Annotated in this window: 53 protein-coding genes (1 of these 53 running past the window's edge); 21 read left to right on the top strand and 32 right to left on the bottom strand. The window is 69.8% G+C overall.

Features of this window, described 5'->3' with window-relative positions:
* Positions 1-323 carry the start of an EamA family transporter gene (locus IU476_RS37140; RefSeq protein WP_195105544.1) on the bottom strand. It extends 544 nt beyond the left edge of the window, so the window shows 323 of its 867 coding nt (coding positions 1-323); its start codon is at positions 321-323; its stop codon lies beyond the left edge, outside the window.
* A gap of 4 nt (positions 324-327) precedes the next feature.
* Positions 328-1,641, bottom strand: a complete 1,314-nt coding sequence (locus IU476_RS29370; RefSeq protein ID WP_195105543.1) for a hypothetical protein — start codon at positions 1,639-1,641, stop codon at positions 328-330.
* A 1,206-nt stretch (positions 1,642-2,847) separates the two neighbouring features.
* On the opposite strand from IU476_RS29370, the gene IU476_RS29365 reads away from it, so the two are divergent.
* Positions 2,848-3,180 (top strand): hypothetical protein, encoded by a 333-nt coding sequence (locus IU476_RS29365; protein ID WP_195105542.1) that lies wholly within the window; start codon positions 2,848-2,850, stop codon positions 3,178-3,180.
* A gap of 157 nt (positions 3,181-3,337) precedes the next feature.
* Here IU476_RS29365 and IU476_RS29360 read toward each other — a convergent pair whose 3' ends face one another.
* From IU476_RS29360 to panB, 6 genes are all read right to left on the bottom strand, one after another.
* Complete coding sequence (locus tag IU476_RS29360; RefSeq protein WP_195105541.1) at positions 3,338-3,745, bottom strand: hypothetical protein; 408 nt, start codon at positions 3,743-3,745, stop codon at positions 3,338-3,340.
* Between the two features lie 13 nt (positions 3,746-3,758).
* Positions 3,759-4,598 carry a glucose 1-dehydrogenase gene (locus IU476_RS29355; protein ID WP_195105540.1) on the bottom strand — a complete coding sequence of 280 codons (840 nt, stop codon included), beginning with the start codon at positions 4,596-4,598 and terminating at the stop codon, positions 3,759-3,761.
* A 105-nt stretch (positions 4,599-4,703) separates the two neighbouring features.
* A complete protein-coding gene (locus IU476_RS29350; RefSeq protein ID WP_195105539.1) occupies positions 4,704-5,573 on the bottom strand; it encodes a CHAD domain-containing protein in 870 nt (289 codons plus the stop codon).
* Positions 5,573-6,532, bottom strand: coding sequence for a prolyl aminopeptidase (gene pip, locus IU476_RS29345; protein WP_195105538.1), 960 nt, complete (start codon positions 6,530-6,532; stop codon positions 5,573-5,575). The genes IU476_RS29350 and pip overlap by 1 nt, the downstream gene beginning before the upstream one ends.
* Complete coding sequence (locus IU476_RS36400) at positions 6,532-6,972, bottom strand: hypothetical protein (RefSeq protein WP_228824524.1); 441 nt, start codon at positions 6,970-6,972, stop codon at positions 6,532-6,534. Before IU476_RS36400 ends, pip begins: the two co-directional genes overlap by 1 nt.
* 178 nt (positions 6,973-7,150) lie before the next feature.
* Positions 7,151-7,999, bottom strand: a complete 849-nt coding sequence (panB, locus tag IU476_RS29335; RefSeq protein WP_195105537.1) for a 3-methyl-2-oxobutanoate hydroxymethyltransferase — start codon at positions 7,997-7,999, stop codon at positions 7,151-7,153.
* A 157-nt stretch (positions 8,000-8,156) separates the two neighbouring features.
* Here panB and IU476_RS29330 point away from each other — a divergent pair, with 157 nt between their 5' ends.
* The 4 genes from IU476_RS29330 to IU476_RS29315 all read left to right on the top strand — a co-directional run bounded on the left by IU476_RS29330 (position 8,157) and on the right by IU476_RS29315 (position 15,979).
* On the top strand, positions 8,157-9,701 hold the full coding sequence (locus tag IU476_RS29330; RefSeq protein WP_195105536.1) for an alpha/beta hydrolase: 1,545 nt from the start codon (positions 8,157-8,159) through the stop codon (positions 9,699-9,701).
* Positions 9,702-9,759: 58 nt separating this feature from the next.
* The gene (gene glnA / locus IU476_RS29325; protein WP_195105535.1) at positions 9,760-11,100 is read left to right on the top strand and encodes a type I glutamate--ammonia ligase; all 1,341 of its coding nucleotides are present in this window, start codon (positions 9,760-9,762) and stop codon (positions 11,098-11,100) included.
* A gap of 94 nt (positions 11,101-11,194) precedes the next feature.
* Positions 11,195-14,296, top strand: a complete 3,102-nt coding sequence (locus IU476_RS29320; RefSeq protein WP_195105534.1) for a bifunctional [glutamine synthetase] adenylyltransferase/[glutamine synthetase]-adenylyl-L-tyrosine phosphorylase — start codon at positions 11,195-11,197, stop codon at positions 14,294-14,296.
* 306 nt (positions 14,297-14,602) lie between these two features.
* Entirely contained in the window at positions 14,603-15,979 is a 1,377-nt protein-coding gene (locus tag IU476_RS29315) for a bifunctional lysylphosphatidylglycerol flippase/synthetase MprF (RefSeq protein ID WP_195105533.1), read from the top strand.
* Positions 15,980-15,984: 5 nt separating this feature from the next.
* Here the strand turns inward: IU476_RS29315 and IU476_RS29310 are convergent, their stop codons facing one another.
* Together IU476_RS29310 and IU476_RS29305 are read right to left on the bottom strand one after the other, a co-directional pair.
* The gene (locus IU476_RS29310) at positions 15,985-16,599 is read right to left on the bottom strand and encodes a nucleotidyltransferase domain-containing protein (RefSeq protein WP_228824523.1); all 615 of its coding nucleotides are present in this window, start codon (positions 16,597-16,599) and stop codon (positions 15,985-15,987) included.
* Between the two features lie 114 nt (positions 16,600-16,713).
* Positions 16,714-17,343, bottom strand: coding sequence for a 2'-5' RNA ligase family protein (locus tag IU476_RS29305; protein ID WP_195105531.1), 630 nt, complete (start codon positions 17,341-17,343; stop codon positions 16,714-16,716).
* Between the two features lie 41 nt (positions 17,344-17,384).
* Here IU476_RS29305 and IU476_RS29300 point away from each other — a divergent pair, with 41 nt between their 5' ends.
* A complete protein-coding gene (locus tag IU476_RS29300) occupies positions 17,385-17,780 on the top strand; it encodes a YunG family protein (RefSeq protein ID WP_195105530.1) in 396 nt (131 codons plus the stop codon).
* A gap of 28 nt (positions 17,781-17,808) precedes the next feature.
* Here the strand turns inward: IU476_RS29300 and IU476_RS29295 are convergent, their stop codons facing one another.
* On the bottom strand, positions 17,809-19,008 hold the full coding sequence (locus IU476_RS29295) for a helix-turn-helix domain-containing protein (protein WP_195105529.1): 1,200 nt from the start codon (positions 19,006-19,008) through the stop codon (positions 17,809-17,811).
* A gap of 299 nt (positions 19,009-19,307) precedes the next feature.
* Between IU476_RS29295 and IU476_RS29290 the strand changes: the two genes are divergently transcribed.
* A complete protein-coding gene (locus IU476_RS29290; protein WP_195105528.1) occupies positions 19,308-19,847 on the top strand; it encodes a hypothetical protein in 540 nt (179 codons plus the stop codon).
* A 9-nt stretch (positions 19,848-19,856) separates the two neighbouring features.
* Complete coding sequence (locus IU476_RS29285; protein ID WP_195105527.1) at positions 19,857-20,069, top strand: hypothetical protein; 213 nt, start codon at positions 19,857-19,859, stop codon at positions 20,067-20,069.
* 82 nt (positions 20,070-20,151) lie between these two features.
* Here IU476_RS29285 and IU476_RS29280 read toward each other — a convergent pair whose 3' ends face one another.
* Complete coding sequence (locus tag IU476_RS29280) at positions 20,152-20,427, bottom strand: hypothetical protein (RefSeq protein ID WP_195105526.1); 276 nt, start codon at positions 20,425-20,427, stop codon at positions 20,152-20,154.
* On the bottom strand, positions 20,421-21,170 hold the full coding sequence (locus tag IU476_RS29275; protein WP_195105525.1) for an HAD family hydrolase: 750 nt from the start codon (positions 21,168-21,170) through the stop codon (positions 20,421-20,423). Before IU476_RS29275 ends, IU476_RS29280 begins: the two co-directional genes overlap by 7 nt.
* Before the next feature lie 2,158 nt (positions 21,171-23,328).
* Between IU476_RS29275 and IU476_RS29270 the strand changes: the two genes are divergently transcribed.
* The gene (locus IU476_RS29270; RefSeq protein ID WP_195105524.1) at positions 23,329-23,985 is read left to right on the top strand and encodes a hypothetical protein; all 657 of its coding nucleotides are present in this window, start codon (positions 23,329-23,331) and stop codon (positions 23,983-23,985) included.
* Positions 23,986-24,357: 372 nt separating this feature from the next.
* Here IU476_RS29270 and IU476_RS29265 read toward each other — a convergent pair whose 3' ends face one another.
* Positions 24,358-24,717, bottom strand: coding sequence for a DoxX family protein (locus IU476_RS29265; RefSeq protein WP_195105523.1), 360 nt, complete (start codon positions 24,715-24,717; stop codon positions 24,358-24,360).
* Positions 24,714-25,316: a TetR/AcrR family transcriptional regulator gene (locus tag IU476_RS29260; protein WP_195105522.1), complete on the bottom strand. Its 603-nt coding sequence runs from the start codon at positions 25,314-25,316 to the stop codon at positions 24,714-24,716. Before IU476_RS29260 ends, IU476_RS29265 begins: the two co-directional genes overlap by 4 nt.
* Before the next feature lie 139 nt (positions 25,317-25,455).
* On the opposite strand from IU476_RS29260, the gene IU476_RS29255 reads away from it, so the two are divergent.
* The 4 genes from IU476_RS29255 (at position 25,456) to IU476_RS29240 (ending at position 29,713) form a co-directional block, all read left to right on the top strand.
* Entirely contained in the window at positions 25,456-25,851 is a 396-nt protein-coding gene (locus IU476_RS29255) for a YciI family protein (protein ID WP_228824537.1), read from the top strand.
* Entirely contained in the window at positions 25,851-27,077 is a 1,227-nt protein-coding gene (locus IU476_RS29250) for an RNA polymerase sigma factor (protein WP_195105520.1), read from the top strand. The genes IU476_RS29255 and IU476_RS29250 overlap by 1 nt, the downstream gene beginning before the upstream one ends.
* A 252-nt stretch (positions 27,078-27,329) precedes the next feature.
* Positions 27,330-28,754 (top strand): neutral zinc metallopeptidase, encoded by a 1,425-nt coding sequence (locus IU476_RS29245; protein WP_324194401.1) that lies wholly within the window; start codon positions 27,330-27,332, stop codon positions 28,752-28,754.
* 56 nt (positions 28,755-28,810) lie between these two features.
* Entirely contained in the window at positions 28,811-29,713 is a 903-nt protein-coding gene (locus IU476_RS29240; protein WP_324194400.1) for a DMT family transporter, read from the top strand.
* Between the two features lie 16 nt (positions 29,714-29,729).
* On the opposite strand, the gene IU476_RS29235 is transcribed toward IU476_RS29240, so the two are convergent.
* The 5 genes from IU476_RS29235 to IU476_RS29215 form a co-directional block, all read right to left on the bottom strand.
* Positions 29,730-30,872, bottom strand: a complete 1,143-nt coding sequence (locus IU476_RS29235) for a glycosyltransferase (RefSeq protein ID WP_195105518.1) — start codon at positions 30,870-30,872, stop codon at positions 29,730-29,732.
* A gap of 193 nt (positions 30,873-31,065) precedes the next feature.
* The gene (locus tag IU476_RS29230) at positions 31,066-31,791 is read right to left on the bottom strand and encodes a DUF2334 domain-containing protein (RefSeq protein WP_195105517.1); all 726 of its coding nucleotides are present in this window, start codon (positions 31,789-31,791) and stop codon (positions 31,066-31,068) included.
* Positions 31,792-31,885: 94 nt separating this feature from the next.
* Positions 31,886-32,719, bottom strand: a complete 834-nt coding sequence (locus tag IU476_RS29225) for an alpha/beta hydrolase (protein WP_228824522.1) — start codon at positions 32,717-32,719, stop codon at positions 31,886-31,888.
* Between the two features lie 67 nt (positions 32,720-32,786).
* Positions 32,787-34,151, bottom strand: coding sequence for a M20/M25/M40 family metallo-hydrolase (locus tag IU476_RS29220; protein ID WP_195105515.1), 1,365 nt, complete (start codon positions 34,149-34,151; stop codon positions 32,787-32,789).
* Between the two features lie 114 nt (positions 34,152-34,265).
* Positions 34,266-35,177, bottom strand: a complete 912-nt coding sequence (locus IU476_RS29215) for an oxygenase MpaB family protein (RefSeq protein WP_195105514.1) — start codon at positions 35,175-35,177, stop codon at positions 34,266-34,268.
* A gap of 190 nt (positions 35,178-35,367) precedes the next feature.
* Between IU476_RS29215 and IU476_RS29210 the strand changes: the two genes are divergently transcribed.
* Positions 35,368-35,535, top strand: coding sequence for a hypothetical protein (locus tag IU476_RS29210; RefSeq protein ID WP_195105513.1), 168 nt, complete (start codon positions 35,368-35,370; stop codon positions 35,533-35,535).
* 27 nt (positions 35,536-35,562) lie between these two features.
* Here IU476_RS29210 and IU476_RS29205 read toward each other — a convergent pair whose 3' ends face one another.
* On the bottom strand, positions 35,563-36,504 hold the full coding sequence (locus tag IU476_RS29205; protein WP_228824521.1) for a tyrosine-protein phosphatase: 942 nt from the start codon (positions 36,502-36,504) through the stop codon (positions 35,563-35,565).
* Between the two features lie 276 nt (positions 36,505-36,780).
* Positions 36,781-38,217 carry a type I glutamate--ammonia ligase gene (gene glnA, locus IU476_RS29200; protein ID WP_195105512.1) on the bottom strand — a complete coding sequence of 479 codons (1,437 nt, stop codon included), beginning with the start codon at positions 38,215-38,217 and terminating at the stop codon, positions 36,781-36,783.
* A gap of 405 nt (positions 38,218-38,622) precedes the next feature.
* On the opposite strand from glnA (IU476_RS29200), the gene IU476_RS29195 reads away from it, so the two are divergent.
* Positions 38,623-39,081 carry an RDD family protein gene (locus tag IU476_RS29195; RefSeq protein WP_195105511.1) on the top strand — a complete coding sequence of 153 codons (459 nt, stop codon included), beginning with the start codon at positions 38,623-38,625 and terminating at the stop codon, positions 39,079-39,081.
* 237 nt (positions 39,082-39,318) lie between these two features.
* On the opposite strand, the gene IU476_RS29190 is transcribed toward IU476_RS29195, so the two are convergent.
* On the bottom strand, positions 39,319-40,062 hold the full coding sequence (locus IU476_RS29190) for a DUF4191 domain-containing protein (protein ID WP_195105510.1): 744 nt from the start codon (positions 40,060-40,062) through the stop codon (positions 39,319-39,321).
* 180 nt (positions 40,063-40,242) lie between these two features.
* Between IU476_RS29190 and IU476_RS29185 the strand changes: the two genes are divergently transcribed.
* Entirely contained in the window at positions 40,243-40,677 is a 435-nt protein-coding gene (locus tag IU476_RS29185; protein ID WP_195105509.1) for an anti-sigma factor antagonist, read from the top strand.
* 8 nt (positions 40,678-40,685) lie between these two features.
* Here IU476_RS29185 and IU476_RS29180 read toward each other — a convergent pair whose 3' ends face one another.
* The 6 genes from IU476_RS29180 to sucB all read right to left on the bottom strand — a co-directional run bounded on the left by IU476_RS29180 (position 40,686) and on the right by sucB (position 48,190).
* Positions 40,686-42,884, bottom strand: coding sequence for an elongation factor G-like protein EF-G2 (locus IU476_RS29180; protein ID WP_195105508.1), 2,199 nt, complete (start codon positions 42,882-42,884; stop codon positions 40,686-40,688).
* A gap of 108 nt (positions 42,885-42,992) precedes the next feature.
* Positions 42,993-44,048 (bottom strand): lipoyl synthase, encoded by a 1,056-nt coding sequence (lipA, locus tag IU476_RS29175; RefSeq protein WP_195105507.1) that lies wholly within the window; start codon positions 44,046-44,048, stop codon positions 42,993-42,995.
* Between the two features lie 21 nt (positions 44,049-44,069).
* A complete protein-coding gene (gene lipB, locus IU476_RS29170) occupies positions 44,070-44,816 on the bottom strand; it encodes a lipoyl(octanoyl) transferase LipB (protein ID WP_195105640.1) in 747 nt (248 codons plus the stop codon).
* Positions 44,817-44,915: 99 nt separating this feature from the next.
* The gene (locus IU476_RS29165) at positions 44,916-45,458 is read right to left on the bottom strand and encodes a GNAT family N-acetyltransferase (protein ID WP_195105506.1); all 543 of its coding nucleotides are present in this window, start codon (positions 45,456-45,458) and stop codon (positions 44,916-44,918) included.
* A complete protein-coding gene (locus tag IU476_RS29160) occupies positions 45,451-46,353 on the bottom strand; it encodes a TIGR01777 family oxidoreductase (RefSeq protein WP_195105505.1) in 903 nt (300 codons plus the stop codon). Before IU476_RS29160 ends, IU476_RS29165 begins: the two co-directional genes overlap by 8 nt.
* Before the next feature lie 19 nt (positions 46,354-46,372).
* Positions 46,373-48,190, bottom strand: a complete 1,818-nt coding sequence (gene sucB, locus IU476_RS29155) for a 2-oxoglutarate dehydrogenase, E2 component, dihydrolipoamide succinyltransferase (protein WP_195105504.1) — start codon at positions 48,188-48,190, stop codon at positions 46,373-46,375.
* Between the two features lie 330 nt (positions 48,191-48,520).
* Between sucB and IU476_RS29150 the strand changes: the two genes are divergently transcribed.
* Complete coding sequence (locus IU476_RS29150; protein WP_195105503.1) at positions 48,521-48,865, top strand: oxidoreductase; 345 nt, start codon at positions 48,521-48,523, stop codon at positions 48,863-48,865.
* Between the two features lie 65 nt (positions 48,866-48,930).
* On the opposite strand, the gene IU476_RS29145 is transcribed toward IU476_RS29150, so the two are convergent.
* Positions 48,931-49,578 carry a peroxiredoxin-like family protein gene (locus IU476_RS29145; RefSeq protein ID WP_195105502.1) on the bottom strand — a complete coding sequence of 216 codons (648 nt, stop codon included), beginning with the start codon at positions 49,576-49,578 and terminating at the stop codon, positions 48,931-48,933.
* Between the two features lie 84 nt (positions 49,579-49,662).
* On the opposite strand from IU476_RS29145, the gene IU476_RS29140 reads away from it, so the two are divergent.
* Positions 49,663-50,580 (top strand): AraC family transcriptional regulator, encoded by a 918-nt coding sequence (locus tag IU476_RS29140; protein WP_195105501.1) that lies wholly within the window; start codon positions 49,663-49,665, stop codon positions 50,578-50,580.
* A gap of 530 nt (positions 50,581-51,110) precedes the next feature.
* Here IU476_RS29140 and IU476_RS29135 read toward each other — a convergent pair.
* Together IU476_RS29135 and IU476_RS29130 are read right to left on the bottom strand one after the other, a co-directional pair.
* The gene (locus IU476_RS29135; protein ID WP_195105500.1) at positions 51,111-52,619 is read right to left on the bottom strand and encodes a leucyl aminopeptidase; all 1,509 of its coding nucleotides are present in this window, start codon (positions 52,617-52,619) and stop codon (positions 51,111-51,113) included.
* Positions 52,620-52,833: 214 nt separating this feature from the next.
* Positions 52,834-53,646, bottom strand: coding sequence for a TetR/AcrR family transcriptional regulator (locus tag IU476_RS29130; RefSeq protein ID WP_195105639.1), 813 nt, complete (start codon positions 53,644-53,646; stop codon positions 52,834-52,836).
* Between the two features lie 90 nt (positions 53,647-53,736).
* Here IU476_RS29130 and IU476_RS29125 point away from each other — a divergent pair, with 90 nt between their 5' ends.
* The 3 genes from IU476_RS29125 (at position 53,737) to IU476_RS29115 (ending at position 56,324) form a co-directional block, all read left to right on the top strand.
* Positions 53,737-54,351 (top strand): GNAT family N-acetyltransferase, encoded by a 615-nt coding sequence (locus IU476_RS29125; RefSeq protein ID WP_195105499.1) that lies wholly within the window; start codon positions 53,737-53,739, stop codon positions 54,349-54,351.
* Positions 54,352-54,462: 111 nt separating this feature from the next.
* Entirely contained in the window at positions 54,463-54,774 is a 312-nt protein-coding gene (locus tag IU476_RS29120) for a hypothetical protein (protein ID WP_195105498.1), read from the top strand.
* A 29-nt stretch (positions 54,775-54,803) separates the two neighbouring features.
* Positions 54,804-56,324, top strand: a complete 1,521-nt coding sequence (locus tag IU476_RS29115) for a hypothetical protein (protein WP_195105497.1) — start codon at positions 54,804-54,806, stop codon at positions 56,322-56,324.
* Positions 56,325-56,444 lie beyond the last annotated feature (120 nt).

The following is a 56,444-nucleotide window of genomic DNA, read 5'->3' as shown; positions in this document are numbered from 1 at the left end:
GCCGCGGTGATGATCAGCACGGGCGCGGTGAGGTGCAGCGCCGCCACCACCGGCAGCGGCCCGATGCGCAGGGCGGCCACGTACAGCGCCAGGTTCGCCGTCTCCAGCCCGCCGAGCCGGGCATAGAGCGACGGTTGCGCCGCGAGCGCCGCCCACGGGCGCTCCCCGCACAGCCACGCGAGCAGCAGCAGCGTCACCGCCCCGCCCAGCGCCACCAGTCCGGCGGTGGTCGGGACGGCCAGCACCGCCAGCAGCGCGCTGGACGCGCCCCAGAGACAGGTCACCGCCACCATCAGGACGAGCGGGACCAGTGGGGCGCGCACGTGACTACGTGAGTAGGAAGGAGACCACGGGCAGGACCAGCGCGGTGAACGCGGCGAAGACCGCGCCGGCCACCCGCCGTTTCGGCAGCCGGGGGAAGCGGGTGGCGAGGCCGCAGTAGGTGCCGGAGGCGAACAGCAGCGTGCCCCACACCACCAGGGCGCGGCTGCCGATCTTGCCCAGCGCCTGGTCGAATCCGACCGCGAGCGCGAAGACGGTGCCGCCCGCGGCGGCGCCGACCAGCAGCAGGGCCACGCCGGCGGTCGAGTTCATCAGCATGCGCCGGCCGCGCACCTTCGCCACCGCCTGCGGGTCGCTGTGGTGGGCGCCGTCGGCGCGGCAGATCTCGTCGTACACCTTCGCCGGGTTGACCCGCTCGTTGATCGCGGGACGCACCTGCAGCAGCGCCTCCAGCGCCTGCGTGGTGGCGTAGGAGGTGACCGGGCCCTCGGTCGAGATGCGGAAGCCGCCGCGGTAGATGGCCAGCGCGTCCACCTCCTGCATCTCCAGCAGCTCCACGATCGCGCCGCGCACAGCGGGGTCGAAGATGGTGCGGCTGTCGGCGGACACCACCGCGCCGATCGCCAGGTGCAGGGTGAGGTGCCGCCAGGTGTCGACCAGGTCGTCGCGGCGGAAGATCTCGGTGTCGATCTCACATTCGTTGCGGCGCAAGCCCGTCAGCAGGCGTTTGACCGCGAGGGTGCAGGCGCGCTCGGCGCGTTTGTCGCCGATCTCGGCGATCTCGGGGCGGGCCAGCACGGTGGCGATGTGCGCGGCCGCGTACATCGGCAGCGTGCGCGGCTCCTGGAACACGGCCGAGACCAGATAGGCGATGCCGCGCGAGATGGCTTGGTGCCGTTCGCCGTCGAAGGTGCCCTCGCCGATCAGCGCCTGGACCGCGGCCGCCGTCGCGGTGACCGAGACCGGCCCCAGGAAGCCCGACATCCGCCAGCCGCCGGTCTCGGAGTCCTGCTGGTCCAGCAGGGTGCGCAGGGCGCCGGTCAGGCCCGGGTCGGTCTCCTCGACCTCGAGGCAGCGCAGCGCGCGGATCCGCCACGCCACGTCGATGGGCGTGCGGAAGTACCATTCGTCGCCGATCGGGCGCTCCACCACCGTCGCCCGGACCAGCGCGGCAACCTTTGCGGCGCGCGGGATCTCGCAGCCCGCGCGGTGCAGGATGCAGACCACCTCGGCGGTGTTCTGCGGGTTCGGCGGCACATCGGGAATCCAGCCCCAGCCGGCGCCGCCGCTGGGATGGGGAAGCAGGCTGCCGCGCAGCCACTCCACCGCCATCCGGATGCGCTCGTCAATGTTCGACACGGCCCTTCCGCCTTTGGAACACGGCCCCGCGAACTCGCCATGGGGCGCTGGTAATTGCCACGCTACTCGGGTGGTCCGACAAGTGGAGCGGACTGACGAACCCCGAAACAGTTGTCGGCAAGCGTGTTTCGTTTACATATCACGAACGGAACGGTCTGCGTGATATCCGGTGCCCCGGCCAATCGGCCTGGGGCGGAAGGGGTTCCGGCGATCACCGCGACGGGAGCGGGACGCTGCCGGTTCGAAGCCGGATAGTGCTGCGACACAGGGCGTTCGGCGTGTGACAGGACCTGGACCGGTCCGCGTTCGAATTGCAATCTCGGCAGTGTCCGAGCGGGACGGGCAAACAGTAACGGCGGCACCCGGATACGGGTGCCGCCGTGCGCCGGCGCGAGCGGCCGGCGAGGTGTGGGGCGTCCTCAGCCGGCCGGGCTGATCACCAGGATCTGCGCCCAGTAGGCGGCCTGCTCGGGTCCGAGCAACGGCAACAGGTAGTCGTAGACGATGGACGACATACGGTGCGGAACTCCCTTGTTTCTCGACGATGGGTGACAAATGGCGCGCACAGCACGGGAATCGACGCCCCTGACGCGCTCGGGCCACAGTAACAGCGTGCGCGCGCTGTCGCACTACCAGCGGAATTCGGTCTTTGCGTGCGGTATGTCCCGGACGCGGGATCGGCGTATTTTCTCGCGGCCGTCCGGTGCGGGTATTCGCGCCGCGCATCGACGGGAGGTTGCCGGACCGGTGGAATGCTTCCGAATGGATCTTCGCCTTTTCTGTCGGTTCTGTCCGGAAACTTCCGCGGCAATTCGCGTTTCATAGCGAAGTGCTGTCACGCGCCCGGGTATCGCGGTGGCGTCGATGCGGCGGCGGTGCGCGACGCCCGGGTGCCCGACGGCCGCCGACGTGCCGCGATCGACGAAAGCCGACCGTCCGGTTCCGGTGAGCGCAAGTGCGTGTGACCGCAGGTACCTGACGCCCGTCCGCGCGCCGCGTGCCCGACGCGCCGGGCACGCATCGCGGAAACCGGCCATGTAGGGCGCGGATCCCGTACCGGGCGGCGTGTTCGGCACGACTATCCGCACTTAACTGGCCCTATAGGTGATCGGCGTCATAAAGTGTTGCGCGTTGGAAGGTTCCGTTGCTGGGGGTGGCAACGGGGCTGTGGGTGTCTACGAACGTCGGAAAGCAGGTTTCATCTCTATGCGAGTAGTTCGCAAGCTGGTTGCCGGTGCGATGATCGCCGGTGCTGCTTCGGTTATCGGTGTGCTGGGGGCCGGGTCCGCGAATGCGGTCGCGGTGACCCCGCTGCCGGGCGGGGTCCAGGTCGACCTCAGCCACGGGGACACCCAATGGGTGCACCAGTCTCACCTCGGCCAGGCGATCTCCGGCCTGCCGCACCCGTCGGCGGCGTCGTTCGGGCAGGCGCTCGACGCGGCGTCGGGGCTGTCGTCGCAGTATCCGGACGGCCGGGTCGTGTTCACCGTGTACGGGCCGTTCGATCAGTTGAACGGCACCATGCTGGCGCTGCAGTAGCACGCAGCGCGTCCGCGTGGAGCGGCCTCCCCGGGATCGTCTCGGCGCCGGTAGATTTCGGCGCTGTACGAACCGAATCCGGGTCGGCCTCGGAGCATTCGCCCGAGGCCGACCCGGATTTTTGTTTGTCCCGCAGGCTGTTTCGCGAGGCCCGGGCTCAGTCCGGCGGTTCCGGGCTGCGCATCCCCTGGGCGATCGAGCCGCCCGCGACGTCGGAGGAGGTGCCGAGCTCCTCCTCGTAGCGCTTCGGCGCCTCGTCGGGGATGTCGACGGCGTCGCTTTCGGCGGGGCCGTTCTCGTCCGGGGGCGCGGGCTCGGTGTCGGGCTGCTCCTCGGCGAGCCGCTCGCCCAGTGGGCGGTCGTGCGCCTCCTCCCAGGGCGTGGTGCCGTACTTGTCGGCCTCCGACCAGTGCTCCGGCGGATCCATGCCCTCCTCCAGCGGATCGGCCTGCAGGCGGTCCTCGTCGAGATCCTCGGCGCTGTTGAGCGCCCCCGGATCGGTCTCCACGGAATCGGGCGCGCCGGTGTCCTGCGGCGGGTCCCAGGTGTCTTGCGGTTCGGTCATGGTGACCACCTCCTCACAGAATCGGCCGGCCGCCCGTCACGGCGAGGCGGGCGCCGGAGATGTAGCTCCCGTCGTCGCTGGCGAGCAGCACGTAGGCGGGCGCGAGTTCGGCCGGCTGTCCGGCACGGCCGAGCGGGGTGTCGTCGCCGAATTTCGCCACCTTCTCCGGCGGCATGGTCGAGGGGATCAGCGGTGTCCAGATCGGTCCCGGCGCCACGCTGTTGACGCGGATTCCCTTGGGCCCCAGCAACTGCGCCAGGCTGGCGGACAGGTTCGCGATGGCGGCCTTGGTGGCGGCGTAGGGCGCCAGCGTGGGGGAGGGCATGTCGGAGTTGACCGACGAACTGCCGATCACCGCCGAGCCCGGCGGCATGTGCGGCAGCGCGGCCCGCACGAGCGCGAAGTAGGCGCCCACATTGGTGCGGAAGGTGTAGTCGAACTCCTCGTCGGTGATCTCCTCGACGGTCTCGTGGGTCATTTGATAGGCGGCGTTGCTCACCAGCACATCGATCCGGCCGAATTCGGCGACCGCCGCGTCGATGATCGACCGGCAGTGCGCCGGGTCGGAGACGTCGCCCGCCACCGTCACGGCGGTCCGCCCGGCCTCGCGCACCAGGTCGGCGACCTCCTGCGCGTCGTCGTGCTCGTTGAGGTAGGAGATCAGGACGTCGGCGCCCTCGCGGGCGAAGGCGATGGCCACGGCCCGCCCGATGCCGCTGTCCGCGCCCGTGATCACGGCCGCCTTGCCGGTGAGCTTGCCGCTGCCGCGATAACTGCGCTCGCCGCAGTCGGGCACCGGCTCCATGGCCGACTGCACGCCGGGCACGTCCTGCTGCTGTTCGGCGAAACCCATCGCTCGCTCCCTCCGTCGTTCGGCAGGCCGCGCTGGGCGGTTGCCCTTACGTGGCGGCCCTACCCGGGAGGGAATCGATGAAACACCGCGCGGCGCGCGGGACGCTCACCGCCGATACTTGTGCCGCAGGAACTCGGCGGCGGCCGGGTACTGGTCGAGGGCCTTGCGGGCGGCGTCGGCTTCGGCGTCGTAGAGCCGGTCGTAGTCGGCGGTGACGGTGCCGCGGGTGGAGGCGGCGGCCGCGCGGGCGCGGATGGTGGCCATCGCCTCGACCGCGTCGCGGTGGTCGCCGAGCACCGTCTGCAGCTTCTTGGCCCGCGCGGACAGCTCCTCGGCGGGCCCGTCCAGCACCGGCACGGCGGCCTCCGCGGAATACCGTAAACGCTTGGCGGCCTTGCGGATCTCGTGCAGATGCTCGACGCGGTCGGCGTCCGCGACCGTCTCCTCGGCGCGCACCAGCGCCCGGACCCGCCGGAAATCGTCGCGCAGCACACCGGAGAACGACCGCGCGGCCTCGGCGCGCGCCCGCCCGCGCCGCAGCGGCGGATCCCGGCGCAGGGCCTTCAGGCGTTTGCGCAGCCGCCGGTAGCGGTCGCCGTCGAGCGCGCGCAGCACCTCCCGGTGCGCCTCGGCGTACCGGTGCCGCTCGACGGTCACCAGGCGCCGGCAGACCCGCCGCTGCTCGCCGGTCTGCTCCGCGGCCAGCGCCGCGAACCGCTCCGCGCGCACCTCGGCGTCCCGGGCCACCCCGAGCAGTCCGGCGAGCCAGCGCAATTCGTCGCGGATCGCGTCGATCTCCTTGCGGTGGAACGCCTTCCGATACGACCGGAGAATGCTGCGCAGCCGCCGGGTGGCCACCCGCATCTGATGCACCGAATCCTCGGCGTCGGCACGGACTTCCGGTTCGGCCGACAGCAACCGGTCCACGTCCTCGTCGAGTGCGGCGCGGAGAGCGGGACCGGTTGCGGCGTTCATCAGGTGCTCCGGAACTTGTCGGTGGCCTCCACCAGATGGTGGGTGATGCCGGGCTCGGCGGCGGCGTGGCCGGCGTCGGGGACGATGTGCAGCGTCGAATTCGGCCAGGCCCGGTGCAGGTCCCAGGCGCTGACGGCCGGGCACACGATGTCGTGGCGGCCCTGCACGATCACCCCGGGAATGTGCGCGATCCGGTCGATGTCGCGCAGCAGCTGGCCGTCGTCGAGGAAGCCGCCGTGCACGAAATAGTGGTTCTCGATGCGGGCGAACGCCAGCGCGAAACGGTGCTCGGCGGTCTCGGCGATCCGTTCCGGGTGCGGCAGCAGCGAACTCGTCGCCCCCTCCCAGCTCGACCACGCGACGGCGGCCGCGGTGGCGACCGCGGGATCGGGGGAGTGCAGCAGGCGGTGATAGGCGCTCACGAGGTCTCCCCGGCGGTCGGGTTCCGGCACCACGGCCAGGAACTTCTCCCACTCGTCAGGATAGACGTAACCGGCGAGCCCGTTGTAGAACCAGTCGATCTCCTTGCGCCGCAACAGGAAGATGCCGCGCAGCACCAGCTCGGTGACCCGGTCGGGGTGGGTCTGCGCGTAGGCCAGCGCCAGCGTCGAGCCCCACGAACCGCCGAACACCTGCCAGCGCTCGATCCCCAGATGCGTTCGCAGCCTTTCGATATCGGCCACCAGATGCCAGGTGGTGTTGGTCTCCAGGCTCGCGCCGTCGGCGACGTGCGGCGTGGACCGGCCGCAGCCGCGCTGGTCGAACAGCACGATGCGGTACGCCCGCGGGTCGAAGAACTGGCGATGGAACGGCGCGATGCCGCCGCCGGGGCCGCCGTGCAGGAACACCACCGGCTTGCCGTCGGGGTTCCCGCTCTCCTCCCAGTAGACGCGCTGACCGTCGCCGACGTCGAGCAGGCCGTCGCGGCGGGCCGGCAGCGACGGGTACAGCGTGCGCATCAGAACGCGATACCCGAGGCGAGGTCGGGCAGCTCCAGCGCCTGTAGCGCCTGGGTGCGAGTGTCGGAGCAGGTGGCGGTGGTGATCCGGTCGACCACGGCCTTGTCGCCGAGGACCTGCATGTTGATGCCGCCGTTCGCGGCCGCCCACTCGTGCACGGTGATGTTCAGAGCGACCCGGCCCAGGGTCGGTCCCTGCACGCGCCAGTCCGACAGCTGCGGCTGGATCCGATCGCACAGCTGCTTGGCGACCTGATCGGGCACCGCCACCGGGCCCGGCGTCGTGCTCGCGGTCGCCGAGCCGCTGGCATGCGCCGCCGTGGAGGTGACGGACCCGCTCGAGCCGGCGGGTTCGGGCGATCCGGTGGTGCCGCCGCCCCCACATCCGGCGATCAGGGCGGCGGCGGCCACCCCGGCCGCCCCCAGCGCTCCGCGAGTCATCCAACGGCTCTGCGACATCTGTTCCCTCTGCTCGTGCGTGCTCGGTCGGACTCCGAGTCTGCCACCGATCCCCGACGGCCGCCGTTCCCGTCGCGGAGAGCAGAGAGCGGCGGCACGCCTCCGAATCTCGGGAGACGTGCCGCCGGGGAGCCCTCGAACTAAAGGCCGCGACAGGACGTCAGAAGCTGTGCTCGGGGGCCGGGAAGACCCCGCGCCGCACTTCGTCGGCGTAGGTCGCGGCGGCGTCGCGGAGCTGGTCGCCGAGGCGGGCGAAGTGCTTGACGAACTTGGCGGTCTTGCCGCTGGTGTAGGCCGCCATGTCCTGCCACACCAGCACCTGCGCGTCGCAGTCCACGCCGGCGCCGATGCCGACGGTGGGGATGGTCAGCTTGCGGGTGACCTGCCCGGCCAGCTCGGCCGGCACCATCTCCATGACCACCGCGAACGCGCCCGCCTCCTGCACCGCGATGGCGTCGGCGATGAGCTGCTCGGCGCCGTCGCCGCGGCCCTGGACCCGGAACCCGCCGAGGGTGTTGACGCTCTGCGGGGTGAACCCGATGTGCGCCATCACCGGGATCCCGGCGGCGGTCAGCCGGGCGATGTGCTCGGAAACCCGTTCGCCGCCTTCGAGTTTCACCGCGTGCGCGCCGCCCTCCTTCATGAACCGGGTGGCCGAGGCCAGCGCGAGTTCCGGGCTCGCCTCGTAGCTGCCGAACGGCAGGTCCGCGACCACCAGCGCGTGCGGCGCGCCGCGCACCACGCCGCGCACCAGCGGAACCAGCTCGTCGATGGTGATCGGCACGGTGGTGTCGTAGCCGTACACCACATTGGCCGCCGAATCGCCGACCAGCAGCACCGGAATTCCGGCTTCTTCGAACAGTTTCGCCGTGGAGTAGTCGTAGGCGGTGAGCATTGCCCACTTCTCGCCCGCGGCCTTCATCTGCTGCAGGTGCTGTACTCGCGTCTTCCGGCGGGAAGTTGTCGGTGCGGCGCCATAGGCAGCGGTTTCTCCGGATGCGGACATCATCGTCCCTTTCGTCGTCGCCTCGAGGCCCGTACGGGTCCCCGGGTTGTCGTGACTCGTCCACTGCGGACCCATTCAGTCTGCCACCGGGCGGACATCCCGATTAAGGCGTGCCGACCATGCAATTCGTCACACAGGTTCGTCTGGTTGGATCGTCCGCATGTCCTTGTCGCGAACCGGCCGTCTCGCCACCCTGGTGGCCCTGCTGTGTGTGGCCGCCGCCTGCTCCACCTCGACGAACGACCAGACCGCCACGACCTCGGCCGTGACGCCGTCGCCGGCGAATCTGGAGAAGTTCTACACCCAGACTCCCGAGTGGAGCAGCTGCGACAACTTCGGTGACGCGACCGACCGGTTCCCCAAGGAGGCGCAGTGCGCCCGCGTCACCGTGCCGGTCGACTACGCCCGGCCGGACGGGGCGACCGCGCAGATCGCGATCTCCCGGATCAAGGCCTCCGGTCAGCGCATCGGGTCGCTGCTGTTCAACCCCGGCGGCCCGGGCCAGCCCGGCCTGTGGATGGCCCAGCAGGGCGGGGACACCGCGCTCGCGCAGCGCTTCGACCGCATCGGCTTCGACCCGCGCGGCGTCGGCGCGTCCACCCCGCTGATCGCCTGCCTCACCGCCACCGAGTGGGACGAGGAGCGCGCCGAGCCGCCCAAGGACAACAGCCCCGCCGGCATCGCGGCGGCGGAGGACGAGAACAAGCAGTTCGCCACCCGCTGCACCGAGCGCACCGGCAACGACTTCCTCGCCCACGTCGGCACCCGGGAAGTGGTGCAGGACATGGACGTGATCCGCGCGGTGCTCGGCGACGAGAAGCTGAACTACGTCGGCTACTCCTACGGCACCCGGCTCGGCTCGTCCTATGCCGAGAAGTTCCCGGATCGGGTGCGCGCCCTGGTGCTCGACGGCGCGCTGGACCCCGACGCCGACCCGGTGCAGGAATCGGTGCAGCAGGCGGCCGGCTTCCAGCAGGCGTTCAACGAATACGCCGCCGATTGCGCGCGGCAGCCGGACTGCCCGCTGGGTCCGGACCCGGCACAGGCCGTGGCGCGGTTCCAGGGCCTGGTCGGCCCGCTGTGGGACCGCCCGGCGGCCACCGACGACGGCCGCCCGCTCACCTACGGCGACGCGATCACCGGCGTGCAGAACACCCTCTACGCCGAGGACAACTGGAATGTGCTGAGCGCCGGGCTGTCCCAGCTGGCCACCGGCAAGGGCGACATCCTGCTGCGCCTGGCCGACCTCTACGACGGCCGCCGCCAGGACGGCAGCTACGACAACTCGCAGGACGCGTTCATGGCGATCCACTGCGTCGACGACCCGGCCGTGAAGGACCGCGCGGTGGCCGACAAGCAGGACGCCGAATACCGCAAGGTCGCTCCGTTCCTGGACGACGGACACGCCAGCGGGCAGGCGCCGCTCGAGCTGTGCGCGTTCTGGCCGGTGCCGAGTTCGTCCACCCCGCACAACATCACCGTGTCGGGACTGCCGAAGACGGTGGTCGTGTCCACCACCCAGGATCCGGCGACCCCCTACGAGGCGGGCGTGAACCTCACCAAGGAACTCGACGCGGCGCTCATCACCAACAAGGGCACCCGGCACACGGCGTTCCTGTCGGGCGGCGTGCCGTGTGTCGACGACGCCGTGATCGCCTATCTCACCGATCTGACCGTGCCGCCGGCCGGACTCACATGCGGTTAATTTGCCTGACAATGGCTATGTAACACGGATTTAACGCCGGGTGCTTACGCTCGCGCGTATGGATCGCCAGAAGGAATTCGTGCTGCGGACGCTCGAGGAGCGGGACATCCGCTTCGTACGACTCTGGTTCACCGACGTGCTGGGGTACCTGAAGTCGGTCGCGATCGCGCCCGCCGAGCTGGAGGGCGCCTTCGAGGAGGGCATCGGGTTCGACGGCTCGGCCATCGAGGGCTTCGCTCGCGTCTCGGAGGCCGACATGGTCGCCCGGCCGGACCCGTCCACGTTCCAGGTGCTGCCGTGGGCGTCCAGCAAGGGACACCAGCACTCGGCGCGCATGTTCTGCGACATCGCGATGCCCGACGGCTCGCCGTCGTGGGCCGACCCCCGGCACGTGCTGCGCCGGCAGCTGAACAAGGCCGGCGACCTCGGCTTCAGCTGCTACGTGCATCCGGAGATCGAGTTCTTCCTGGTGAAGGCCGAGGCGGACGCCAAGGGCGACCCGATCCCGGTGGACAAGGGCGGCTTCTTCGACCAGGCGGTGCACAACGAGGCCCCCAACTTCCGCCGCCACGCCATCGACGCGCTGGAGTCGATGGGCATCTCGGTGGAGTTCAGCCACCACGAGGGCGCGCCCGGCCAGCAGGAGATCGACCTGCGCTACGCCGACGCGCTGTCGATGGCCGACAACGTGATGACCTTCCGCTACCTCATCAAGGAGGTGGCCATCGACGAGGGCGTGCGCGCCACCTTCATGCCCAAACCCTTCGCGGCGCACCCGGGTTCGGCGATGCACACGCACATGAGCCTGTTCGAGGGCGAGCAGAACGCCTTCGCCGACCCCGACGACCCGAACAACCTCTCGGAGACCGCGCGGGCGTTCATCGCGGGAATCCTGGAGCACGCCAACGAGATCAGCGCGGTCACCAACCAGTGGGTCAACTCCTACAAGCGCCTGATCCACGGCGGCGAGGCCCCGACGGCGGCGTCCTGGGGCCGATCCAACCGCTCGGCGCTGGTGCGCGTGCCGATGTACACGCCGAACAAGCAGTCCTCGCGCCGCGTCGAGATCCGCAGCCCCGATTCGGCCTGCAACCCGTACCTGTCGTTCGCGGTGCTGCTGGCCGCGGGCCTGCGCGGCATCGAGAAGGGCTACACGCTGCCGCCCGAGGCCGAGGACGACGTGTGGTCGCTGACCTCCGCCGAGCGCCGCGCCATGGGCTTCAAGGAACTGCCGGGCAGCCTGGACGAGGCGCTCAAGGCGATGGAGCGCTCCGAGCTGGTCGCCGAGACCCTGGGCGAGCACGTGTTCGACTTCTTCCTGCGCAACAAGCGCCGGGAATGGGCGGGCTACCGCGCCCAGATCACCCAGTGGGAACTCCAGGAATACCTCGATCTGTGAGGTAGGTGTCCGGCGGCGGCGCGAACCGAGAACACTTTCTCCGTTCCCGGGGATGTGTCCCCGGCAGCGGCCGCCGACCCTGTAATTTGAGGGCATGGTACGGCCACCGACTGCCCGTCCCGCGGTGCCCGGCGCCGGTCGGCTCGGACTCCTCGAACCGACCGCGGCCGAGGCGCTGCGAGAGTTGGCGTGGGACAACGTGGACAGCGTCGCGCTGCTGTGGGCGCTGTCCCGCTCGCCCGACGCGGACCTCGCGCTCTTGACCCTGGTCCGGCTGCGCGAGCGGCTCGGCGCGGGCTGGGCCGAACTCGACGCGGCGCTGCGCACCGAGATCCCGTTGCGCGGCAGGCTGTTCGCGCTCATCGGCTCCTCCAGCGCCTTCGCCGACCACCTCGTCGCCGAGCCGGAGACCTGGAAGGTGTTGCGCCGGGGCGAACTTCCCGCCCGCGCCGAACTCGTCGCGGACCTGCTCGACGCGGTGGGGGCGGTACCCGAGCCCGGTGTACGGCCCGCCAGCCAGGAGGCAGAGACTCGGGGCAGCGCGGAGCACGCACGGTCCGCGAGCCAGGGGACAGGTGATCGTGGAACCGCGGAGGACACCCCCTCCGCGCTGTACCGTGCGTCGATCGCGGGGCCCGAGGCAATCGCGTTGCTGCGCAAGCGGTATCGCGATCAGCTGATGCTGCTGGCCGCGCACGACCTGGCGGCCACGGTGGAGGACGAGCCGGTGCTGCCGTATCAGCAGGTCGGCCGCCACCTCACCGATTTGGCCGACGCGGCGCTGACCGCGGCGCTGTCGGTCGCGGTGGCGCGGGTCTGCCCGGACGAGCCCGTGCCGGTGCGCCTCGCGGTGATCGCCATGGGCAAATGCGGTGCGCGTGAACTGAATTACGTCTCCGACGTGGACGTGGTGTTCGTCGCCGAACCCGCCGACACCACCGCCACCCGGCTGGCCGCCGAGCTGATGACCGTGGCGGGCAACGCCTTCTTCGAGGTGGACGCGGCGCTGCGGCCGGAGGGCAAGGCGGGCGCGCTGGTGCGCACGCTGGAGTCGCATCTGGCCTACTACAAGCGGTGGGCGCGCACGTGGGAGTTCCAGGCGCTGTTGAAGAATCGGCCCGCCACCGGTGACCTCGAACTGGGCGAGCAGTACCGGGCCGCGGTCATGCCGATGGTCTGGAACGCCTCGGAGCGCCCGGATTTCGTCGCCGACGTGCAGACCATGCGCCGCCGCGTCGAGGACCTGGTCCCGGCGGATCTCCGCGAACGCGAGCTGAAACTGGGCCACGGCAGCCTGCGCGACGTCGAATTCGCCGTCCAGCTCCTGCAATTGGTGCACGGCAAGGCCGACGACTCGCTGCACGTGCAGGGCACCGTGGAGGCGCTGACCGCGCTGGCCGCGGGCGGCTACGTGGGCCGCGACGACGCCGCCAACCTCACCGCCTCCTACGAGTTCCTGCGCCTGCTCGAGCACCGGCTGCAATTGCAGCGGCTCAAGCGCACCCACACCCTGCCCGCCGCCGACGACGAGGAGGGCATGCGCTGGCTGGCGCGCGCGGCGCACATGCGCCCCGACGGCCGGCAGGACGCGGTGGGCGTGCTGCGCAGCGAGATCAAGCGCAACGCGGTGCGGGTGCGGCGGCTGCACGCCAAGCTGTTCTACCGGCCGCTGCTGGAATCGGTCGCCCGCCTCGACGCCGCCGCGCTGCGGCTGAGCCCGCAGGCGGCCGTGCGGCAGCTGGCCGCGCTGGGTTACGCGGCCCCGGAGAACGCGCTCGGTCACCTCAAGGCGCTCACCGGCGAGGTCGGGCGCAAGGGCCGCATCCAGGCGCTGCTGCTGCCGACGCTGCTGGAGTGGCTGGGCGAGACGCCGAATCCCGACCAGGGCCTGCTGGCCTACCGCCGGATCTCCGAGGGCCTGGAGAACCAGACCTGGTTCCTGCGCGAGCTGCGCGACGAGGGCGCCATCGCCGAGCGGCTGATGATCGTGCTCGGCTCCTCGGCGTACCTCCCGGACCTGCTGATCAACGCGCCCGAGACGATCCGCATGTTCGCCGACGGGCCGACCGGGCCGCTGCTGCTCTCGCCCAAGCTCTACGACGTGCGCACCGGCATCCTCGCGGGCGCCGCCCGCTACGACGACCCGAAACGCGCTGTCGCCACGGCCCGTTCGCTGCGCCGTCACGAACTCGCCCGGGTGGCCTCGGCCGACGTGCTCGGCATGCTCGACGTGCCGCGGGTCTGCAACGCGCTGTCCTCGGTGTGGGTCGCGGTGCTCGAGGCCGCGCTGCTGGCGGTGATCCGGGCGAGCGAGGCGGAGACCGGCGAGCCCGCGCCGGCCGCTCTCGCGGTCATCGGCATGGGCCGGCTCGGCGGCAAGGAACTGGGCTACGGCTCCGACGCGGACGTGCTGTTCGTCTGCGATCCGCGTGCCGGTGCCGACGAGACGGTCGCTGTGAAGTGGGCCATCGGGATCGCCGAGCAGGTGCAGCGGCTGCTGGGCGCACCCAGCACCGACCCGCCGCTACAGGTCGACGCCGGCCTGCGCCCGGAGGGCCGCAACGGGCCGCTGGTGCGCACACTCGCGGCCTACGAGGCGTACTACCAGCAGTGGGCCCAGCCGTGGGAGGTGCAGGCGCTGCTGCGCGCCCACCAGGTCGCGGGCGACCAGGAGCTGGGCGTGCGCTTCCTGCACATGATCGATCGGGTGCGCTACCCGGAGGGCGGCGTATCGGCGGAGTCGGTGCGCGAGATCCGCCGGATCAAGGCCCGCGTCGACTCCGAGCGGTTGCCGCGCGGGGCCAATCCGGCCACCCACACCAAGCTGGGGCGCGGCGGCCTGGCCGACATCGAATGGACCGTGCAACTGCTGCAACTGCGCCACGCCCACGAGGTGCCCGAGCTGCACAACACCTCCACGCTGCAATCGCTGGACGCCATCGAGCGCGCGGGCCTGCTCGACGCCACCGACGTGGAACTGCTGCGCGACGCCTGGCTCACGGCCACCCGCGCCCGCAACGCCCTGGTCCTGGTGCGCGGGAAACCGGCCGACCAGTTGCCCGGCCCGGGCCGTCTACTATCCGCCGTGGCCAAGGTCGCGGGCTGGCCCAACGACGACGGCAGCGAATTCCTGGATCACTACATGCGGGTGACCCGGCGTGCCAAGACCGTCGTGGAGCGTGTGTTCGGCAGCTGAGCGGGGGTAATTGCCGTGTGGCACAACGCATAAACCCATTGCGGGAACAACTCGGGGGGAGTATCCGTTGAAGTGCGTGCGCATTGCGTCGCCGGATTCATCCTATGATTTAGGGGGATACCGGTCCGGGGGTGTGCTTCGTCGGTCGGGAGCGATGTTCCTCGCCGCAGTGGGTACTACCGACCGGAACGTTTGTTCTGCATAGTGTGGTGCAGGACGCGATCATCGGGAGGACGAGCATGTTCGTGGACGTGTGGCACGGCCACCAGCGGGCGCCGCGGTCGCGGTGCGGCCGGGGGCTGTGACGTGCCCGAAGTGAACTCGGCCGTCGCCGGCTACCGCAGAACCTATCGGGATGCGGCGCTCTCGCCCACCCGCGCGGTGCGGGTGCCGTTGATCGTGGTGCTGGTGCTCGTCGGCGTGGTGCTGGTGTACGCGGCCGACCGGGCCTCCCGCGAGGGCGTGGACCACGGCTGGTTCGTGGCGGTGTCGCTGTCGGGGCTGTTCGTGGCGCGCGGACTGCACCTGCGGCGGCCGATCACGCTGCCGCATGTCACGGTGGCGGTGCTCGTCCTCGGCGTCTCCAATATCGCCTATCACAACGGTCATCCGGGTGTGGGTTTCGTCTGCCTGGCCTCGACCGGACTGATCCTGATGCTGCCGCAGAACTCGCGGCCGCAACCCGATCAGGCATACCGGGTCGCGGCGCTGGTCGACCGGACCGTCGGCGATCCGCTCGCGCCGTTCGCGCTGCACTCCGCGAAATCGTATTTCTTCAACGCGAATTCGACTGCGGCCGTGGGGTATCGGGCCCGGTTCGGCATCGCGGTGGTGGCCGGTGACCCGGTCGGCAACCGCGCCGATTTTCCCGAGCTGATCGGTGAGTTCTCCGAGTTCGCGATGAATCACGGCTGGCGGGTCGCGGTGCTGGGCGCGAGCCCGGAGCTGACCGAGTTGTGGCGCGCGCGGGCCGTGGACCACCACGGACTGCGGGCCATCCCGATCGGCCGCGACGTGGTGATCGATGTCGACCGGTTCGACATGGTCGGCCGCAAGTTCCGCAATCTGCGGCAGGCGGTCAGCCGCACCCGCAATTTCGGGGTGACCACCGAGATCGTCAAGGAGATCGAGATCGGCGGTTCGCTGCGCGCGACCCTGTTCGACATCGTGGACGAGTGGGGCAAGGGGCACCAGACGCGCGGGTTCTCGATGATCCTCGACCACCTGCTCGACGGCCGGCACCCGGGCATGCTGCTGGTCATCGCCCGCGACGCGGACGGCCGGGTGGTCGGTTTCCAGCGCTACGGCGAATCCAACGGCGGCACCGAGCTGAGCCTCGATGTGCCGTGGCGGCGCAAGGACGCCCCCAACGGTCTCGACGAGCGCATGATCGTGGACCTGGTCGACTACGGCCGCGACAAAGGCGTGCGGCGCATCTCGCTGGCCTTCGCCGCGTTCCCGGAACTGTTCGCCGACAAGGAGCGCACCCGCTCCCGCCAGGCGATCTACGTGGCCGCCCGCACGCTGGATCCGTTGATCCGGCTGGAGTCGCTGTACCGCTTCCTGCGCAAGTTCAACTCCTTCGCCGACGACCGCTTCGTACTCATCCGCTGGCGTGAGATCGTGTTCACCGCCGCCGCGCTGCTGACGCTGGAATTCGTCCCGCACCGCCGGCAGGACTGAGCGGGTCAGCCGAGTTCGCCGCGGGCCAGCGCTGCGAGCCAGGCATGGCCCGGGTGTACCCGTTCGAGCCATTCCGCCAGCCGCGCTCTACGCGGATCGGTGAGCAGCGGCAGCACCCGGGCGAAATCCGCGTCGTCCTTCTCCCGGCGCGCCTTGGCTTTGAACAACAACACCACCTCGGGAATCACATACGGAATCCCCGCCGCCCCGACCTCGATCAGCTCCGCGAAAGGCAGCGTGATGGTTTCGTCCCGCCTGCACACCCACCGATCCCCGTCGTGCGGTTCCCGGAACACATCGAGGTGATACTTCCCGCTACCAGGATCTCGCAACCAGGTCTGATGAAGCTCCGGATCCCCCGCAACCTCGGCATAGGCCCACACTCGTCCGTCCCCGACAACATCCCACTCATATTCACCGAACGCCGCGGCGACCTCCCCGAACCTCCCGCGCGGCACGGTGATCTCGAGATCGTTGTGCTCCCGAGTCCACTCCCCGACGAACAAATCCACCGCCCACCCCGCCGTCACTCCCCACGGCACCCCCACCCCACCCAGCCGCCCCGCAACATCCTCGGGAGTCCACCCGTCCCACCGCCGAACACATTCGTCCACCCCCATAGGCCGCCCACCCACCGCAGGTTCATTCCCCATACCGATCGAGGGTACGGGGGTTGGGGGTCGCTGTGGTCGAGTTCTGCTGTGGCAGTTGAACCTCCACGCGGTCAGAACCGATCACCGCGTCTCGAAATGCTCCTTCGAACCCATCAGCGGAATCCGCGCCACAACCTCCCACGAATACGACCCCCGAAACCGTTCGAGGAGCACCAGCGCCGCTTCGGCAACAGTCGACCCGACCTGGTGCACAGGGCGATTGATCCCGCCGACCATTGCCCTCGTATCCACCCGCATGCCCTCGCCGTAAGCGGGATAAGCGATCGTCACATGCGGATCCGAGGTTGACGCCCTAACCGGCGCCTCCGGCACCACGGACAATGTCGCCCCCCGCAGCGCGTCGCGCAGCTGCCAAACCTTATGGGCTGGCGCCACTCTCAGTCCTATGGCGCCGTGCACGTCGAAGGGCGGACCAACCGCGACATCGAAAGGCGGCACCTCCCGGCACGCGAGCAGCGCTGCCATCTCGATCGCCCGAACCTCCTCCGGCACAACCCCATCGGCATACCCAACCCTGTCCAATGTCAGATGCAGACCCTCGCCCGGGACCATGGTGTAGTAGGGCGAGGCGATCGATTTCTGACATCGCCCGGCGAGCAGAGACAACTCCGAACCTTGCGCGAAAGTCAGAAACCAGTAATAGCCCAGCACACCGAGTCTGCCCGACTTCCCGCTGCCCATCAGCGCCATCGACCGACGATACCGGGGCATCGCTCCGTATCATGGCGACCATGGGCAAGGTCTCCGTAGGGACCCTCCAGGCCGCTCTGCAAGCCGCCTGGTCGGCGGAAACCAGCGCCGCTCCGGATTGGACCATGCAAAACCCTGCGAAAGGCCAATGCGCCGTCACAGCCTGTGTGGTGCAGGACTACTTCGCGGGGCACATCGTGCACACCACAGCCACGCTTCCCAACGGAAAGACCGTGTCGCATTACTTGAACGCCATAGACGGCGAAGCGATCGACCTCACCCGCCAACAATTCCCACCCGGTACACGGTTCACCATCCCGGGTCCGAGGACCAGGGGATTTACGTCGACTCGCCAGTATTGCTTGTCCGACGACCACACAAGACATCGTTACGAAATGCTGAGCAGACGGGTCATGGAATACCTTGCGCGGCAGTGAGTTTGCGCTGCCATCGTCCCGTCTGGCATTAATGGGCTGTCCAGACCTCGAAGAATTCTCGGACCTCTGCTACCGACGTGTGCCGTCGAAGTTCCGCGGCGATCTCGGAAAGAGCTGTTCGAAGTCGTGTCGAGGCCACTTTGCTGACTTCTCCGAAATTTTCGACGAGTATCGCGCAGCCATCCGCAACTGCCGTCTCGCGAATGTGGTTCTGTGCCAGGCGAATCTGCCACGCCACCCGTTCGCGCGGGTACAGCGGCATACCCTCGATGGCTGACCGTAGATGGATGGCAGCCTCGTCGAAGTCTTCGAGTCGCATGAAGCAGAGTCCGGTCAGGCCACTCAGATGTGCATTCGACAGAGAGGACAGATATGCCGGGTCGTGGCCTCTCGTTGATTCGAACGCTCGATGTGCTCGGTTGATCGCGGCCACCGCGGCGGTCTTGTCGCCCAGTACGCTGTGTGCCTCCGCCTCGCGCAGGGCGGCCAAGGCCCGGATCTTCGGGCCGCCCGCACGTCGAGCAGCGAGTTGAGCGGCCGCTGCCATTTTCACGCCCTCCTTCGGGCGTGAGCCCTCGCGGTACGACAGCAGGCAGGCGTTGATCAGAGCATGAGCAGCGGCATTTCCGTCGTCTACAACTGTGGCCGCTTGCGCGGCCTCAGCATAGAAGCGTCGCGCTTCGCTCCAGCGCCCGGCGTCGTAGTGCACCCAGCCTGCGGCGGTCATCATCTCAGCGCCGGCGCTCGTCAATGCTTTGCCTATTCGGTCGCTGTATGTGCCCCTGTCGAGTAAGTGCTCGACGTGATGCACCGCATTGGTTGTGATTGCGCAAAGTCGGTCCCCGCCGGCTATCAGCTGAAGTTCATGTATTCGGTTGATGCTCGCGCAAATTCGCTCGACATCGGTCGAGCCGACATTGATCCCGGCCGTCGTTGGCGCCTCGAGCGGGGAGACGCGGCCGATCGCAGCGGCGCCGAACCCGAGGGCTCCGGCCTTGAAGAATTGGCGACGTTGCACGTCCGCCTCCTCGTTCGCCTCCACCACCAACATGGCGAGGGGGACCTGCAGCGCTTTCGCCACGCGGCGGAGAACGCGTAGATCATAGCTGGCCGGACCGCCGCGTTCCAGATGTGAGACGGCGGGTTGTGTGAAGTGGATGAGTGCGCCCAGTTCGCTTTGGGTCATCCCGAGAGACTTGCGAATTCGCCGGATGGTCTCGCCGGTCACGTGCATCGTCGGAATCCCCACTATGTCGCTGAGCGTTCGAGGGTGGCACCGGTGAATCTTCGTTACATCATTCGCTATCGCTGCATTTTATACCGATTTCCGCATGACGTCTGCGCGTTCAAGCATTTTCAGTCGAGCCAAATGTGCTGTGGCGCATACCTTCAGGCGTGGTAGCCAGCACCGAGCCGCCGCCGCGACTCATAGTCGGGTATCGCTGCAAGGTGAGCCGGAGCAGGTGGTGTGCGCCCTCGATGCCGGGTACCTCTCATCCGTCACGCGACTCGGAGGTGCTTGTGCCGATGCTGTACAAGACGCTCGCGATCCATCAACTCGCCACCATGACGCAACCCGAAAGATATTCAGCGACAGGAGATCCCTGCAAACGTTTGCTGCCGACGGCCGGGTGTTTGCATAGAGCCTTTCGGAGTGAGAGCGACGACGGGGTGCCGGTGAGCCTCGTCGATGCCGCTGCCCGCATGGTTGCGGTGCAGCGCGCACGCATGGCGGCGCAGCTGCAGTTGCGCGAGGCAAGCGCGGTGTCCGACGATGAATTGCGCAGTGTCGTCGGCGAGTTCGTTGCTGCCGAGGCCGCGCTGGCGGCTCTGGTAACCGGCGTCGACCGTCATGTCGCGACGGCACTTGGTGGCAGGAGCCACGTCTCCGGTGTCTGGCATACGGAGACGGTGGGTTTGGTCATCGCCCGCATGGCAGGAATGCGGCTGGATTACCGCGTCGCCCCCGCGCACGAAGATGCGTTCCGAATAGCGCGTCTGAGTGATGCTTACAACTCCCTGGTCGGCGACTTGTGTGCGGGCAGACGTCTCCCGCCGGATATGTGAGGGCTCGCCGTGAGCCACACCGCCGAGCCGGACCCGCTGCGGCACCGCACATTTGTCCACGCAGACGGCAAGCTCGCCGAATTCATGTGCCAAGTACACCTGATCGACCTGACTCCGGAGCGAGCTCAAGAGCTCCGCAGTATTCACGGTCGCCATCCGCCGGACGAGTGTGTCGTGCATCTGGAAGCTGCCTACCTGCTACTGCTCGAAGACGATGTCTGAGGTCGGTCATGGCGGAAAGGTGGTGTCGGGGACTACGACATGTCCATCACCCGGAAACGAGGGCCGCGGGGCCCTCGCTTGGTCATCGCGTCGGAATGGCGCGGGCGAGGCGGTCGAGCCAATTGCTGACGTTGCCCGGGAATGCTTGGGTGGGTTGATCGGGAGTCGCGCCACGGTCGAGCAGAATGTGCGAATAGCGCAGACCGTGGACGGCAGCCCAGTCGATGAGCTGGGCGTCGTCTGCGACCGGGTGCACCGTGAGGTGCGCCTCGAACTCACCGGTGAGCTGGCGTGCGATCCCTACGCGCTCGAACGTGTCAACCGTGGGCTTGTGCAGGGGTCTTGCGATTCTCACCACGTCCGGGAAGGGCGGGCGGTGCCTCGGTCAGGAGAGAATGGTGCGGGAGGATTCCGCGTGTTTCCTCGCTGCTGGTGATATCCGAGTGGTCTCGGCGTGGGACAGTTGTTTTCGCCACCGAGAGGCCGAGGCCTGGTTCGCTCGGTCCGGTGGCGGCGGAACGAGCAGGAGAGACCGGTGAGCCAGCCCTCGCAGTCCGACGCGGACACGTTGCGTGCGCTGGTGTCGACGCTGGAACAGCTCATCGCCCGCGCCGCCATCACCGTCGACGAGTTGAAGGCGGTCATCGCCGCCGCCGAGGCGCACACGAGCGGTCCGCCGGCACGGGCGTCGGTGACGCAGCCGAAGGTCTTCGGGAAGGCGGGTTCGGCGGCGAGGTGGGACACCCCGGCAAAGTGGGAAAGCCCATCGGCGCCGCGAGTCCGATCGATGCCGGAGGCCTCGGGAAGCTCGGCGGCGTCGAAGAGCTCGGTGACCCCGGCGGATTCGGCGGTTGTGGAGTCCTCGGCGCTGTCGGGAAGCGCTGCGGTGTCGGAGGTCTCGGGGACTCCGAGGGCTTCGGTGGTGTCGGAGACGTCGGTGGGGTCGGGAAGCACGCGGGCGTCGGAGGTCTCGGGGACTCCGAGGATGTCGTCGGTGTCGGAGACGTCGGTGGGGCCGGGAGGCGCGGCGTCCGAGTTTTCGGCGGCTGCGAGGGCTTCGGCTCCGTCGGAAACAGCAGCTGCACAACCGGATTCGCTCACCGTCCGCCTTCCTCCGTCCAGCCCTTCATCGCGCAAACCTGCTCCCACGCCGTGGTCGAGACGCGTGGCCGCTCCCGCGGCGGCGGGGTCCGCGGCCGCGGATACGCCCGCTGTGGCGTCGGTTTCAGCGCCCGGGCCCGCAATGTCGGCCGTGGCTCACGCGCCCGCTCCCCCCGCTGACACCGATTCGCCCGCCGCGCGGCCACTCGCACCGCACGAGCCTGCACGTGACCCTGATTCGCGGCCGTCCTACCTGCGCAGCACCGGCAAACCCATACCCGCCGAACGACTCTCGGGCAGTCGTCGGCAAGTTCGGCCAGCTCCGCCTCGCCCCGCGGCGACCGCGCAGGTATCGGCCCATTCCCCGGCGGCGGAAGCATTACGAGCGCAACCCCTCCCAGTCGAACCTCCCTCGGTTCAACCATCACCACCCGACCCCGCGAAGAATGCCCCGGCCCAACCGCCGTCGGTCGAAACACAACCTCCGCCAGTCGAACACCCCCTGGCCGGGCCGCCCGCGAACGAGTCTGCGCCTCCTGATGCTGTGCCGAGTGAGCTCGTGCCAGCGGAACTGTCGCCAGTGAAGCCGGTACTTGCCGAGCGCCCGCCTGCGCAACAGCTGCCAGTGGAGCCGGTGCTTGCCGAGTGCCCGCCTGCCCAACTGCCGCCGGGCGAGCCGGTGCTGGTAGAGCATGCGTCTGCGCACTTGTCGCCGGGCGAGCCGCTGCTTGCCGAGCACGTGCCTGCGCAATTGTCGCCAGGCGAGCCCGTGCTTGCCGAGCGCCCGCCTGCGCAACCGGCGCCCGTCGAGCCGGTGCTTGCCGAGCACGTGCCTGCGCAACCGTCGCCGGGCGAGGCGGTGCTCGCCCAGTATGGGCCGGTGCAGCCCTTCTCGGCTGAGGCCGAGCCTGCGCCCGCTAAGTCTCCGAGGGACGAGTCCGACACTGCTCAACATGGGTTGACGGCCGAGGCTCCGCCGGTTGAGCGTGTGCCAGCAGAGCATGCTCAGGCCGAGCCCCGGCAGGCGAAACTTCCCGACCTCCCACCTCAGCTTCCGAGACATGTTCCGGCGAACCGGCTTCCAGCCAAGTCGTTGCTGGCCGATCCCTCGACGTCGGGCCTTCTGCGGCCTCCGAAGCCCAGAGAACCTGTCGCGTCCGAACCCGAGCCGGTCGGCCCGCTGCCGGAGGAACACTCGGGTTCCACGTTGTTGCCACCGAAACCTGCGTCGGGGGAGGGGCTTTCGAGGCAGCTGTTCTTGGCGGATCCGTCGTCCACGGACCTGCTGCGGCCTCGGCCTCCAAAGCCTTCGTCGGCGGAACAACCTGCGCCCGAATCCGGGCCGGTCGGCTCGCCGCCCGAGGAACACTCGGGGCCACCGTTGTTGCCGCCGAAACCTGCTTCGGCGGAACGTCCTCCAAGGCAGCCGTTCCTGCCCAATCCGTCGTCGAGGGATCTGCTGCGGCCTCGGCCGCCGAAGGCTTCGTCGGTGGAACAATCTGCGGCCGAATCCGGGCCGGCGGAGCCGCTGGTGAGGGGCGACTCACAGTCCACGTTGTCGCCGCCCGAACCTGCGTCGGGAGAACGGCTTCCGAGGCAGCCGTTCCTGCCTGATCCGTCGTCGAAGGATTTGCTGCGAGCCCGGCCGCCGAAACCTTCGTCGGCGGAACGTCTTACGCCTGAACCCAGGACGACGCACTCGGTCGCGGGGGCGACCCCATTGCCGGAGGAGAGCGTGCAGTCCCCCCTGCCGCCCCCGGAACCTACGCCAGCGGAACGTCTTCCGAAGCAGCCCTTCTTGCCCGATCCGTCGTCGACGGATCTCCTGCGACCTCGCCCTCCGAAAACCCCGAGAACAGAACGTGTCCCGGCCGAGACCGCGCCGACGGATCCACTGCCGGGTGCCCCGCTGAAACCTTCGACAGATGTGCCCCCAGCGGCAGAACCCGCCGCGCGCTTGTTGGGCGACCCGCTGCCGGGAGACCTGCTGCCGCCTCGCCCCACGCTGTCGGAACCCCTGTCGGCGCAACGCCCGCCGTCCCCATCTGCGTCGGTGGCCTCCCTGCTGTCGGACCCCCCGCTGGCGCAACGCCCACCATCCCAATCTGCGTCGGCAAACTCCCTGCTGTCGGAACCTCCGCCGACTCGATCTCAGTCGGTGGACTCCCTGCTGTCGGATGCCCCGTCGACGGAACGCCTCCCGGCCAACCCCCTGCACACCGAGCCCGCACCGAACCCGCAGCAGCCCGTCCGCACCCTGGAGATCGTCGGCTGCGATCGGGACGGGATCGACCCCCGCACGGCTCGGGTCATCGCGTCGGCTCTTGACGAGTTGCACGCGAAGTATCCGATTCCGGTGCGCGGTATAGAGATCGGTGAGTTGGGGCCCGGCACGCTCGGCGTGGTGCAGCCGTCCGGGCCGGGACCGCGTGCGGAGGGCGGCAGCGGTTTCTGGCTGGTTCTCGACGAAACCCTGGTGCGCCAGGGCTCTGCCGAGGAACCGCGGTGGTTCCGGCGCAAGTTCGAGCGCGCGGTGTACACCGCTGTGGTGCAGGAGTATGCCCGTGCCCTCGACCGTGCGGGCAATTTCCGGGCGCACGACAAGGCCTGGCAGGCCGCGCTCACCGATTCCCTGCACGGCGGCAACGGCGGATACAACGCCTTGGACCCCGCGCAGGCGCTCGTCGACGGCTTCACAGAGGTGATCCTGCGCGGCAAACGCGCCGGAAATACGGCGAAGCTACTGCACGACGCACTGGCGGAAGCCGCCTCGAAAAACGTTGTCGAGCACCAAGATTCGCAACCTGCCAGCTGATCAGCCCGCAAATCCCGTGCAGTGGCGGTTCATCGCGGACGGAAGGCTCCGTCCCCTCCTTTGGAGGGACGGCCGGGGCGGCGTTGGCCGCGACGTGCCACAGTCGCACGCCACGCGCGAGCACCCGAGGTGCGGGCACGAAGTACTCGCCGTGTTCAGCGCGATGTAGCGCCACGCCCGACGCGGATAACGAGAGGCCAGTAGGTATTGCCACCAGTGCTGTGGCCAGCCGTGCAGCAGCACCAGCGGTTCCCCGCTACCCGCAAGCGCCACGTGCCCGCTCCGAGCGGGTCAGGTGAACCCGCAAGCGCCACGTGCCCGCTCGAGCGGGTCAGGTGAACCCGCAAGCGCCGCGTGCCAGCTTCGAGCGGGTCAGGTGAACCGCCCGATCGCTACCAGAACGGCGACGACAAACAGCACGACATTGGACAGCGACCGGGCGTATTCGGCGCGGCGGAGATGCGTCGCGAAGCCGCCGACCATCACCAGCGCCAGTCCGACCGCCGCGATCGGGGTGAGTATCGGGGCGATCCCGGTGGCCCAGGGCAGCACCACTCCGGCGCCGCCGAGCACCTCCACCGCGCCGATACCGGCCACGGCGCGCTGGGACAGGTCGTCGACCCACGGCATCCCGCCGCGCAATTTCTCTTTGGGGAGTGCGACTTTCACGAGTCCGCCGAGGACGAAGGACGCGGCGAGGACGATCTGCCCCACCCACAACCAGGTGTTCATGTGTTCTCCTCAGGGTGTAGCCACGCGGCCGCCACCGAATTCGCGACCCGGTCCGCGAGGGCCGGGTCGTTCTCGCCGCCGAGCAGGTGCAGCCACAGGAACACCGGCCCGGCGAATTGTGCGTGCGCCCACCGCAAGTCGGGCAGGGCGGCGAGTTCGCCGCGCTCCATCGCGCGGGCGGCGACGCGGTGGATGAGATCCTGCTCCGGCAGCAGGCAGACCTCCTCGAACACGCTGTGCAGGGCGCGGTCGTGTAGCAGGTCGACCATCATCTCCGGCAGCACCGAGCGCACCCGCGGGTGACCCATGCGGGCGACGAAATCCCTTGCCACCTCTCGTATGTCGCCGCGCAGGCTGCCGGTGTCGCGGTACTCGCGCGGCCGCAGGTCGCCGATCAGGTGGTGCAGCGCCAGCGCCGCCTTCGACGGCCAGCGCCGATACAGCGCGGCCTTGCCGACGCCGGCGCGATCCGCTACCTCCTGCACCCGCAGCCCCGCATAGCCGACCTCGGCCAGCAGGGTGAGCGTGGCCTCCCGCACCGCGCGGTCGGTCTCGGTGGAGAGCGGTCGCCCGGGACGCGGCCCGGTTTCGGAACTCACGGTTCCGAATGTAGCACATGCGGAACCAAGGGTTCCGTAATGTTCGCGCCCGCCGTGTCCGAAACTGGAGGGCGGCTCCGACGTACCTGGTGAGAGGCGCCGACGGGGCGCCGGTCGAGAAGGAGTGATCGTGAAGTACATGATTCTCAGCTACGCATCGCAGCAGGACTACGACGGGCTCTCGGGCAACGGCGGCTCGGTCTGGACGTCCGAGGACTTCGCCGCGATGGCGGAGTTCATGACGGGGTTCAACAAGGAACTGGAGGAGTCCGGGGAACTGGTGGAAACCCGCGGCCTGGTCGCGCCGGTGCATACCCGCCGGGTCGGCAATCGGGACGGCTCCGCGTTCGTCACCGACGGGCCCTACGCCGAGACCGAGGAGGTGCTCGCCGGCTACTGGATCGTGGAGTGCGAGAGCTTCGACCGCGCCACCGAGATCGCGGCGCGCCTGGGGAAGTGCCCCGCGCCCGAGGAGGCCTGGGCCCGCGCCTACGCCGACATCCGGCCGATCGCGGAGTCCGCGGGCGAGATCTGATGTCGCGCACCGAGTTCGACGGCCTGCTGCGCGACTCCGCGCCGCAGGTTCTCGGTGCGCTGGTGCGCCGCTTCGGCCATTTCGACCTCGCCGAGGACGCGGTGCAGGAGGCGCTGCTGGCCGCCGCGACCGCGTGGCCCCGCGACGGCTTGCCGGAGCGGCCGCTGAGCTGGCTGATCGCCGTCGGCTCGCGGCGGCTGACGGACCTGCTGCGCAGTGAACAGGCCCGGCGCGCCCGCGAGGACACCGTGGTGCGGCGCAGGCTGCCAGACGACTGGCTGGCACCGGCGGCCGACCGTCCCGGCGACGCCGACGACACGCTGATCCTGCTGTTCATGTGCTGCCACCCGGCGCTGTCCGCGTCCGCGCAGATCGCGCTGACGCTGCGGGCCGTCGGCGGCCTCACCACCGCCGAGATCGCCCGCGCCTTCCTGGTTTCCGAGGCGACGATGACGCGGCGCATCACCCGGGCCAAGAAGACGGTCGCCGACAGCGGAATTCGCTTCGCGGCGCCCTCGGCGGCCGAACGCGCCGAGCGGCTGAGAGCGATCCTGCACGTGCTGTATCTGATCTTCACCGAGGGTTACGCCACGACCTCCGGGCCTGAGCTGCATCGGGTCGAATTGTCCTCGGAGGCAATAAGGTTGGCGAGGATACTGCACCGGCTGCTGCCCGCGGAGAGCGAGGTGGCGGGGCTGCTGGCGCTCATGGTGCTCACCGATGCGCGCCGCCCGGCGCGGTCCGGACCGTCGGGCGAGCTGATCCCGATGGAGGAGCAGGACCGGAGTCGCTGGCGCGCAGCCGATATCGCGGAAGGCGTCGCGCTGATCACCGCCGCGCTGCCGTGCGGCCCCGTCGGTCCCTATCAACTACAGGCGGCCGTCGCGGCCCTGCACGACGAAGCGCCCGACTACGGCTCGACCGACTGGCCGCAGATCACTCTGCTCTACGAGCGCCTGCTGGACTTCGGCGACAATCCCGTCGTGCGGCTGAACCACGCTGTGGCGGTGGCTATGTCGCGCACCCCGGCCGCCGGGCTCAAGCTGGTCGAAGAGGTCGCGGGGCGCTTGCCCGACGATCACCGCGTCGACGCCGTGCGCGGACACCTGCGAGAGTTGCTGGGCGACAGCGAGGGTGCGCGGGACGCGTACCGTGCGGCGGCGTCGAAGGCGAGAAGTCTGCCGCAGCAGCGGTATTTGAACGCGCGTGCCGCCAGGCTCGCCTGAGGCACGCGCCGCCCGCTCACCCCGGCGAGTGTGCCGCCACGTCGCGTATCCCGTGCGCCGCTTCTCACAAGCCGAACTTCCCGTGCGTGGAGCCGAGTGAACGTTGCGCTATCGGCGCGGTGTGCGATTACGATGTGTGCGCTCGGAGACGGGGGGACCGCTGGCGCGGAACCGGATCGTCGTGGTCCGGGTGCGTTTTCAGTGGTGAACGGGGAGGCGAACAATTTGATACGACACATACGCCCGCGGTTCGTGGCGCTCGCGGGACTGCTGGTGCTGATCGCGGCGCTGGCCGGTTGCGGCGGGGAGGCGGGCACCGCGGTGCAGCAGGCCGCGGCCACCGACCAGGGCAATCCGTGGGAGGTGGCCGGCGCGGCCCAGGGCGGCGGACCCAGCGGCCCGCGCGCGGGCGTACCCGACGCGCCGCTCCAGGCCGAGAACGGCGACGGCGGCGAGATGGACCGGCTGGCCCTGAACACGCTGTCGGACCTGCAGGACTACTGGAGCGCCGAGTATCCGAAGTTCTTCAAGGGCACGTTCAAGCCCGTGGACCGCTTCATCTCCTGGGACGCGCGCGCCCCCGAGGAGCAGGCGGTGAAATTCTGCAAGTCCACGACCTATCACATGGTCAACGCCGCCTATTGCAAGCTGGACAAGACCATCGGCTGGGACCGGGGCAAGCTGCTACCGCTGATCACCGACAAGTACGGGAAGATGGCGGTGGTGATGGTGCTCGCCCACGAGTACGGCCACTCGCTGCAGGATCAGGCCCGGCTCAACGGGTTCCTCACGCCCACACTGGTATTGGAGCAGCAGGCGGACTGCTTCGCCGGTGTCTTCCTGCGCCAGGTCGCGGAGGGGAATTCGGCGCACTTCACGCTCAACACCACCGACGGGCTCAACGGTGTGCTGGGCGCGGCGGTCGCCGTCCGCGACCACGACCCGGAGGGCAAGAACAACTCGCACGGCTCGGCCTTCGAGCGGGTGACCGCGGTGCAGATCGGCTGGCAGGACGGCACCGAGGGCTGCAAGACGATCAACAAGAAGGAGATCAAGGAGCGCCGCGGCGGGCTGCCCACCAGCTTCGAGGAAGGCGACCAGGAGAACCAGCTCCCGGTCGACGCGCCGTCCCTCGATCTGGTCGCGCAGGCGCTGACCAGGATCTACCCGGTGTCGCAGCCGCCGCAGTACGACTACTCCGGCATCGTGCGAGAGTGCCCGGCCGACACCGGGATCGAGCCGGTGTCGTACTGCCCCGCCGCGAACCGGATCGGCACGAATGTGCCCGGCTTGGCCGCGCGTGCCGGAGCGCTGCCCGGCGCGGACGAGCCGCTGTCGGCCATGGTGGAGGGCAACTACAACGCCTTCCTGGTGTTCATCTCCCGATACGCGCTCGCCGTGGAGAAGGATCGCAATATGCCGCTGAGGGGCGCGGATACCGCCGGTCTGCGCACCGCGTGCCTGTCGGGGGTGATCACCACCAGGCTCAGCGACCCGGCCAGCGACCCCAGGCTGACCTCGGGTGATCTCGACTCCGCCGTGTCCGGGCTGCTGTCCGACGGCCTGGCCGCCAGCGACGTGGACGGCAAGCTGGTGCCCAGCGGCTACCAGCGGCTGGAGGCATTCCGGACCGGCGTGCTCGACGGCGAGGGCGCCTGCCTGGCGACCTACAAGTAGTCGACGCTCCACACCGGCGACATCTGGGATTAACCGGTGTCGTCGAGGATGGGCGTGTGATCACGCTCGGCGCCGGGGCGGCCGGTGGCGCGCTGGCGCTGCTGGCCGCCCTGCTGTTCGCGGTGTCGGCGGCCTGGCAGCAGGGGAGTGCGCGCGGGGCGACGCTCGCGCTGGACGGTGCGGCGGGGCGGCTGGCGGTGGCCGGGATCGCGCGCACCCTGTTCACCAGTCGGCGCTGGTTGCTCGGTCAGGGGTGCGGTGTGCTCGGATTCGCCTGTCACGCCGCAGCTTTGCGGTACGGGGCGATCTCGACGGTGCAGGCGCTGCTGGTGGTGCAGTTGTTGTTCGCGTTGCCGATCGCGGCGCGGCGTCGGCGGATTCGGTTGCTGCGCCGGGATTGGGCGGGGACGGTGGCGGTCTGCGGTGGGTTGGCACTCCTTGTAGCGCAAGATGTTTCGATCGGATCGGTGCGGATGGAGCGGTTGCCGATCGCTGGGGGAGCGGTGGTTGTCGCGGTGGTGGTGCTGCTCGGGGCGGCGTGGCGGGCGGGGACGACGCAGCCGCGGTCGATGCTCACCGCGATGGCGGCCGGGTGCTGTATCGCGACAACGGCGGTCCTGGTCGCGGTGGCGACTCCCGCACTGCCGCAGTGGAGTTGGGCGTGGGTCGGTGTGCCGTTCTCGACCGTGATCGGCGGGGTGCTCACGCAGGAAGCCTTCGCCCGTGGTTCTCTGCCCACCGCGCTCACCACCATGACGGTCACCGATCCGGTTCTCAGCTACACCGCCGGGCTCACTCTCTTCGCCACGACGGTCTATCCGGACCCGCTGCCCCTCGCCCTCGCCGCCGCCATTGTAATTACCGGCGTCGTCCTGCTGGCGAATTCGCCCACCCTCCACGACGAATCAGATTTTCGCCTCGAGCCTGCGCCCGGTCCTCCGGTTTGCGCCCGTAGGTAAGGCTGCGGTGCGGGGATCATGCCGAGCGGAGGGCGGGCTCGAAATGGGCGTAGAGGGAGAGCATTTCGGTCACCGTGCGGGCCCAGGGGAAGCGTTCGGCGCTGTGGCGGGCGGCTCGGCGGCGGAGGTCGGCGGGGAAGGCCAGGAGAGTGTGGACCGCTCGGGCGAGACCGGCTGGGGTGCCGTCGCATTCGATTCCGGAGGCGGGCGCGCCGAGTAGTTCGCGGGCCGCGCCGTCGTGGGGGACCACCACCGGGGTGCCGCATGCCAGGGCTTCGAGCACTGCGAGGCCGAATGTCTCTGCGGGAGAAGGGCACAGGGCGATGTCGGCGGCGGCGATCATGTCGGCGACGGCTTCACGGCCGGAGACGTGACCGGCGAAGTGGACCGGTAGGCCGGTCGCGAGCTGCTCGAGTTCCGCACGTAGCGGTCCGTCGCCGACCACGGTGAGTTCAGCGTCGATTCCGTTGCGCCGCAAAAGCTCTAGGGCCGCAATCGCGCGGTCGGGGTGTTTCTCGCGCGACAGTCGGCTCACCAGGATCAATCTGAGGCGGGCGCAGCGATCCAGAATGTCATTCGGGTGACCGGGAATTCGACGGGGCGTTTCGTTGCGCGGCCGGAAGGTTTCGAGGTCCACGCCCAGCGGAATGCGGTGCACATGGCGGACACCGATCCGGGTGAACTCGTCGCGCGCGAACTCGGAGGCGACCACGATGTGCCCGACCCGCGACGCGAGCCGCCGATTGGCCAGGTCGGCGGCGGTGACGAGCGGGAACCCGGGCGGCACCCGGCTGCGCAGGATGGCGTCGATGCGTTCGTGGGAGAACAGCACCAGTGGCACGCCCGTGCGGCGCGCCCACGGCGCGAGCCAGCGCATACTCAGCTTGTCGCTGCACTCCAGCACATCGGGGCGCAGGTCCTGGAGCAGCGGCCTGGTTCGACGCGCGGTGAGCACGTGATAGCCCGCGCTGCCGAAACGCGGCCCCCGCACCGTGATTCGCCGCCCCGCGGCGGTGCGCTCGTCGGCGTCCGTCAGCCCCGGCACCACCAGCACCCGATCGTGACCGGCCGCCAGATACCCGCGCCCGATCTCGTCGACACAGGTCCGCAGCCCACCTGAGGCGGGGGTGTAGAAGTTCGCCAGCTGCACGATTCGCATCAGAGATCTACCTCGTCACGCGGGAGTGCGGAAAGCCCTCGGCCACCCCGTGTCGCGGCAGCCCCCTGACGCGGAAGCGCTTGCTGATCGCGTCTCGGATGGGCGTTGCCGGAGCGTGGTTTACCGGGCAGGACTGCCCGCTGTGCCTGCCGGTCACGATTGGGGCGGGTGTGGCCGGAGGGCGGGTGCGGTGTCACCCGACGACCTCGGCGTAGGTGGTGGCGGTGGCGCCGGCGGACAGGGCGGCGTCGATCGCTCGGAGGGCGGCTTCGCGCAGGCCGGGGCGATGGAGATCGTCGGGATGCAGGGCGATGCGTACGAAGCCGCCGTGTGCGGCGATTCGCCGGGAGAGGGACTGCATGAGCCGGGCGGCGGTGCGCTCCCCACTGCCGCCGGGCCGTTGCGAGAGAGCGAAGCCGCGAACACGCTTGCCGGAGCGCAGGTCTCGGACACCGAAATGGTCGGTGGTGTGGGAGAACCCGGCGCGGCCCAGGGCGCGCTCCGCAGCCGGTGAGGCCAGCCAGCCGGGCGGCGTGAAGCCCGTGGTCGCCAGGCCGAGGTCGTCCATCGCCGCCATGGCCCGCCGCAGCCGCGCCTCGGCGGACGCGGCGTCGAGAGCGGCGAATTCGGCCGCACCACGCGCGACCAGGCGGGCGACCGCCCGCCGCGGCCACGGTCCCGCGTTCGGGGCGCGATGCTCCCAGCCGTGCAGCATGATCTCGTCACCGTGCGCGCGGCGTTCCCGCAGAAACATCCCGTAACCGGGCTCCGCCACCAGGCTCGCCCCGCGCCACGGACCGGGAATCACCAACAGCGACACCGGAATTCCGAACCCGTCGGCATCCGCGCACCACCGCGCGGTCTCCGCGGCCGTCGCCGGCGCCACATCATGGATACTCACCACCAACCGTGCAGACACGCGCGCACGCTAGCAGCGCCCGGTTGCGTCCAGCTGAACACTTCCGGTCGCGTTGCGGGAGCGTGCGTGAGTGGCCGGGGTCGCCCGGTCCGGTTCAGGAGGTGAGGTGCTCCTCGAGCCAGCCGACCAGGTCACCGAGGACCGCATCCTGCTCGGGCTCGTTGAAGACCTCGTGGTACAGGCCGGGGTAGCGCTTCACGGTCAAGTCCTTCGCGCCGGCGTGCCGCTCGATGAGGTCGGTGCTTTCCGGGGCGGCGAGGGCGTCGGCGGTGCCGTGCAGGACCAGGGTCGGGACGGTGAGGTGGTCCAGGCGGTGCGTGATGAGCTCGGTCGCGCGCAGGATTTCCGCGCCGGTGCGGGCGGGGAGCTTGCCGCGGAATACCAGCGGATCGGCGTCGTAGGCGCGGACGACCTCGGGGTCACGGCTGATGGCTGACGAATCCAGTTGCAGTACACCGAGTCCGGGTGTCAATCGGCTCAGGACCGGAGCCAGGAGGCGCTGTACCGGGTTGCCGGCGGAGATGACCAGCGGGGGTGCCGATATCGCGATGCCCGCCACGTCGAGGGGTGCTCGGGTCGCCAGGTACAGGGTGATCAGGCTGCCCATGCTGTGTGCGACAACGAACTTCGGGACGTCCGGGTGCGCGGCGCTCGCGGTCTCCAGCAGCGTCGCGACATTGTCGGCTGCCCCGTCCACCGAGTCGATGTTCGCCTTGCCGCCCGCCGATTGCCCGTGCCCGAGGTGATCTGGAGCGTAGACGGCGAACCCGTTGTCCGCCAAACGTTTTCCGACGTGCTCGTAGCGCCCGGAATGCTCGGCCACCCCGTGCACGAGCACGACCACGCCCCGCACCTGCTCGTCCGGCAGCCAGGCCCGCCAGAAAATTCGCCCGCCGCGCCCTTCGAATCCACCGGTCTCGGTCCGCATCATCGCTCCTCCGTCCGCCGCCGACCCGCCGCCCAGTCTCGCACGCCCGCACCGCCCCGACCGGTGTTCACGCCTCCCGGGTGTAGTGGTCGATGAGGCGGCGGTTGAAATCGATGAGGCGGGCGTAGTTGGGGCGGGAGAGGCGTTCGTCGGTACCGTGGATGCGTTTGAGGTCCGCCGGGTCGAGGACGACGGGGGCGAAGTTGCAGCGCGTGGTGGCCAGGCCGTCGTAGTAGCGGGAGTCGGTGGCGCCCGGGACCATGCCGGTGGTGATGACGGCATCCGGCACCACGGCGCGGGCGATTCCGGCGACGACGTCGAAGGCGGGTCCGGGGCCCGTGATCGCCGACGGCTCCGACGACATGCCGACCAACTCCAGGTCGATCCCGTCGTCGCGCACCACGCGGCGGCAGTGCTCGAGCACCTCGGTGACCGAATCCCCGGGCAGGATGCGGAAATTCACCAGCGCCTCGGCCGACTGCGGCAGCACATTCGCCTTCACACCGCCCCGGATGACGGTCGGCGCGGTGGTGGTGCGCACCAGCGCCTCGGTCTGCGGACGCGTCGCCATCAGCCGCGCCACCGCGCCGCGCGCCACCGGCAGCAGGCCCAGCGCGGCGCGCGGCAGCGCGGACATCGCGGGGCGGATGCGGGTGAGCATATCGGCGGTCACCGGCGTCATGCGCAGCGGCATCGGGTGGTCTTGCAGGCGGGCCACGGCCCGGGCGATCCGGCCGACCGCGGTCTGGCGGCCCGGCATCGAGGAATGCCCGCCGGGGTCGGTGACGGCCAGTCGCACTGTGGCCCAGCCTTTTTCGCCGAGCATCAGGAACGCGGTCGGTCGTCGAGCGCCGGGCGCGACGCCCTCGGTCACCACCCCGCCCTCGTCGAGCAGAAGCTCCGCCCGCACCTCGAGGGAATGCAGGTGCGCGGCCATCCGGGCGGCGCCGCCGCAGCCCATCGCCTCCTCGTCGTGACCGAAGGCGAGGAAGATCGTCTGCTCCGGACGCCGCCCGGCCGCCAGCGCCGTCTCGACGGCTTCGAGTATCGCCAGCACCCGGCTCTTGTCGTCGATGGCGCCGCGGCCCCAGACGAACTCGTCGTCGACCACGCCCGCGAACGGCGGGTGGGTCCAGCCCTGCTCGTCGTCCACGGGCACGACGTCCAGGTGCGCCAGCAGGATCGCCGCGGTGCCCGGCTCGGTGCCTGCCCAGCGGTACAACCGGCTGTGGCCGAAGCCGGTCATCTCCAGTCGGTCGTGCACCAGCGGGAAGGACCGCTCGAGGTGCTTGCCCAGCTTGTCGAACTCGGCGTCGACCGCGGGGGTGGCCGCGCCGCTGTCGGAGGAGACGGTGGCGCAGCGCAGCGCGGCCGCCAGTCGTTCGGCGGTGCGGTCGTCCACGCCGGTCGCCGCGCGGGTGCTGCTGGTCATCGGCCACCACGTTCGCAAGGGGATACGGTCACCGTTGCATTGTTCAGCACCCGCGCCCCAGCGGCGACGAATCGCCACGCCGGGGTGCCGTGCAACCCGCCGAAACGTGCCGCGTCAGAGCGGACGGAGATCGATCATCTTGCGGAGGCGGGCGCGGTCGCGTTCGAGCTTGCGGGCCTCGTAGGCGATGGGGAAGTACCGGATTCGCTCGGGGAGCTTCGGGACGGTGCGGCCGATGACCCACCCGAGCACGCGGAGTTTGCGTTCGTCGGCGGCGGTCCAGGTGAGGCCGAGTTTGCGGCGGGCGGATTCCGGGGTGGTGCCGACGGTGCAGAAGTACTGCATGCGGCCGATCGGGGCGGTGGCGATCCGCCACAGCGGCGCCAGCGGGCGCGGGAGAAAGGTCGGCGGGGCGATCCTGCGGATCACTCGCAGGTAGTCGTGCGCGACATTCGTTGCCACCAAATGGTTCTCGACCATCTCGTCGAACCACCGCTGCCAGTCGTCGAAGGTGGCCGGAATCTCCTTGGGCGGCACCGAGAAGTTGCGCATCAGCTGCACCACCTCGCAGTAGTACTCGTCCTTCTCCGCGGCGGTGAGCGGCGCGCGGGTGAAGTACCGGTTGCCCTCGGTGAAGGCGAAGGTGCCGGTGTGCAGCACCCACGCCCACGGGCCGGACGACAGCGCCTTGTGGTGGACGCCCGCCGCGTCGACGGTGTTCAGCGAGGCGTGCATCTTGCGCAGCCGATCCGCCTCGGCCAGCGCCTCCTCGCCGCCGTAGACCCACATCATCACCGACGCGAGACTGCGCATGGCGCGGCCCATGGGGTCGGTGCGGAAGGTCGAGTGCTCGTCGACGACGGCGGCGATGGTCGGTTCCATGGTCTGCAGCAGGAACGCCGAACCCGCGGTGAGCGAGAAGGTGATCAGCCCCGTCTCGTCCCACATCTTGGTACCGGGCCCGAAGGGCTGCCGGGGCGGAAGTTCGCTGGCGGTGCGGTCGATCCGTGCTACCGACGCGGTCATGGTGATCTCCTCTGATCACTAGACAACATGAGATACTTACTAACAAATCATCTCATTCTGTCCGGGGGTCGGCAAGGGGTGCCCGAACGCCGGTGTTCGGGCAGGGACGTATGCGGAAACTTGACGGTCGGACGGGTTATGTGGTGGAAGAATGGTGGGCCCAGCGGTCGCCGGCGAAGGGAGTTCTGTTGTGATCCGCGTTCCTCGTATCGAACACCGCCCGGTGCTGCCCGCCCTCGGCAACCGTGCCCGCCGCGCGCTCGATCGCCTGCGCGGCGCCGAACCCGCGCACCGCCCCACCGCCGATCGTCGCCCGGCGGTATTCAGCGCCTCCCTCGGCTGCCACCCGCATCTTTGAGATCGGTCGCCGCGCGGCGGGCGAGGTTCAGCCGACCAGGTTCTTGCGGAGTTCGACGATGGTCGCGGGGGTGAGGTTCAGGCCCTGGGTGAGGAACTTGCCGAAATCGCCGTAGGTCTGTTCCAGTTGGCGCAGGGTGGTGTCGAGGTAGTCGGTGCGGACCTCCTGGAGCGGGATGAGGAGGTTCGGGTTCTGCATCAGGCCCGCTCGGCGTACCTGGTCGCGCAGGGCGGCGTCGGCGGCGGCGCGGTATTGGTTGGACAGCAGATAGTCTTGGCGCGCAACGGGTTCCGGGACTCCGACGGCGCGGAGTACGACGTAGGTGAGCCAGCCGGTGCGGTCCTTGCCCGCGGTGCAGTGGTAGAGCGTCGGCTTGCCGGTGGTCGCGAGGTCGCGCACCGTCTGCGCGAATTTCGCCCGCGAGTCGTCGGAGAGGAAGCTGCGGTAGACGTTCTGCATGATGCGCTCCGCGCCGCCGTTGCCGAGCACCGCCTCCTGCTGCTGCGGATCGCCGGACCGGATCACCGTCATCATCTGCTGGAACAGGCCGGTGTCGTCGATCGGGCGGGCGACGGAGGGGACACCGGGCGGCAGTTTGTCCGGGCCGGCGAACTGGACCTCGCCCGGCGTGCGCAGATCGACGGCCGCCTGTAACCCGAGGCCGGCCAGCGTGCGGATATCGGCGTCGGTGAGCTTTTCCAGGGAATCGGCGCGAATTGCCTTGCCCGCCTTTACCGTCTTGCCGTCGTAGGTGCGATAACCGCCGATATCCCGGACATTGACCGCGCCCTGTAGCGCGATGCGGCCCGCGGTCGCCGTCGGCGCATCGACGGCGGGGGCTGCCGCGCCGGGCTCGGGTCCCGCCGCACCGGCATCTGGCGCGGAAGAGGGTTGGGCGGCAACCGATCCCGCGGTGAGGGTGAGCACCATGAGCCCGGTGCCGATCAGGGAAATGAGTGAAATCTTCATGGCGGGCGACAGTAGGCGGACCGCCCGCCCGTGAGTCGGCGTTCCGGTCCGTTTCCCCGCCCAGCGAGATCCGAGGAGCGCTCAGTGAGACTCGAGAAGCGCTGAGCGGGACCGGAAAGCATTGCGCGAATGGGAGAGCGGTTGGTTGGGACTTGAGGGATCGATCGGTGGGCTCGAAGCGCTCAGTCGAGGTATTGCGAGTGCGTGAGCCCCGAAAATCCGGAGCCCCAGCCGAATCCGGCTGGGGCTCCGTGAGAACTCTTGCGGTACCGCGACTTACACGTCGAAGTAGAGCTCGAACTCGTAGGGGTGCGGGCGCAGGTTGACCGGGGCGATCTCCTGCTCGCGCTTGATCGTGATCCAGGTCTCGATCAGGTCCTCGGTGAAGACGTTGCCCTCGGTGAGGTACTCGTGGTCCTCTTCCAGCTTGTCGATGACCGACGCCAGGCTGGTGGGGGCCTGCGGGATGTTCTTGGCCTCCTCCGGCGGGAGCTCGTAGAGGTCCTTGTCGACCGGGGCGGCCGGCTCCAGCTTGCGCTTGATGCCGTCCAGGCCCGCCATCATCATGGCGGCGAAGGCCAGGTACGGGTTGCCCGAGGAGTCCGGCGCGCGGAACTCGAGGCGCTTGGCCTTCGGGTTGTTGCCGGTGACCGGGATGCGCACGGCCGCGGAGCGGTTGCGCTGCGAGTACACCAGGTTGATCGGGGCCTCGAAGCCCGGCACCAGGCGGTGGTAGGAGTTCACCGTCGGGTTGGTGAACGCCAGCAGCGACGGCGCGTGGTGCAGGATGCCCGCGATGTAGTGCCGCGCCAGGTCCGACAGGCCGCCGTAGCCGGCCTCGTCGTGGAACAGCGGCTTGCCGTCCTTCCACAGCGACTGGTGCACGTGCATGCCGGAGCCGTTGTCACCGAACAGCGGCTTGGGCATGAAGGTGACGGTCTTGCCCTCGGCCCACGCGGTGTTCTTCACGATGTACTTGAACAGCTGCAGGTCGTCGGCGGCGGCCAGCAGGGTGTCGAACTTGTAGTTGATCTCGGCCTGGCCGGCGGTGCCGACCTCGTGGTGGCCGCGCTCCAGCTCGAAACCGGCGTTCTGCAGGTTGGTCGAGATCTTGTCGCGCAGGTCGACGTAGTGGTCGTAGGGCGCGACCGGGAAGTAGCCGCCCTTGTTGCGGACCTTGTAGCCGCGGTTCAGGGTGCCGTCCGGGTTGAACTCCGCGCCGGTGTTCCACGAACCCGAGACCGACTCGATCTCGTAGAACGAGCCGTTCATCGCCGAGTCGTAGCGGATCGAGTCGAAGATGTAGAACTCCGCCTCGGGACCGAAGTACGCGGTGTCGGCGATGCCGGTGCTGCGCAGGTACTCCTCGGCCTTGCGGGCGACGTTGCGCGGGTCGCGGCTGTAGGCCTCGCGGGTGAACGGGTCGTGCACGAAGAAGTTCAGGTTCAGCGTCTTCGCCGCGCGGAACGGGTCCACGCGCGCGGTGCTGAAGTCGGGCAGCAGCAGCATGTCCGACTCGTCGATCGACTGGAAACCGCGCACCGACGATCCGTCGAATGCCAGACCCTCCTCGGCCAGGTCGGCGGTGAACGCCTTCGCCGGGATCGAGAAGTGCTGCTGCACACCGGGGAGGTCGGTGAACCGGACGTCGACGTACTCGACCTCCTCCTCCTTGATGTACTTGATGACCTCGTCGGCCGTGCTGAACGCCACTTAGTACTCCTTACGGATCGGTTCCCAGCCTGTGCCGATTGCTGGGTGTCGCAGATGAACGCTATGGACGCGGTGTTTCCCGACAATCAAGACTGTGTTTCGCCAGTGTTACACGTACCGCCGGGCGCAGGTGTCGGCACCGCGCCGTCCGGCCGGCGGCCGCGCTCGGTGCCGATCGTCGCCCGACCAGCACGCATATCCTGCCACTACCGGTGTTCCGGCGTGCGTGAAGACTCTGCAAACATGTGTTAATAACCACGATCGGTGACGCGTTGGCGGCGGAGAGTTTCCGGCGCGCAACCGGGTCCGGCGGGATTCGCGCGGCAGTAGCCGTGTGCCAGGGCGGCGAAGAGTGGGGTCCGGGTGTGACGTGGGCGGCACGAACCCGCCGCCTAAGCTGGGGGCATGGCGCGAATCACCGGTTCCTGGCTGTCCGGACCGAATGCGGCCGACCCGGGTCAGCCGAGCACCGGCGAGTACCCGGGCGAACTGCTGGGCCTGCCGAAAGACGGTGCCGGGTCGCTGGTGTCGCTGCTGCGGCGGATCGTCGCGCTGTTCGTGGACTGGTTCATCGCCATGGGGATCGCCGCGATCATCGCGCGCGGCGGCTCGATCAACACGCTCACGCTGCTGGTGTGGTTCGTGATCGGTGTCGTCACGGTGACGTTGTTCGGGTTCACCCCGGGGCAGTACTTCCTGCGCCTGCGGGTGATTCGAGTGGATGCCGAGGCACCGGTCGGTTTCGTGCGCGCCCTCGCCCGGCAGGTGCTGCTGATCTTCGTGGTGCCCGCCCTCTTCACCGACTCCGACGGCCGCGGCATGCACGACCGCGCCACCGGCACGGCCTTGGTTCGCGCCCGCTAGCCGCCGAGTTCGCGCCGCGTGGGAGGGGCTTGTGCCTCTCCGGAGATGACGGCGCAGCCCATGCCTCGAGGGCGAAGGCCCAGCCCGCGCCTCGAGAGCGAAGGCCCAGACCGCGCCTTGAGAGCGAAGGCGCAGCCCGCGCCTCGAAGGCGAAGCTTCCGACCCAACACGAAGCCGCGCGTGCAATGCGAAGGCCCGCGTCCCGAAGTTTCGGACGCGGGCCTGACGCGAGAACTCTCAGCGGCGACGAATAGTGCGCTGCATGCCGCGCATCTTGGCGCCGGCGGGGAGCGGGCCCTTGGGCAGGGCCGGGCCGCCGCGGGTGGCGAGCGCCGAGAGGCGGCCCTCGATGAGGTCCATGCGCTTGGTGTCGATGTTGCGGGGGAGCTTGGTGAGGTAGCGCTGCAGGCCCTTCAGCGGGACCTGCCCCTCCTCGTTGCCGATGACGACGTCGTAGATCGGGGTGTCGCCGACGAGCCGGGCGGTCTTCTTCTTCTCCTGCGCCAGCAGCGATTTCAGGCGCGAGGGTGAGCCCTCGGCGACCAGGATGACACCCGGCAGGCCGATCACCCGATGCACCGCGTCGAGCTGAGTCGTGGCCGCGACGCCCTGGGTGACGCGCCACTTGCCCTGCAGGTTGTCCAGCACCCAGGCCGCCGCGCCCGCCTGGCCCTCGGCCTTGGCGTACACGTTGCGCTGCACCCGGCGCCCGAAGACGATGAACGCCACCAGCGCGCCGAGCAGCAGGCCCACCGGCAGGAAGAACCACTGCAGGTGCACGAACAGGCCGATCACGAACAGCACCACGGTGATACCGAGGAACGCGCCGAGCATCAGCGGCAGCAGCAGCTTGTCTTCCTTGCGCTGCATGTTGAACGCCTGCCAGAGCTGCTGGCGCCGCTCCTTCGACGCCTGCTTGCGCGCCGCCTTCGCCGCGGCCTTCGCTTCCTTGGACGGCTTCCCGCCCTTACCTGCTGCCATGGTCCCCAGGATATCGGGAATGTCCGGTCGCTTCGGCGGCGGGACGCGACCGGCCGCCCGCGGCGGCCCGACGTTTCGGCGACCGGCGTACCGGTTACTCCTAAGCCAAGGGTTTGCCTTCAGATCAGCAGGGCGGATCGATTTTCCGCGCGCAGCGGCGCCGACTCTCGGGAGGGCGCTATGAGCCCCACCGCATCAACCGCAACCCATCGACCGGTCTCCGGCGACCTTCTGTGCTCTCCGGCCGATTCGGGTTCCCAGCTCTCCGGTCACACCGAATATCGAGGCCGCGCGCTGGTCGTGCACGCGCGCGGCGAAGTGGACGCGTGCACGCTGACGGCCTGGAAGCGCATGCTGCGCGACGCCTCGGCGGTGGTCACGGCACCCGGCCCGCTGGTCGTCGACCTCACGGAAGTCGGTTTCCTCAGCTGCCGCGCGTTCGCCGTGCTCGCGGGCGAGGCGAGCCGGTGCCGCCGCCACGGCGTCGAACTGCGCCTGGTCTCCACCGCCTCGATCGTGGCGCGCATCGTCGCCGCCGCCGACCTGCCCGAGCTACTGCCGATCCATCCCGACGTCGAGGCGGCCGCGTCCGCGGCGAGCCCGTGGCACGAGTGAGCCGGTCGTCAGACCTGGGCCGCCGCCTGCGCGCGGATACTGTCGGCGCGCTGGGCGGGCATCGGCTCGTGCCGGACGTAGGCGCGGGTGAACTGCGCCGCGCCGTGCGCCAGTGAGCGCAATTCGATGGCGTAGCGGCTCAATTCGAGTTCGGGCACCTCGGCGCGGACGACGGTGCGCGCGCCGGTCGTGGGTTCGGTGCCGAGCACGCGGCCGCGCCGGCCGGACAGGTCGCTGAGGATCGCGCCCACGTAGTCGTCGGACACGGTGACGCCGACCTCGGCGATCGGCTCCAGCAGGCTGATGCGCGCGGCGGCCGCCGCCTCGCGCAGCGCCAGCGCGCCCGCGGTCTGGAAGGCGGCGTCGGAGGAGTCCACCGAGTGCGCCTTGCCGTCGAAAAGCGTGACCCGCACGTCCACTAGCGGGTATCCGGCGGCCACGCCGCGCGCGGCCTGCGCCCGCACGCCCTTCTCCACCGACGGAATGAACTGGCGCGGAACGACTCCGCCCACCACCTTGTCGACGAACTCGATGCCCGACCCCTCCGGCAGCGGCGCCACCTCGATCTCGCAGATGGCGTACTGGCCGTGGCCGCCGGACTGCTTCACATGCCGTCCGCGCCCGGAAGCGGTGGTGGCGAACGTCTCTCGCAGCGCGACGCGGTGCTCGACGGTGTCGACCCGCACGCCGAACCGGGACCGCAGCCGCTCCAGCGCGACATCGCGATGCGCCTCGCCCAGGCACCACAGCACCAGCTGGTGAGTCTGCCCGTTCTGTTCCAGCCGCACCGACGGATCCTCGGCGACCAGGCGCGCCAGACTCTGCGACAGCTTGTCCTCGTCGGCCTTGCCGTGCGCGCGGATGGCCACGGGCAGCAGCGGCTCCGGGATCGGCCACGGCGCGATCAGTAGCGGAGAATCCTTGGCGGACAAGGTATCTCCGGTCTCGGCGTGGCCGAGCTTGCTGACACAGGCGATATCGCCCGCGATGGCCTGTCCGAGCGGGCGCTGCTGCTTGCCGAACGGCGTCGAGACCGCGCCCACCCGCTCGTCGACGTCGTGGTTGCGCTCCTCGACCGGTCCGTGGCCGCAGACGTGCACGGTGTCGTCGGCGTGCAGCGTCCCCGAGAACACCCGCACCAGCGACAGCCGCCCGACATAGGGATCCGACGCGGTGCGGATCACCTCCGCCGCCAGCGGGCCGTCCGGGTCGCAGGCCAGCGGCCGCACCCGGCTGCCGTCCAGACCCGAGGCCGACACGGAATGCTCTGCGGGCGTGGGGAATCCGCGGGTGATCAGCTCCAGGATCTCCACCATGCCCAGGCCCTCGCGACCGCCGTCCGGCGGCGGCGCGGCGATCAGGACGGGGTGGAAGGTGCCGCGGGCGACGGCTCGTTCCAGATCGGTCACCAGGGTGGCGAGGTCGATCTCCGCGCCCTCCAGGTAGCGGTCCATGAGGGTTTCGTCCTCGCTCTCGGCGATGATGCCCTCGATGAGCCGGCCGCGCGCCTCGTCGAGCAGCGCCGCCTGCTCGGGCGTGGCCTCGGCCCGGGTGTGCGCGCCCGCCGAGTAGTCGAAGACCTGCCTGGTGAGCAGATCGATCAGACCGGTCACCGGGCGGTGCCCGTCGGGTCCCTTCGGCCCGTAGACCGGAAGGTGCAGCGGCAGCATGCTTTCCGCTGCACCGTCGCCGAGCAGGTCGCGGCAGGTGCGGGTGATCTCGTCGAAGTCGGCGCGGGCGGCGTCGAGGTGGGTGATCACCAGCGCGCGCGGCATGCCGACGCTCGCGCACTCCTCCCACAGCGCCATGGTCTGGCCGCCCACCCCCGCCGCCCCCGCCGCGGCCGAGACGACGAAAAGGGCCGCGTCCGCGGCGCGCAGACCGGCCCTCAGCTCACCCACGAAATCGGCGTATCCGGGTGTGTCCAGCAGGTTTATCTTGATCCCCGACCAGGCGATCGGCACCACCGACAGCTGGACGGAGCGGTGTTGTCGCTGCTCGATGTCGTCGTAGTCGGAGACACAGGTGCCGTCCTCGACCCGCCCGGCCCGGGTGACCGCGCCGGTGGCGACCGCGAGGGCCTCCACCACCGTGGTCTTGCCCGATCCGCTCTGGCCCACCAGCGCCACGTTGCGGATCGCGTCGGGGCGGTCCGCCGCGATCGTCGTACCGTTGGCGCCTGCCGATGTGCTCGCCCTCTCGGCCATGCGTGTCCTCGCTCCCGGAGTAGACACCTGCGGTCAACCCGAGCTTCCCACCGAAGACCACGGCCTGTCAGCGATTCGTCGGATCCCGGGACAGGCCGGGCGGGTGGTTCAGGAACCGAAGCGGGCGAGGGCCGAGGTGGCTTCCTGGGCGGCGGTGCTCTCGTCGGCGAGGTGGGCCATTTCCGCGGGTAGCTCGCGACCGTGGCGCTTCATGGCCTGGGCGTACAGGCGGCCGGCGCGATAGGAGGAGCGGACCAGTGGGCCGGCCATGACACCGGCGAAGCCGAGTTCCTCGGCGACGCGGGAGTGCTCGACGAACTCCTCCGGCTTGACCCAGCGGTCCACCGGGTGGTGCCGCGGCGAGGGCCGCAGGTACTGGGTGATGGTGAGGATGTCGCAGCCGGCCTCGTGCAGGTCGCGCATCGCCTGCGTGACCTCCTCGGGCGTCTCGCCCATGCCGAGGATCAGGTTCGACTTGGTGACCAGCCCCGCCTCGCGGGCCGCGGTGATGACCTGCAGCGACCGCTCGTAGCGGAAGGCCGGGCGGATGCGCTTGAAGATCCGCGGCACCGTCTCCACGTTGTGCGCCAGCACCTCCGGCCGGGCAGCGAAGACCTCGGCCAGCTGCTCGGGGACCGCGTTGAAGTCGGGGATCAGCAGTTCCACGCCGGTGTGCGGGTTGAGCCGCTTGATGGCGCGCACCGTCTCCGCGTAGAGCCAGGCGCCGCCGTCCTCCAGGTCGTCGCGCGCGACGCCGGTGACCGTCGAGTAGCGCAGGCCCATCGACGCGACGCTCTCGGCGACCCGGCGGGGCTCGTCGCGGTCCAGGGCGGCGGGCTTGCCGGTGTCGATCTGGCAGAAATCGCAGCGGCGGGTGCACTGCTCGCCGCCGATGAGGAAGGTGGCCTCGCGGTCTTCCCAGCATTCGAAGATGTTCGGACAGCCCGCCTCCTCGCAGACCGTGTGCAGCCCTTCGCGTTTCACCAGGCCCTTGAGTTCGGAGTACTCCGGGCCCATGGTGGCGCGGGTGCGGATCCACGACGGTTTGCGCTCGATCGGCGTCTCGGCGTTGCGCGCTTCGATGCGAAGCAGCTTGCGGCCGTTGGGAGCTGCGGCCGCGTGTGGTGCCGCGCTGTTCGATGTCGGGGTGTCGACGGAGGTCACTGCACCGATGCTACGCCGTGATCATTCGGCCTCGGCGGGTGCTCCGGCGGCGTCGCCCAGGGGTGTGACCCGGGCAACAGCGTGCTCGGCGACGGGCAGCGTGCCGTCCAGGGCCGCCACGATCGCCTCGGCGACGGGGCCGAGCACCTCGCCGACAGTGACCTCGCGGTCCAGCTCCCGGCTCAGGGTGGTGACCCCGGCGTCGGCGATGCCGCAGGGCACGATCGTCTCGAAGCCGTCGAGGGCGGAATTGCAGTTCAGCGCCACGCCGTGCAGGGCGACGCCGCGTTGCACCCGCACGCCGATCGCCGCGATCTTCCGTTCGGGCCGTACGGCATCCGCGGGCACCCAGACGCCGGAGCGGCCCGGCACCCGGCCGCAGCCGACCCCGAATCCGAGGCACACGGTGATGAGCGCTTCTTCCAGGCGGTGCACGTAGTCGACGACGTCGAGCGGCTCGGCCAGCCGCACGATCGGGTAGCCGACCAATTGCCCGGGGCCGTGCCAGGTGATCTTGCCGCCGCGGTCGACCTGGACCACCGGGCTGCCGTCCAGCGGCAGTTCGGCCGGTTCGGTGCGGCGGCCGGCGGTGAACACCGAGGGGTGTTCGAGCAGCAGCAGCCGGTCCTGCCCGCGGCCCTCGGCGCGCTCGTCGGCGATGCCGCGCTGGATGTCCCACGCGCTGTGATAGTCGATGAGGCCCAGATTCTCGACGAGCACGGCGGTCTCGTCGTAACGGGCGGATCGAGCCGTGCGACGGCCGTGCAGGGCGGTCGGGGCCGGGAGGGCGGCGTCGGTCTCGCTCGTAGGCTCGCCCCGGGAAGGTGCGCTGGCAGGCTCGCTCACCAGAGCGAGGTTACGCCATCGTTACCGGATTTCGGTCGCGGGTCCAGGGGGCTGTGTCGGCAGGGTCAGCTGCATCAAGGTCAAATCGAGCCAGCGCCCGAATTTCTGTCCCACCTCGGGCAATTCGCCCACGATCCGGAACCCGAACCTCTCGTGGAGCTTGATGGAGGTGGTGTTGGCCGACTCGATCGCGGCGATGACCGCGTGCACGGATCCCGACCGCCCGGCACGGTCCAGCAACTCCGCCAGCAACGCGGTGGCGACACCGCGGCGGCGGTAGCCCTCGGCGACGTACACCGAGTTCTCCACACTCTGCCGATATCCCGATTTCGGCCGCCACTGCGCGTAACTGGCGTAACCCGCGACCGCGCCGTCGATCTCGGCGACCAGGACGGGGTATCCCGCGGCCCGCCGGTCCCGCAGCCAGGCCTGCCGCTCCTCGAGTTCCACGGTCTCGGTGTCCCAGATCGCCGTCGTCGCGGTGATGGCGTCGTTGTGGATGACCAGGATCTCCGGCAGGTCGTCGGGGCGCGCGTCCCGGACGAGCACGTCGCGGTCAGGCATCGCCGCGGCCCACGACCGCGGCCAGCGCCTGACCGATCGTGTTGTGCTGGAAGGTGTATCCGGCTTCCTCGAGCACGGTCGGGATGGCGCGCGGGCCGTGCAGGATCGCCTCCTGCGCGAGCTCGCCCACCAGCAGGCGCAGGGCGGCGGCCGGGACCACCAGCGGCGCGGGGCGATGCATGGCGCGGGCGAGGGCGCGGTTGAATTCGGCGTTGGTGACCGGGGCCGGGCCGGTCATGTTCACCGGGCCGGACACGGTGTCGTGGGTGAGGGCGAAGGCGATGCCGCCGATCTCGTCGTCGAGTGAGATCCACGGCAGGTACTGGCGGCCGCTGCCCAGCCGCCCGCCCAGGCCCAGCGAGTACAGCGGCTGCAGCATGCCGAGCAGGCCGCCGTGGCGCGCGAGCACCACGGCGCTGCGCAACAGCACCACCCGGGCGCCCGCCTCGGCCGCCGGTCGGGTGGCGGCCTCCCAGTCGCGGCACAGCGTTGCGAGGAAACCCGTTCCGGCCGGGTCGGATTCGGTCCGCACCCGGTCGCCGGCGTCGCCGCCGTAGTAGTGCGCGCCGCTGGCGTTGACCAGCGTCGGCACACCCGCGGCGGCGACCGCCTCGGCGAGCACATCGGTGGGAGTGAGGCGGCTGTCGCGCAGTTCCTGCTTGAAACCGCCGTTCCAGCGCCGCGACCCGAGACCGGCGCCGCACAGGTTGACCACCGCGTCCGCGCCCCGCAGCGCCGGCTGCGGGAGTTGCGCGCGGACGGGATCCCAGGAGAACTCGTCGCGGGCGGCGGCGGGACGGCGCACCAGGCGGGCCACCTCGTGCCCGTCGCGCCGCAGGGCCGCCACGAGCGCCGTCCCGATCAGACCGGACGAGCCGGCGATCACAACCTTCATGCGGTAACGGGTTCTCCTGTTACAGGCCCAGATCGGCCTCGAACGCGGCCTCCTCGAGCCGGTGCTTGATGGTGGTGAGGAAGCGGCCCGCGTCGGCGCCGTCGATCAGCCGGTGATCGTAGGTCAGCGGCAGGTAGCACATCGAGCGGATGCCGATGAACTCGTTGCCGTTGTCGGAGATCGCGACCGGCCGCTTGACGATCGCGCCCGTGCCCAGCATCGCCGACTGCGGCGGGACCAGGATCGGGGTGTCGAACAGCGCGCCCTGGCTGCCGATGTTGGTGATCGTGAAGGTGCCGCCGGCCAGCTCGTCCGGCTTCAGGCCACCGGTGCGGGCGCGGTTGGCGATGTCGGCGATGGCGCGGGCCAGACCGGCCAGCGACAGGTCGCTGGCGTTGTGGATGACCGGGGAGAGCAGGCCCTGCTCGGTGTCCACCGCGATGCCCAGGTGCACGGCCGAGTGGTAGGTGATCTCCTTGGTGTCCTCGTTGTAGGAGGCGTTGACGTTCGGGTGCACGCCCAGCGCCTCGACCGCGGCCTTGGCGAAGAACGGCAGGAACGTCAGGTTGACGCCCTCGCGCTCCTTGAACGCGTCCTTGGCCCGCGCGCGCAGGGCGGCGATCCGGGTGACGTCGGCCTCGTGGGTCTGCGTCAGCTGCGCCGTGGTCTGCAGCGATTCGCGGGTCTTGACCGCGGTGATCTGGCGGATGCGGCTGGCCTTCTGGACCGTGCCGCGCAGCGCCTGCAGTTGCGGGCGGACGCCGGCCTGCGCCGCGGGGGCGGCGGTCTGCTGGGGCGCCGGGGCCGGCGCGGCCGCGGCGGGTTGCGGTGCGGCGGGAGCCTTCTGGCCCTCGGCGGCGGCGAGCACGTCCTGCTTGCGGATGCGACCGCCCACGCCCGAACCCTTGACCGACGCGAGGTCGACGTTGTTCTCGGCGGCCAGCTTGCGGACCAGCGGAGTCACGTACGGGGCCTCGCCGTTGCCGGACGTGGCGGGAGCCGGGGCGGTGCGGGCAGGTGCGGGCTGCTGCGCGGGGGCCTGCTGCGCCGGGGCCTGCTGCGGGGCGGGAGCCTGCTGCGCGGGGGCCTGCTGCTGTGCGGGCTGCGGGGCCGGCGCGGGCTGGGGAGCCGGGGCGGCGGGCGCGGGGGCCGGCTGCGGTTCGGGCTCGGGAGCGGGCTGCGGAGCCGGGGCGGGCGCCTGCTGCGCGGCGGGGGAACCGCTGCCGATCACGCCGAGCTGACCGCCGACGGCGACGACGTCGTCCTCGTTCGCGCTGATCTCCAGCAGCGTGCCGGCCACCGGCGACGGGATCTCGGTGTCGACCTTGTCGGTGGAGACCTCGAGCAGCGGCTCGTCGACCTCGACCTGATCGCCGACCTGCTTGAGCCAGCGCGTCACGGTGCCCTCGGTGACCGATTCGCCGAGTTCGGGCATCTTCACCGGGGTGCCGTCGGACGCGGCCGGTGCGGACGACTGGGCGGCGGGCTGCGGGGCGGGCGCCGGCTGCTGGGCCGGGGCCGGCTCGGCGGCGGGCGCGGGCTGCTGCGCCGGGGCGGCGGCTTCGGGGGCAGGGGCGGGCTCGGAGGCTGCGGCCTCACCGGCATCGCCGATCACGCCGAGCTCGCCGCCGACCTCGACGACGTCGTCTTCCTTGGCCACGATCTTGGTCAGCACGCCGGCGGCCGGCGACGGGATTTCGGTGTCGACCTTGTCGGTGGACACTTCGAGCAGGGGCTCGTCGACCTCGACCGTGTCTCCTTCCTGCTTCAGCCACCTGGTCACGGTGCCTTCGGTGACGCTCTCACCAAGCGCTGGCATCTGGACGGAGAAGGCCATGTCCGTTGACTCCTCTAACTGCTCGACGGGTCTACAACAGTTCGTCTCTCGGCGGGCGCCCACCGCGGTCGCGGCGGCTGCCCGAATGCCACCGATCGTGCTGTGTGGCACCGGAGATCCGTATGTGGTTCATGTTCCGACTCTCCATCCTTGCACTCGCCGTCGCGACGCGTAGCACAGGGCGTGCCGTGTCCGGGGTGCTACCCCGTCCGGCGGGGTGCGGTTCGCGACGGGCGGACGCGTGCGCCGCCGGGAACGCCGCCCTGCTGGCAGTATCGATGGACCGGGTCCGAGCGTGTCCGGTTCTTGGAACGAGGAGGTGGGGCGGAGATGGGTTTGCTGGATCGTTTCCGCCGCGGCGGGGCGGGCGGCGCGAGCGCCGGAGATTTCCGTTATCTCGACGATTGGGTCCGCACCCACGTCGGCGTCGAGGCCTATGTGGAGCCGAAAACCACCGTGACCGATGTCACGGTGGTACTTGTTGCCACGGATGGTGAATGGACCCGTCGGGTGGTGGGGGAGCAGGGTGCCCGGCGGCTGTCGAGCCGCCTGGGCATTCCCGTCTACGACGTGCACCGCACCGGCTACCCCCAACGCATGCGCGATTTCGACGCCCGCCGGCGCATCGAGCGCAAGCGGGCGCTGGAACGGGAATTGGGCGAGCCCAACCCCTGAGCGGGGTCCTTCGCGTGATGCTCGGGTTCTCCCGTCGGCTCGCGGTGTCCTGTGCGGTCGCCGGATCAGCCTGCGGCCTCCGTGGTGTCGGTCAGGGCCGCGAGGATGTCGGCGGCTTCTGCGCGCTGGCGGTAGTCGCCGTCGATGTGGGCGAAGCGGATGCGGCGGTCGGCGCCGATGACGTAGGTGGCGGGGATCGGCAGCTGGTCGTCGGTGGCGGTGAGGTCCGCGCCCGCGGTGCGGTAGAGGTCGCGGACGTCCTCGGGCACCGTGAACAGCAGGCCGTAGGCGCGGGCGGCGTGGTTGTCCGGATCGGACAGCACCTCGAACTCCAAGGCGTGGCGCTCGGCCGTGGACAGCGAATCGTCCGGCAGGTCCGGGGAGATCGCGACGAGTCGTGCGCCGCGTGCGCGGAACTCCGGAAGCGACTGCTGGAGGGTGTGCAGCTGCACATTGCAGTACGGGCACCAGCCGCCGCGGTAGAAGGCCACGATCACCGGGCCGGTCCGCAGCGCGGTAGCGAGGTGGAAGTCCCGCCCGCGGTGGTCGGGGAGGGTGAAGTCGGGGGCGAGGGCGCCGGAGGTGAGCGCGTCCGAGCCGAGGTCGCTGAGACTTCCGGCATGGTCCTGCGCGCGCTGCACCAGATCCTCCGGCAGCACTCCGGCGTACTGTTCTTGGAACCGAATCAGGTTGTGCGAGTAGCTTTCTGGCATACGAGAGACATTATGTGCGGTACCGCTCGGCGACCATGATCGGACGTCGCGAATCCATAGCAGGACGTCTCATACACTGGTCGCGTGGATGTGCTGACCGATGTGCTGGCCGCGACCGGCGTGACCGGCGTCGTGATGGCGCAGCTGACCGCGGCCGGGTCCTGGGGCGTCCGGCTGGACGAGGTGCCGATGGCCGCGTTCCACGCCGTGGTGGCGGGCGAGTGTTGGCTGCTGCGCGCGGGCGCCGCGCCGCTGGCCCTGGGCGCCGGGGATTTCGTGCTGCTGCCGACCGGCGGCGGCCACGCCCTGGCCAGTGCGCCGGACGCGCCGCTGACGCCGTACCAGCGGATCGCGCCGCCGCCGGGCCGCCGCGCGATCGTCCTGGACGGTCCCGGTCCGAGCACCCGGACCGTCTGTGGCGCTTACCATTACGACAACTACGGGGCGCATCCGCTGTTCACGCTGCTGCCGCCGGTGGTGCACGTGTCGTCGGAGCAGGCGGCGCACCGGCCCGAGCTGGCCGCCACGCTCACCCTGCTCGCCGCCGAGGCGGGTGACGAACGGCCCGGCGCGCAGACGGTGGTGGACCGGCTCGTCGACGTGCTGTTCATCCACGCCCTGCGGGCCTGGACCGAGTCGCGCACCGAGGCGGCCGCGTCGTGGCTGCTGGCGCTGCGCGACCCGGAGATCGCCCGCGCGATGGCGCTGCTGCACGAGAACCCTTCGCACGCTTGGACATTGGCCGAACTGGCCGAGCGGGTCCAGGTCTCCCGCGCCACCCTGGCCCGCCGTTTCACCGCCCTCGTCGGCGAGCCGCCGCTGACCTACCTGGCCCGCTGGCGCATGGAGCTGGCCGCCCGCCGCCTGCGCGACAGCGCCGACTCCGTCGCCGCGGTGGGCCGCAGCATCGGGTACGCCTCGGAGTTCGCCTTCTCCCGGGCGTTCAAGCGGCTGCACGGGCAGGCGCCCGCGGCCTACCGGTCGGCGCGGCGGGTGTCGTGAGGGTGCCCTGCGGTGGGTGTTGTGCGGGTGTTCCGTGGTGGGCGTGGTGAGGGTGCTCTGCGGTGGGTGTCGTGAGGGTGTTCCGTGGCGGGCGTGGTGAGGGTGTTCCGCGGTGGGTGTCGTGAGGGTGTTCTGCGGTGGGCGTGGTGAGAGTGTTCCGTGGCGGGCGTGGTGAGGGTGTTCCGTGGCGGAGGTGGTGAGGGTGTTCCGCGACGGGTGTCGTGAGGGCGTTCTCGGTGATGTGTTTCCGCTCATTGCACGTCACTTCGATGCCGCTGCGGCAAGGTCACGTGACGCAGCCCGTGCCGGTGCACGTAGCTGTGTGGGTGCGCCGAAGTCGTGCGGGTGAGGCGTCGAGGGCGGTCGAATCGGACTGTTCCGGCACTGCGGGCTGGTCCGGCCGTCGGCGTGGCATCTCTTGGTGTTGTTGATGGGACGGGACTCGGCGGCGCTCGCGCTCGGCCCGCCCATTTCCCGGGGAGGCGGCGAAAGTCGCTGTCTCGGTGGGGAAGTGGGCGGGCCGGGGTCGGTTACTCCGCGGCGATGTCGTCGAGGACGGCGATCAGGGTGCGGACGGGGACGCCGGTGCCGCCCTTGCCGATGTAGCCGAAGGGGCCGCCGGTGTTGAAGGCGGGGCCGGCGACGTCCAGGTGGGCCCACTGCACGCCCTCGGGGACGAACTCCTTGAGGTAGAGGCCTGCCGCGAGCATGCCGCCGTTGCGGTGCGGGGTGACGTTCGCCAGGTCGGCGACCTTCGAGTTGAGGTCGGCGCGCAGTTCGGCGGGCAGGGGCATGGCCCAGCCGTTCTCGCCGACCTGCTGGGACAGGCGGGCGACCCGATCGCGGAACTCCTCGGTGCCCATCACGCCCGGGGTGCGCGCGCCCAGCGCGACCATCTGCGCACCGGTCAGGGTGGCCACGTCGATCAGGTAGTCGGGCTCGTCCTCGCTCGCCCGCACGATGGCGTCGGCGAGGATGAGCCGGCCCTCGGCGTCGGTGTTGATCACCTCGACGGTCGTGCCGCCGTATTGGGTGAGGACGTCGCCGGGGCGCTGCGCGGTGGCCGACGGCATGTTCTCGGCCATCGGCACGGTGGCGGTGACCGTCACCGGCAGGCTCAGCCGCGTCGCGAGCAGCACGGTGGCGATGACCGCGGCGGCACCGCCCATGTCCGAGGTCATGTTCTCCATGTTGGCCGCGGGCTTGATGGAGATGCCGCCGGTGTCGAAGGTGATGCCCTTGCCGATGAGGGCCACCTTCTTCGCGCCGCCGCGGTAGGCGATGCGGATCAGCCGCGGCGGGCGCGAGGAGCCCTTGCCGACGCCGATGATGCCGCCGTAACCCTGTGCCTCCAAAGCCTTCTCGTCGAGGACCTCGACCTCCAGCCCGGCGGCTTCGGCCAATTCCTGTGCGCGCGCGGCGAATTCCGCCGGGTACAGGTGGCTGGGCGGGGTGTTGACGAAGTCGCGGGCGGTGGCGACGGCCTCCGCGGTCGACTGCGCCCGGAACAGTGCCTCCTCGCCGAAATCCGGCTCGGGGACCAGGAATTCGACGCGCCGCACCGGCTGCTCGTCCGGCTTGGGAGCGGACTTGCCCGAACGGAACGGGGTGAACGTGTACGCGCCGAGGTAGAAGCCCTCGGCCGCCGCGCCCAGGTCGAGACCGGACAGCGTGGTGGCCGCGGTGCCGACGCCGGTCAGCGAACGGGCCGCCACCCCGGCGGACTTGCGGATCTGCTCCGCGTCGACCTTGTCGGCGGCGCCCAGCCCGACCGCGAGCACGCTGGTGACGCCCAGTCCCTGCGGCGCCGGCACCCGGGTCAGCTCCTCGCCCTTGCCCTTCGCCCCGACGGCCCGCAACTGCTCCACCAGCGCGGCGCGCAGGTCCGCGCCCAGCACGTCGTCGAACACGTCGTCCGGGGCGATCGCCGGTCCGTCGTCGGTCGTGACGAGCCCGACGACGAGCACATCGGTGTCGGCGGCGAGGGTTACGGTGCGTGCCAGTTCCGGTCCGAGCGAACGATCTGCAACAGCTGTCATGCGGACAAGGCTACTGGTCGGGCGGATTTGCGCCGTGGGGCTGGGGTGTGCGGGGGATGTCGCGGTGTGCTCCTCGGTGCAGGCTGTCTTCGCGGAGGGGCGCGGTGTTCGCTGGTCGGGTCAGCGGGTGTGCGATCGGCGACGGCGCGGGTGCGTGCGGGGTTGGGTTCGTGGTTGTGGGTGGTCGGCGACGGCGGGCAGGCGCCGGGCGGTTTCAGGACGGGAGGGTGTCCGCCGTTGCGGGTAGGTGCCGGTCTATGCCGTCGAGCAGGAGGTTGAGTCCCTGCTCGAGCAGGCGATCGAAGTCGAGGTCGATGCGGTCGGTGTCGGGGCTGAAGTAGCGGGCGAGGGTGGGGTGGGAGTCGTGGGTGACGAGGTCGGTCGCCGTGCTGCGGAAGGCCTCTGCTCCGTCCGAATCTCGTTGCGTGCCTTCGGAACTCGGCAGCAGAGCCAAGCCTTGCACCAGGCCGGAGACCGAGAGATAGATCGCCATCATCTCGTCGCGGTCCAGTCCGGGGCGGTCGACAGCGGTGAAGAACCGCTCGAGAGTGTCCAGCAGGGCCGGTCCGACGGGCGGACGGGTCTGCGCGAGCAGCGGCAGCATCCAGGGGTGCCGCCGGTAGAGACGCCACTCCGCGCGGGCCTCGTAACCGATCCGGGCGCGCCAGCCGGTGAGATCCGTTGGCGGAGGCGGGTTCTCGGCAAGCACCAGTTCCGCCATCTCAGCCAGGAGCGTGTCGCGGTCCGGGAAGTACCGGTACAGGGCGGCGGTCGCCACCCGCAGTTCCGTCGCGATCCGGCGCATCGACAGCGCGTGCAGCCCGTCGCGGTCCGCGAGTTCGACTGCGACACGGACGATTCCGACGGCGGTGAGACGCCGCGGGCGAGGACGGCGCGGCGGCAGCGCGTGGGTGTCGCGGCGGGCCCGGTAGGCGCGCGCCTGGCACGCGCGCGAGCAGTAGCGGCGTCGCCGCCCGCGTTCGGGCTGGGCCAGGTCGGCACCGCACACGCCGCAGCCTGATTTCATCACACCTCGCAGTGTGACGAAATTGTCGTAAAACGGCTAGGTAGGCCATAGCTTGGCAACCACACACACTGTTCACTTCAGGAGGTCGCCATGCAGACACAGCTGACGGTGCGCCGCGCGGAACCGGCGGAGGCCGACGTCGTAGCACGCGTCTTCGCCGAAGCGAGCGCCGACGAGGCGGTCTCGGCCTGGGTCCTGGACGGGAGCCCGGACATCGCCGAGCAGTTCCGCACCCACTACGCCCCCGAACTGATCACCCGCGCCCTCCGCGACGACGAGGTCTGGGTCGCCGGCCCCGCCGACGACATCCGCGTGGTCTCCCTGTGGCAGACCGTCACCGACCTCGACCGCGCCCGCCACGAGGCCGACGAGGCCCGCCACCTCTTCGAAACCACCCCGCTACCCCCGTTCCGCCGCATGGCCGCCGTCACCGCCGCCATCGCCCGACACCACCCCACGGTCTTCCCCCACCGCTACCTCCAGGCCATCGCCACCCTCCCTCGACACCGCGGCACCGGCGCGGGCAGCGCAGTCGTCGCTCACGGCGTCCGCTCCGCCACAGCTTCCGCCTTCCCCGCCTACCTCGAAGCCAGCACCGAACGCTCCGCCCGCCTCTACGCCCGCCACGGCTTCCACCACACCGGCGACCCGATCCACCTCCCCGAAAACGGCCCCACGCTCTACCCGATGTGGTTCCCCGCCTGAAACTTTCAGCCCCGGCGTGGTTGGCAACGGCGTACCCGACTGCACCGATCGCGCGGAACAACGTTCTGTTGCTACAGTTTCGCGTGGTTTACACAGGGGAGGAATCGGTACATGGTGGAGTGGCTGTCGGCCGACCTTTCAGGGCTTCAGCGACTGGCGGCCTTCGCCGCCGATCGGGCGGCTGATCTTCGAGCGATATCGACCGCCCTGACCAATCTAGGTCAGAGTACCGACACTGTGCTGGGGGACGGGGGCGCACTGGACGCCTACCGTGCTTTCTTGGCCGCGTGGACCGACGAATTGACGATCAATGCCGGTGCGCTCGACGAACTCGACAGCAAGTTCCGCGAGGTCGCAGCGGTCTATCAGCAGACCGATGTGCGTTGGTCGCACAATTTCCAAGGCGTGGTGTACCCGCAGTAACAGCGTGCCGGCCACTCGACAGGGAGACGATGTCAGAGCTCGAAACCATCGACAACGCCGTCGGCACGCTCCGAATGAGTACGTTCGGGCAGACACTGGCGATACCCGCCGCGATCGGTCGATTGCTGGGCGTCGCACCGCCAAAAGGAGATGGAGACGCGACCGAACTCATAGCCGAGGCCTTGGGGAAGGCCTCCGGTCCCACGGATCAAATCGCCGTCGACTTGGGCAATGTCGCTTCGCACGACCTTCCGGAAGTCTGGGTGGGCCGCACCTCGGATCTGGCCGGTGACGTCGTGGTGGCCGTCACCGAGGACATCGCAGGCGCGGCCATCGTCCTCCGTAAAGCGCGGAACATCCTGTTGACTCTGGCCACGGACCTGACCGATGCCCGCAAGACCTACGACGAGGCGCAGGACCCGCTGCGCCGTGCCGCCGCGGCGTGCGAGGACGGCGACTACCTCGAGGCACGTTCGCTCGGCATCTCCGGCGGCGAGTCACTCGCCAAGGCGTATCGAACGGCTGCCGACGCCGGCCGGGACGCGGCCCGCGACCTCACCGCGCTGACCGATCAGGCTCGGGCTCACGCGCTGAAGTCCGAGAATTTAGACAGTTCCGACCGAGTAGTACTGGCCGAGAGCGCCACTCCGGGTGGTGCGCACGAGGAAAATCAGATCTTGTCCGAAGCCGAGGCGGAGCGAGCGGGTCAGCGACTCGACCAGCTGAGCGAGGACGATCGCCGCCGCATGGACGACCTTCTGTCGCAGGCGAAGTCGCCGCAGGAGCGTGCATACCTGATGAAGACGTTGGCTGCCGGGCACAGTGTGAACGAGGTCGCCAAGTTCGGCGGGCTGATCCACGGACATGGTGACGATCCGAGTTGGCTGCAGAACCACCTCACGCCGATCACGCATAGCGCGCAGGCGACAAATGCCGAATACGACGGTGCGTCGTGGACGCAGGGGCGATATCCGACCTGTGTCGCGTCGTCGACAGTGATGGCCCGTGCCATGGTGGACCCCTCCTACACCTTGATGCTGACCACCGGGAACAAGCCGGACGATCCGAAATCGACGAGTAGGGAAGCGTTCCTGGACCGTCTGCGCGACGAGCAGGCGACTCTCTACGACCACGGTCGTGACGAGGGCAACTGGCTGGATCAGATCCGCCAGACCGTCGGCAAGGACGGCATGTACGACGACGAGGGCCGGATCATCGCCAACGAGCAGATCGGCGCGTACACCGGACAGTCCTACGATGAGCGGGACATGAACGATACGGGCGACCGACGCGCCATACTGCCCGACATCGAGAAGGCGGTCTCGCGTGGACAGCCGGTGCCCTTCCAGGTGAGCGGCGACGACGGCGGCCATCAGATGCTGATCATCGGGCACAAGGGCGACCAGTTGGAGGTGTACAACCCCTGGGGTGTCACGAGCTGGATCAGCGAGGACGATTTCGTCAACGGACACGTGGATCAGATGCCGGGAACGGACGGAAAACCTCAAAAGGTACCGCCGTCCGTCGCCGGCGTGCTGCTGCCGCACTAGGTCGTGTCTCCCAATAATTTGAGCCATTCGACGACCAGGGCCAGGACGAATCCGGCGCGGTAAGTGATTGCGAGCTTGTCGTAGCGCGTGGCCACCGCCCGCCAGTGCTTGGCCCTGTTG

Origin of the sequence: Nocardia blacklockiae (assembly GCF_015477355.1) — a bacterium.
GTDB classification, from domain to species: domain Bacteria; phylum Actinomycetota; class Actinomycetes; order Mycobacteriales; family Mycobacteriaceae; genus Nocardia; species Nocardia blacklockiae.
Note: the sequence above shows the minus strand (reverse complement) of the source record. Positions and strands in the feature narration are given on the sequence as shown.

Bases quoted from the DNA above. Each gene is read 5' to 3' on its own strand.
- IU476_RS29365 (WP_195105542.1), top strand. From the start codon at position 2,848: ATGCGAGTAGTTCGCAAGCTGGTTGCCGGTGCGATGATCGCCGGTGCT.
- IU476_RS29360 (WP_195105541.1), bottom strand. From the start codon at position 3,745: ATGACCGAACCGCAAGACACCTGGGACCCGCCGCAGGACACCGGCGCG.
- IU476_RS29355 (WP_195105540.1), bottom strand. From the start codon at position 4,598: ATGGGTTTCGCCGAACAGCAGCAGGACGTGCCCGGCGTGCAGTCGGCC.
- IU476_RS29350 (WP_195105539.1), bottom strand. From the start codon at position 5,573: ATGAACGCCGCAACCGGTCCCGCTCTCCGCGCCGCACTCGACGAGGAC.
- pip (WP_195105538.1), bottom strand. From the start codon at position 6,532: ATGCGCACGCTGTACCCGTCGCTGCCGGCCCGCCGCGACGGCCTGCTC.
- IU476_RS36400 (WP_228824524.1), bottom strand. From the start codon at position 6,972: ATGACTCGCGGAGCGCTGGGGGCGGCCGGGGTGGCCGCCGCCGCCCTG.
- panB (WP_195105537.1), bottom strand. From the start codon at position 7,999: ATGATGTCCGCATCCGGAGAAACCGCTGCCTATGGCGCCGCACCGACA.
- IU476_RS29330 (WP_195105536.1), top strand. From the start codon at position 8,157: ATGTCCTTGTCGCGAACCGGCCGTCTCGCCACCCTGGTGGCCCTGCTG.
- glnA (WP_195105535.1), top strand. From the start codon at position 9,760: ATGGATCGCCAGAAGGAATTCGTGCTGCGGACGCTCGAGGAGCGGGAC.
- IU476_RS29320 (WP_195105534.1), top strand. From the start codon at position 11,195: ATGGTACGGCCACCGACTGCCCGTCCCGCGGTGCCCGGCGCCGGTCGG.
- IU476_RS29310 (WP_228824523.1), bottom strand. From the start codon at position 16,599: ATGGGGGTGGACGAATGTGTTCGGCGGTGGGACGGGTGGACTCCCGAG.
- IU476_RS29305 (WP_195105531.1), bottom strand. From the start codon at position 17,343: ATGGCGCTGATGGGCAGCGGGAAGTCGGGCAGACTCGGTGTGCTGGGC.
- IU476_RS29300 (WP_195105530.1), top strand. From the start codon at position 17,385: ATGGGCAAGGTCTCCGTAGGGACCCTCCAGGCCGCTCTGCAAGCCGCC.
- IU476_RS29290 (WP_195105528.1), top strand. From the start codon at position 19,308: ATGCTGTACAAGACGCTCGCGATCCATCAACTCGCCACCATGACGCAA.
- IU476_RS29265 (WP_195105523.1), bottom strand. From the start codon at position 24,717: ATGAACACCTGGTTGTGGGTGGGGCAGATCGTCCTCGCCGCGTCCTTC.
- IU476_RS29255 (WP_228824537.1), top strand. From the start codon at position 25,456: ATGATTCTCAGCTACGCATCGCAGCAGGACTACGACGGGCTCTCGGGC.
- IU476_RS29250 (WP_195105520.1), top strand. From the start codon at position 25,851: ATGTCGCGCACCGAGTTCGACGGCCTGCTGCGCGACTCCGCGCCGCAG.
- IU476_RS29235 (WP_195105518.1), bottom strand. From the start codon at position 30,872: ATGCGAATCGTGCAGCTGGCGAACTTCTACACCCCCGCCTCAGGTGGG.
- IU476_RS29225 (WP_228824522.1), bottom strand. From the start codon at position 32,719: ATGCGGACCGAGACCGGTGGATTCGAAGGGCGCGGCGGGCGAATTTTC.
- IU476_RS29220 (WP_195105515.1), bottom strand. From the start codon at position 34,151: ATGACCAGCAGCACCCGCGCGGCGACCGGCGTGGACGACCGCACCGCC.
- IU476_RS29215 (WP_195105514.1), bottom strand. From the start codon at position 35,177: ATGACCGCGTCGGTAGCACGGATCGACCGCACCGCCAGCGAACTTCCG.
- IU476_RS29205 (WP_228824521.1), bottom strand. From the start codon at position 36,504: ATGAAGATTTCACTCATTTCCCTGATCGGCACCGGGCTCATGGTGCTC.
- IU476_RS29195 (WP_195105511.1), top strand. From the start codon at position 38,623: ATGGCGCGAATCACCGGTTCCTGGCTGTCCGGACCGAATGCGGCCGAC.
- IU476_RS29190 (WP_195105510.1), bottom strand. From the start codon at position 40,062: ATGGCAGCAGGTAAGGGCGGGAAGCCGTCCAAGGAAGCGAAGGCCGCG.
- IU476_RS29185 (WP_195105509.1), top strand. From the start codon at position 40,243: ATGAGCCCCACCGCATCAACCGCAACCCATCGACCGGTCTCCGGCGAC.
- IU476_RS29180 (WP_195105508.1), bottom strand. From the start codon at position 42,884: ATGGCCGAGAGGGCGAGCACATCGGCAGGCGCCAACGGTACGACGATC.
- IU476_RS29165 (WP_195105506.1), bottom strand. From the start codon at position 45,458: ATGCCTGACCGCGACGTGCTCGTCCGGGACGCGCGCCCCGACGACCTG.
- IU476_RS29160 (WP_195105505.1), bottom strand. From the start codon at position 46,353: ATGAAGGTTGTGATCGCCGGCTCGTCCGGTCTGATCGGGACGGCGCTC.
- sucB (WP_195105504.1), bottom strand. From the start codon at position 48,190: ATGGCCTTCTCCGTCCAGATGCCAGCGCTTGGTGAGAGCGTCACCGAA.
- IU476_RS29150 (WP_195105503.1), top strand. From the start codon at position 48,521: ATGGGTTTGCTGGATCGTTTCCGCCGCGGCGGGGCGGGCGGCGCGAGC.
- IU476_RS29145 (WP_195105502.1), bottom strand. From the start codon at position 49,578: ATGCCAGAAAGCTACTCGCACAACCTGATTCGGTTCCAAGAACAGTAC.
- IU476_RS29135 (WP_195105500.1), bottom strand. From the start codon at position 52,619: ATGACAGCTGTTGCAGATCGTTCGCTCGGACCGGAACTGGCACGCACC.
- IU476_RS29130 (WP_195105639.1), bottom strand. From the start codon at position 53,646: ATGAAATCAGGCTGCGGCGTGTGCGGTGCCGACCTGGCCCAGCCCGAA.
- IU476_RS29125 (WP_195105499.1), top strand. From the start codon at position 53,737: ATGCAGACACAGCTGACGGTGCGCCGCGCGGAACCGGCGGAGGCCGAC.
- IU476_RS29120 (WP_195105498.1), top strand. From the start codon at position 54,463: ATGGTGGAGTGGCTGTCGGCCGACCTTTCAGGGCTTCAGCGACTGGCG.
- IU476_RS29115 (WP_195105497.1), top strand. From the start codon at position 54,804: ATGTCAGAGCTCGAAACCATCGACAACGCCGTCGGCACGCTCCGAATG.